The sequence below is a fragment of the Streptomyces sp. NPDC048291 genome, assembly GCF_043201715.1.
Lineage (GTDB): Bacteria > Actinomycetota > Actinomycetes > Streptomycetales > Streptomycetaceae > Streptomyces.
This window is the reverse complement of sequence record NZ_JBICZC010000007.1, coordinates 166,132-220,466: the sequence shown is the minus strand read 5'-3', so window position 1 is coordinate 220,466 and position 54,335 is coordinate 166,132. Positions and strand designations below refer to the sequence as shown.

At 71.6% G+C, this 54,335-nt stretch carries 57 protein-coding genes, 2 pseudogenes and 1 riboswitch (2 of these 60 only partly in view); of the genes and pseudogenes, 34 read left to right on the top strand and 25 right to left on the bottom strand.

From position 1 onward, the window contains the following. Positions 1–1,355: the 3' portion of a HelD family protein gene (locus ACGF5O_RS20530; RefSeq protein ID WP_393811278.1), read on the top strand. It extends 724 nt beyond the left edge of the window; 1,355 of the gene's 2,079 nt are visible here — the last part of the coding sequence; its start codon lies off the left edge, out of view; the stop codon is at positions 1,353–1,355. An 85-nt stretch (positions 1,356–1,440) separates the two neighbouring features. Here ACGF5O_RS20530 and ACGF5O_RS20525 read toward each other — a convergent pair whose 3' ends face one another. Beyond that, positions 1,441–2,040, bottom strand: coding sequence for a helix-turn-helix transcriptional regulator (locus ACGF5O_RS20525; RefSeq protein ID WP_393811277.1), 600 nt, complete (start codon positions 2,038–2,040; stop codon positions 1,441–1,443). Positions 2,041–2,114: 74 nt separating this feature from the next. Here ACGF5O_RS20525 and ACGF5O_RS20520 point away from each other — a divergent pair, with 74 nt between their 5' ends. Beyond that, positions 2,115–2,819 carry an ABC transporter ATP-binding protein gene (locus tag ACGF5O_RS20520; protein ID WP_393811276.1) on the top strand — a complete coding sequence of 235 codons (705 nt, stop codon included), beginning with the start codon at positions 2,115–2,117 and terminating at the stop codon, positions 2,817–2,819. 5 nt (positions 2,820–2,824) lie between these two features. Next, positions 2,825–5,650 (top strand): FtsX-like permease family protein, encoded by a 2,826-nt coding sequence (locus tag ACGF5O_RS20515; RefSeq protein WP_393811561.1) that lies wholly within the window; start codon positions 2,825–2,827, stop codon positions 5,648–5,650. Positions 5,651–5,912: 262 nt separating this feature from the next. Here ACGF5O_RS20515 and ACGF5O_RS20510 read toward each other — a convergent pair whose 3' ends face one another. Both ACGF5O_RS20510 and ACGF5O_RS20505 read right to left on the bottom strand, forming a co-directional pair. Next, a complete protein-coding gene (locus ACGF5O_RS20510; RefSeq protein ID WP_393811275.1) occupies positions 5,913–6,623 on the bottom strand; it encodes a copper homeostasis protein CutC in 711 nt (236 codons plus the stop codon). Positions 6,624–6,758: 135 nt separating this feature from the next. Continuing rightward, the gene (locus ACGF5O_RS20505; protein ID WP_393811274.1) at positions 6,759–7,430 is read right to left on the bottom strand and encodes a maleylpyruvate isomerase family mycothiol-dependent enzyme; all 672 of its coding nucleotides are present in this window, start codon (positions 7,428–7,430) and stop codon (positions 6,759–6,761) included. A 46-nt stretch (positions 7,431–7,476) separates the two neighbouring features. Between ACGF5O_RS20505 and ACGF5O_RS20500 the strand changes: the two genes are divergently transcribed. Together ACGF5O_RS20500 and ACGF5O_RS20495 are read left to right on the top strand one after the other, a co-directional pair. Further along, positions 7,477–8,142 carry a hypothetical protein gene (locus ACGF5O_RS20500; protein WP_393811273.1) on the top strand — a complete coding sequence of 222 codons (666 nt, stop codon included), beginning with the start codon at positions 7,477–7,479 and terminating at the stop codon, positions 8,140–8,142. 10 nt (positions 8,143–8,152) lie between these two features. Beyond that, a complete protein-coding gene (locus ACGF5O_RS20495; RefSeq protein WP_393811272.1) occupies positions 8,153–9,223 on the top strand; it encodes a GNAT family N-acetyltransferase in 1,071 nt (356 codons plus the stop codon). A 57-nt stretch (positions 9,224–9,280) separates the two neighbouring features. Here ACGF5O_RS20495 and ACGF5O_RS20490 read toward each other — a convergent pair whose 3' ends face one another. Together ACGF5O_RS20490 and ACGF5O_RS20485 are read right to left on the bottom strand one after the other, a co-directional pair. Beyond that, entirely contained in the window at positions 9,281–9,553 is a 273-nt protein-coding gene (locus tag ACGF5O_RS20490; RefSeq protein WP_393811271.1) for a DUF4031 domain-containing protein, read from the bottom strand. A 10-nt stretch (positions 9,554–9,563) separates the two neighbouring features. Beyond that, the gene (locus ACGF5O_RS20485) at positions 9,564–9,950 is read right to left on the bottom strand and encodes a hypothetical protein (protein WP_351703040.1); all 387 of its coding nucleotides are present in this window, start codon (positions 9,948–9,950) and stop codon (positions 9,564–9,566) included. Between the two features lie 55 nt (positions 9,951–10,005). Here ACGF5O_RS20485 and ACGF5O_RS20480 point away from each other — a divergent pair, with 55 nt between their 5' ends. The 3 genes from ACGF5O_RS20480 to ACGF5O_RS20470 all read left to right on the top strand — a co-directional run bounded on the left by ACGF5O_RS20480 (position 10,006) and on the right by ACGF5O_RS20470 (position 13,525). Continuing rightward, entirely contained in the window at positions 10,006–10,944 is a 939-nt protein-coding gene (locus ACGF5O_RS20480; RefSeq protein ID WP_393811270.1) for a MurR/RpiR family transcriptional regulator, read from the top strand. Positions 10,945–11,082: 138 nt separating this feature from the next. Beyond that, positions 11,083–12,012, top strand: coding sequence for an N-acetylmuramic acid 6-phosphate etherase (murQ, locus tag ACGF5O_RS20475; protein ID WP_393811269.1), 930 nt, complete (start codon positions 11,083–11,085; stop codon positions 12,010–12,012). A gap of 16 nt (positions 12,013–12,028) precedes the next feature. Next, positions 12,029–13,525 carry a PTS transporter subunit EIIC gene (locus tag ACGF5O_RS20470; protein WP_393811268.1) on the top strand — a complete coding sequence of 499 codons (1,497 nt, stop codon included), beginning with the start codon at positions 12,029–12,031 and terminating at the stop codon, positions 13,523–13,525. 177 nt (positions 13,526–13,702) lie between these two features. Here ACGF5O_RS20470 and ACGF5O_RS20465 read toward each other — a convergent pair whose 3' ends face one another. Then, positions 13,703–14,095: a hypothetical protein gene (locus ACGF5O_RS20465; protein ID WP_393811560.1), complete on the bottom strand. Its 393-nt coding sequence runs from the start codon at positions 14,093–14,095 to the stop codon at positions 13,703–13,705. A 117-nt stretch (positions 14,096–14,212) separates the two neighbouring features. Between ACGF5O_RS20465 and ACGF5O_RS20460 the strand changes: the two genes are divergently transcribed. Both ACGF5O_RS20460 and ACGF5O_RS20455 read left to right on the top strand, forming a co-directional pair. After that, positions 14,213–15,052 (top strand): helix-turn-helix domain-containing protein, encoded by an 840-nt coding sequence (locus tag ACGF5O_RS20460; protein ID WP_393811267.1) that lies wholly within the window; start codon positions 14,213–14,215, stop codon positions 15,050–15,052. Further along, on the top strand, positions 15,036–15,344 hold the full coding sequence (locus ACGF5O_RS20455; RefSeq protein WP_393811266.1) for a DUF397 domain-containing protein: 309 nt from the start codon (positions 15,036–15,038) through the stop codon (positions 15,342–15,344). The genes ACGF5O_RS20460 and ACGF5O_RS20455 overlap by 17 nt, the downstream gene beginning before the upstream one ends. Here ACGF5O_RS20455 and ACGF5O_RS20450 read toward each other — a convergent pair. Genes ACGF5O_RS20450 through nthB form a run of 3 tightly spaced genes read right to left on the bottom strand, consistent with a single transcriptional unit; the run spans position 15,286 to position 16,873 of the window. Continuing rightward, positions 15,286–15,612 (bottom strand): nitrile hydratase accessory protein, encoded by a 327-nt coding sequence (locus ACGF5O_RS20450; protein WP_393811265.1) that lies wholly within the window; start codon positions 15,610–15,612, stop codon positions 15,286–15,288. The genes ACGF5O_RS20455 and ACGF5O_RS20450 overlap by 59 nt on opposite strands. Next, positions 15,609–16,205 carry a nitrile hydratase subunit alpha gene (gene nthA, locus ACGF5O_RS20445; protein ID WP_393811264.1) on the bottom strand — a complete coding sequence of 199 codons (597 nt, stop codon included), beginning with the start codon at positions 16,203–16,205 and terminating at the stop codon, positions 15,609–15,611. Before nthA ends, ACGF5O_RS20450 begins: the two co-directional genes overlap by 4 nt. Then, on the bottom strand, positions 16,202–16,873 hold the full coding sequence (nthB, locus tag ACGF5O_RS20440) for a nitrile hydratase subunit beta (RefSeq protein WP_393811263.1): 672 nt from the start codon (positions 16,871–16,873) through the stop codon (positions 16,202–16,204). The genes nthA and nthB overlap by 4 nt, the downstream gene beginning before the upstream one ends. Positions 16,874–17,039: 166 nt before the next feature. Here nthB and ACGF5O_RS20435 point away from each other — a divergent pair. The 5 genes and pseudogenes from ACGF5O_RS20435 to ACGF5O_RS20415 form a co-directional block, all read left to right on the top strand. Further along, positions 17,040–17,294: pseudogene (locus tag ACGF5O_RS20435) on the top strand (type II toxin-antitoxin system RelE/ParE family toxin); the annotation flags it as partial. Further along, a complete protein-coding gene (locus tag ACGF5O_RS20430; protein WP_393811262.1) occupies positions 17,291–17,626 on the top strand; it encodes a helix-turn-helix domain-containing protein in 336 nt (111 codons plus the stop codon). The pseudogene ACGF5O_RS20435 and the gene ACGF5O_RS20430, both read left to right, overlap by 4 nt. A 175-nt stretch (positions 17,627–17,801) precedes the next feature. Continuing rightward, positions 17,802–18,377 carry a hypothetical protein gene (locus ACGF5O_RS20425; protein ID WP_393811261.1) on the top strand — a complete coding sequence of 192 codons (576 nt, stop codon included), beginning with the start codon at positions 17,802–17,804 and terminating at the stop codon, positions 18,375–18,377. 48 nt (positions 18,378–18,425) lie between these two features. Then, positions 18,426–18,758: pseudogene (locus tag ACGF5O_RS20420) on the top strand (SDR family oxidoreductase); the annotation flags it as partial. Positions 18,759–18,814: 56 nt separating this feature from the next. Beyond that, complete coding sequence (locus tag ACGF5O_RS20415; RefSeq protein WP_393811260.1) at positions 18,815–19,720, top strand: GNAT family N-acetyltransferase; 906 nt, start codon at positions 18,815–18,817, stop codon at positions 19,718–19,720. Here ACGF5O_RS20415 and ACGF5O_RS20410 read toward each other — a convergent pair. After that, positions 19,703–21,256, bottom strand: coding sequence for a carboxylesterase/lipase family protein (locus ACGF5O_RS20410; RefSeq protein WP_393811259.1), 1,554 nt, complete (start codon positions 21,254–21,256; stop codon positions 19,703–19,705). The two genes, ACGF5O_RS20415 and ACGF5O_RS20410, sit on opposite strands and share 18 nt — an antisense overlap. A 491-nt stretch (positions 21,257–21,747) precedes the next feature. Here ACGF5O_RS20410 and ACGF5O_RS20405 point away from each other — a divergent pair, with 491 nt between their 5' ends. Then, a complete protein-coding gene (locus ACGF5O_RS20405; protein WP_393811258.1) occupies positions 21,748–22,251 on the top strand; it encodes a hypothetical protein in 504 nt (167 codons plus the stop codon). Beyond that, the gene (locus tag ACGF5O_RS20400) at positions 22,242–22,646 is read left to right on the top strand and encodes a hypothetical protein (protein ID WP_393811257.1); all 405 of its coding nucleotides are present in this window, start codon (positions 22,242–22,244) and stop codon (positions 22,644–22,646) included. The genes ACGF5O_RS20405 and ACGF5O_RS20400 overlap by 10 nt, the downstream gene beginning before the upstream one ends. Positions 22,647–22,668: 22 nt before the next feature. Here the strand turns inward: ACGF5O_RS20400 and ACGF5O_RS20395 are convergent, their stop codons facing one another. From ACGF5O_RS20395 to thrC, 6 genes are all read right to left on the bottom strand, one after another. Continuing rightward, positions 22,669–23,796, bottom strand: a complete 1,128-nt coding sequence (locus ACGF5O_RS20395; RefSeq protein WP_393811256.1) for an NADH:flavin oxidoreductase — start codon at positions 23,794–23,796, stop codon at positions 22,669–22,671. A gap of 166 nt (positions 23,797–23,962) precedes the next feature. Further along, complete coding sequence (locus tag ACGF5O_RS20390) at positions 23,963–25,030, bottom strand: tyrosine-protein phosphatase (protein WP_393811255.1); 1,068 nt, start codon at positions 25,028–25,030, stop codon at positions 23,963–23,965. A 209-nt stretch (positions 25,031–25,239) separates the two neighbouring features. Continuing rightward, on the bottom strand, positions 25,240–26,862 hold the full coding sequence (gene groL, locus ACGF5O_RS20385) for a chaperonin GroEL (protein ID WP_362591578.1): 1,623 nt from the start codon (positions 26,860–26,862) through the stop codon (positions 25,240–25,242). A 383-nt stretch (positions 26,863–27,245) separates the two neighbouring features. After that, the gene (locus ACGF5O_RS20380) at positions 27,246–27,452 is read right to left on the bottom strand and encodes a cold-shock protein (protein ID WP_019057200.1); all 207 of its coding nucleotides are present in this window, start codon (positions 27,450–27,452) and stop codon (positions 27,246–27,248) included. 468 nt (positions 27,453–27,920) lie between these two features. Then, a complete protein-coding gene (locus tag ACGF5O_RS20375; protein ID WP_362591580.1) occupies positions 27,921–28,196 on the bottom strand; it encodes a ubiquitin-like small modifier protein 1 in 276 nt (91 codons plus the stop codon). A gap of 43 nt (positions 28,197–28,239) precedes the next feature. After that, on the bottom strand, positions 28,240–29,526 hold the full coding sequence (thrC, locus tag ACGF5O_RS20370) for a threonine synthase (RefSeq protein WP_393811254.1): 1,287 nt from the start codon (positions 29,524–29,526) through the stop codon (positions 28,240–28,242). Positions 29,527–29,544: 18 nt separating this feature from the next. After that, positions 29,545–29,706, bottom strand: a riboswitch (SAM riboswitch). Positions 29,707–29,863: 157 nt separating this feature from the next. Here thrC and ACGF5O_RS20365 point away from each other — a divergent pair. Together ACGF5O_RS20365 and ACGF5O_RS20360 are read left to right on the top strand one after the other, a co-directional pair. Beyond that, positions 29,864–30,808, top strand: coding sequence for a glucosyl-3-phosphoglycerate synthase (locus tag ACGF5O_RS20365; protein WP_393811253.1), 945 nt, complete (start codon positions 29,864–29,866; stop codon positions 30,806–30,808). 94 nt (positions 30,809–30,902) lie between these two features. Beyond that, positions 30,903–32,342: a trehalose-6-phosphate synthase gene (locus tag ACGF5O_RS20360; protein WP_393811252.1), complete on the top strand. Its 1,440-nt coding sequence runs from the start codon at positions 30,903–30,905 to the stop codon at positions 32,340–32,342. A 102-nt stretch (positions 32,343–32,444) separates the two neighbouring features. On the opposite strand, the gene otsB is transcribed toward ACGF5O_RS20360, so the two are convergent. The 3 genes from otsB to ACGF5O_RS20345 form a co-directional block, all read right to left on the bottom strand. Then, on the bottom strand, positions 32,445–33,296 hold the full coding sequence (gene otsB / locus ACGF5O_RS20355; RefSeq protein ID WP_393811251.1) for a trehalose-phosphatase: 852 nt from the start codon (positions 33,294–33,296) through the stop codon (positions 32,445–32,447). A gap of 135 nt (positions 33,297–33,431) precedes the next feature. After that, complete coding sequence (locus ACGF5O_RS20350) at positions 33,432–33,665, bottom strand: DUF3263 domain-containing protein (protein ID WP_393811250.1); 234 nt, start codon at positions 33,663–33,665, stop codon at positions 33,432–33,434. 17 nt (positions 33,666–33,682) lie between these two features. Beyond that, positions 33,683–34,954: an extracellular solute-binding protein gene (locus ACGF5O_RS20345; RefSeq protein WP_393811249.1), complete on the bottom strand. Its 1,272-nt coding sequence runs from the start codon at positions 34,952–34,954 to the stop codon at positions 33,683–33,685. Positions 34,955–35,085: 131 nt separating this feature from the next. Here ACGF5O_RS20345 and ACGF5O_RS20340 point away from each other — a divergent pair, with 131 nt between their 5' ends. From ACGF5O_RS20340 to ACGF5O_RS20330, 3 genes are all read left to right on the top strand, one after another. Then, positions 35,086–36,027, top strand: coding sequence for an ROK family protein (locus ACGF5O_RS20340; protein ID WP_393811248.1), 942 nt, complete (start codon positions 35,086–35,088; stop codon positions 36,025–36,027). 95 nt (positions 36,028–36,122) lie between these two features. Beyond that, positions 36,123–37,253 (top strand): N-acetylglucosamine-6-phosphate deacetylase, encoded by a 1,131-nt coding sequence (gene nagA / locus ACGF5O_RS20335; protein WP_393811559.1) that lies wholly within the window; start codon positions 36,123–36,125, stop codon positions 37,251–37,253. A gap of 106 nt (positions 37,254–37,359) precedes the next feature. Continuing rightward, complete coding sequence (locus ACGF5O_RS20330; protein WP_393811247.1) at positions 37,360–38,289, top strand: 1-phosphofructokinase family hexose kinase; 930 nt, start codon at positions 37,360–37,362, stop codon at positions 38,287–38,289. Here ACGF5O_RS20330 and ACGF5O_RS20325 read toward each other — a convergent pair. Both ACGF5O_RS20325 and cdgB read right to left on the bottom strand, forming a co-directional pair. After that, entirely contained in the window at positions 38,286–39,236 is a 951-nt protein-coding gene (locus ACGF5O_RS20325) for a carbohydrate-binding protein (protein ID WP_393811246.1), read from the bottom strand. The genes ACGF5O_RS20330 and ACGF5O_RS20325 overlap by 4 nt on opposite strands. A 118-nt stretch (positions 39,237–39,354) precedes the next feature. After that, positions 39,355–41,022, bottom strand: coding sequence for a diguanylate cyclase CdgB (gene cdgB / locus ACGF5O_RS20320; RefSeq protein WP_393811245.1), 1,668 nt, complete (start codon positions 41,020–41,022; stop codon positions 39,355–39,357). 380 nt (positions 41,023–41,402) lie between these two features. Here cdgB and ACGF5O_RS20315 point away from each other — a divergent pair, with 380 nt between their 5' ends. Further along, positions 41,403–41,921 carry a flavin reductase family protein gene (locus tag ACGF5O_RS20315; protein ID WP_393811244.1) on the top strand — a complete coding sequence of 173 codons (519 nt, stop codon included), beginning with the start codon at positions 41,403–41,405 and terminating at the stop codon, positions 41,919–41,921. Positions 41,922–41,995: 74 nt separating this feature from the next. After that, positions 41,996–42,460: a GNAT family N-acetyltransferase gene (locus ACGF5O_RS20310; protein WP_393811243.1), complete on the top strand. Its 465-nt coding sequence runs from the start codon at positions 41,996–41,998 to the stop codon at positions 42,458–42,460. Positions 42,461–42,544: 84 nt separating this feature from the next. On the opposite strand, the gene arfB is transcribed toward ACGF5O_RS20310, so the two are convergent. Further along, positions 42,545–42,973 carry an alternative ribosome rescue aminoacyl-tRNA hydrolase ArfB gene (gene arfB / locus ACGF5O_RS20305; RefSeq protein WP_393811242.1) on the bottom strand — a complete coding sequence of 143 codons (429 nt, stop codon included), beginning with the start codon at positions 42,971–42,973 and terminating at the stop codon, positions 42,545–42,547. Between the two features lie 182 nt (positions 42,974–43,155). Here arfB and ACGF5O_RS20300 point away from each other — a divergent pair, with 182 nt between their 5' ends. Then, complete coding sequence (locus tag ACGF5O_RS20300; protein WP_362591614.1) at positions 43,156–43,731, top strand: TerD family protein; 576 nt, start codon at positions 43,156–43,158, stop codon at positions 43,729–43,731. 57 nt (positions 43,732–43,788) lie between these two features. Here ACGF5O_RS20300 and ACGF5O_RS20295 read toward each other — a convergent pair whose 3' ends face one another. Further along, positions 43,789–44,070, bottom strand: a complete 282-nt coding sequence (locus tag ACGF5O_RS20295; RefSeq protein WP_393811241.1) for a DUF397 domain-containing protein — start codon at positions 44,068–44,070, stop codon at positions 43,789–43,791. Then, positions 44,067–44,921, bottom strand: a complete 855-nt coding sequence (locus ACGF5O_RS20290) for a helix-turn-helix domain-containing protein (RefSeq protein WP_393811240.1) — start codon at positions 44,919–44,921, stop codon at positions 44,067–44,069. The genes ACGF5O_RS20295 and ACGF5O_RS20290 overlap by 4 nt, the downstream gene beginning before the upstream one ends. A gap of 146 nt (positions 44,922–45,067) precedes the next feature. Here ACGF5O_RS20290 and ACGF5O_RS20285 point away from each other — a divergent pair, with 146 nt between their 5' ends. Next, a complete protein-coding gene (locus tag ACGF5O_RS20285; protein WP_393811558.1) occupies positions 45,068–45,442 on the top strand; it encodes an ATP-binding protein in 375 nt (124 codons plus the stop codon). A gap of 12 nt (positions 45,443–45,454) precedes the next feature. On the opposite strand, the gene ACGF5O_RS20280 is transcribed toward ACGF5O_RS20285, so the two are convergent. Next, complete coding sequence (locus ACGF5O_RS20280; protein ID WP_393811239.1) at positions 45,455–45,991, bottom strand: TetR/AcrR family transcriptional regulator; 537 nt, start codon at positions 45,989–45,991, stop codon at positions 45,455–45,457. Between the two features lie 76 nt (positions 45,992–46,067). Here ACGF5O_RS20280 and ACGF5O_RS20275 point away from each other — a divergent pair, with 76 nt between their 5' ends. The 8 genes from ACGF5O_RS20275 to ACGF5O_RS20240 all read left to right on the top strand — a co-directional run. Then, a complete protein-coding gene (locus ACGF5O_RS20275) occupies positions 46,068–47,117 on the top strand; it encodes an aldo/keto reductase (RefSeq protein WP_393811238.1) in 1,050 nt (349 codons plus the stop codon). 55 nt (positions 47,118–47,172) lie between these two features. Next, entirely contained in the window at positions 47,173–48,195 is a 1,023-nt protein-coding gene (locus tag ACGF5O_RS20270; protein ID WP_393811237.1) for an SDR family oxidoreductase, read from the top strand. Between the two features lie 340 nt (positions 48,196–48,535). Then, positions 48,536–49,399 carry a helix-turn-helix domain-containing protein gene (locus ACGF5O_RS20265; protein WP_393811236.1) on the top strand — a complete coding sequence of 288 codons (864 nt, stop codon included), beginning with the start codon at positions 48,536–48,538 and terminating at the stop codon, positions 49,397–49,399. 26 nt (positions 49,400–49,425) lie between these two features. Continuing rightward, the gene (locus ACGF5O_RS20260) at positions 49,426–50,004 is read left to right on the top strand and encodes a DUF6932 family protein (RefSeq protein WP_393811235.1); all 579 of its coding nucleotides are present in this window, start codon (positions 49,426–49,428) and stop codon (positions 50,002–50,004) included. 2 nt (positions 50,005–50,006) lie between these two features. Beyond that, a complete protein-coding gene (locus tag ACGF5O_RS20255; RefSeq protein WP_393811234.1) occupies positions 50,007–50,954 on the top strand; it encodes a hypothetical protein in 948 nt (315 codons plus the stop codon). A 205-nt stretch (positions 50,955–51,159) separates the two neighbouring features. Then, on the top strand, positions 51,160–51,696 hold the full coding sequence (locus ACGF5O_RS20250; protein ID WP_393811233.1) for a GNAT family N-acetyltransferase: 537 nt from the start codon (positions 51,160–51,162) through the stop codon (positions 51,694–51,696). Between the two features lie 43 nt (positions 51,697–51,739). Next, the gene (locus ACGF5O_RS20245) at positions 51,740–52,240 is read left to right on the top strand and encodes a hypothetical protein (RefSeq protein ID WP_362591634.1); all 501 of its coding nucleotides are present in this window, start codon (positions 51,740–51,742) and stop codon (positions 52,238–52,240) included. 117 nt (positions 52,241–52,357) lie between these two features. Then, a protein-coding gene (locus ACGF5O_RS20240) for a hypothetical protein (RefSeq protein WP_393811232.1) crosses the window boundary here: on the top strand, positions 52,358–54,335 show its 5' portion. The gene runs 3,296 nt beyond the window's last position; only the first 1,978 of its 5,274 coding nucleotides appear in the window; the start codon lies at positions 52,358–52,360; its stop codon lies off the right edge, out of view.

Sequence of the window (54,335 nt, the reverse complement as noted above, 5' to 3'; positions counted from 1 at the left end):
CCGGCACCCTGGTCATCGGGCCGAACCGGTCCTTCCTGCACTACATCGAGCAGGTGCTGCCCGCCCTGGGCGAGCTGGCCGTGCAGCAGGCGACGGTGGACGACCTGGTGGCACGCGACGTCGACATCCGCGGCACCGACGACGCCCCCGCCGCGGTCGTCAAGGGCGACGCCCGGATGGCGGAGGTCCTGCGCAGGGCCGTCTACGCGCACGTCACGCCGCCCACCGAACCGGTCGTGGTGGTGCGCGGTTCCCGGCGCTGGCGGGTCCCGGCATACGAACTGGAGGTCATCGTCCGCGAGTTGCTGGACCGGGGCATCCGGTACGGCGCTTCTCGCGAGGCCCTGCCGCAGCGCATCGCACACGCCGTGCTGGTCCAGATGGAGCGCTCGGGGGAGGCGCCCGACGACCGCGTGCAGGACTCGGTGGCGCGCAACGCTGCGGTGAAGGCGGCCGTCAAGCAGGTCTGGCCGCCGGTCGACCCGGCGAAGCTCGTGCTGCGCCTGCTCACGGACGCGGACTTCCTCGCGGAGCACGCCGCCGGGATCCTCGACGAAGAGGAGCAGAAGACGATCGTCTGGGCGAAGCCGGTGCGCAGCGTCAAGGCGGCCAGGTGGTCGGCGGCGGACGCGGTGCTGATCGACGAGACGACGGACCTCGTGCACCGCACGCACTCGCTCGGCCATGTCGTCCTGGACGAGGCGCAGGACCTCTCCCCCATGCAGTACCGCGCGGTCGGCCGGCGCTGCACCACCGGTTCGGCGACCGTCCTCGGCGACCTGGCGCAGGGCACCACGCCGTGGGCGACGCGGAGCTGGGACGAGGCGCTGGCCCACCTCGGCAAGACCGAGGGCGTGATCGAGGAGCTGACGGCGGGTTTCCGCGTCCCGACCGACGTCATCACCTACGCCTCCCGGCTCCTCCCGCACATCGCCCCGGGCCTCACCCCGGTCGCCTCGGTCCGTGAGAATCCCGGCTTCTTCGCCCTCCGCTCCGTCACGGAGACCGCGGAAGTGGTCGCGGCGTGCGAGGAGCTGCTCCGCAACGAGGGTTCGACGGGCCTGATCGCGGCGGACGCGCGCGTGCCCGAGCTCGCGGCGGCGCTGGCGGCGGCCGGCATCGGTCACCTGGCCCCCGGCGAGGAGACCACGGCCGAGACCCGTCTCACCCTGGTCCCGGCGTCGCTGGCCAAGGGCCTGGAGTACGACTACGTGGTCCTCGACGAGCCGCAGGCCGTCGTCGACGGCGAGCCGGACGAGCGCACCGGGCTGCGCCGCCTGTACGTGGCCCTCACCCGGGCGGTCTCCGGCCTGATCGTGACCCACACGGCTCCGCTGCCGCCGCAGCTGTCCTGAACCGGCCGGCGTGCCGGGTGCGGCACCGTCGTGGCTTGTCGCGCAGTTCCCCGCGCCCCTTACGGGGCGCTTTACGGGGCGCTGTTCAGGCGGACTCCGCGCGGGACTCACCCTGCGCCGGCGCCTGTGCCTGCGCCTGCGCCTGTGCCTGCGTGTCGTGTGCCGCGGCGAGCGGGCCCAGGTGCTGTGCGGCGCTGTCCAGCAGTTCGAGGTCGGCCTTGGTGTGGGCGACGGCGGCGTCGATCAGGACGGCGACCAGGGGCTCGGCGGCGTGGGCCCGGCGCTGGCGGGCCAGGCCCGCGAGCTCGGAGAGGTACGTCTGCCGCTGCGACTCGATCAGCGTGGTCAGGGCCTGCGGCCCCAGGGCGGAGGCGCCGAGGAGCTTCAGGAACAGCTCGTCGCGGAAGCCGCCGACCCGCACCCAGGCGGTGGTCGCCCAGGAGCGCAGTTCGGCCTCGCCCGCCTCGGTGAGCGTGTAGAGGTTCTTGTCGGGCCGGTCGGTCTGCGTGACCTGCGAGCGGGAGACATAGCCGTCGCGGACCAGCCGTTCGAGGATCTGGTAGAGGTGCCCGATGTTCAGGCCACCCCACTGCGGGCCGATGGCCTCCTCGAACCGGGCCTTGAGTTCGTATCCGTGATTCGGTCGCCGGGTCAGCAGCGCGAGCACGGCGTGGTGGAGCGGCATATACGTCCCTTCTACATTGTGACAACATACCCCTGAATTGCCGCAATGTAGGTGCCGAGGGCGAGGCTGCATCAATGGCTGTGAGCGTGGCGTTGCGTGGGGTGAGCCGCCGGTATCCCGGGCTGACCGCGCTGGACGGGGTCGACCTGGAGGTCGCGGCGGGCGAGGTGGTGATGCTGACCGGTCCTTCCGGCGCCGGCAAGTCCACCGTGCTGCACGTGACGGGGGGCATGGACCGGCCCGACGAGGGGCACGTCGAGATCGACGGCACGGAACTCGTGCGCCGGGACCTGGACCGGCACCGCAGGCGGATCGGCTTCGTCTTCCAGCGCTTCCACCTGCTGCCCGCGCTGACCGCGCTGGACAACGTGCTCGCCCCCGTCCTGCCGCGCAGAGTGGACTTCGACCGCCGTGCGCGCGGCATGGAACTGCTCGAAGCGGTCGGCCTGGACCAGCGGGCCGACGCCCTGCCCTCGCAGTTGTCGGGCGGCCAGCAGCAACGCGTCGCCGTCGCCCGCGCGTTGGTCAACCGGCCGGGGCTGCTGCTGGCGGACGAGCCCACCGGCAACCTGGACAGCGTCATCGGGCGGGAGATCATCGACCTGCTGATGTCGCTGAGCGAGCGGTACGGGATGACGATGCTCATCGCCACCCACGACGCGGAGGTCGCGGCCAACGGCGACCGGGTGGTGCGGTTGCAGGACGGCAGGATCACCTCGGACCAGCGGATCACGCCGCTCGGCGACGTACTGCACCGGCTGGGGGGCCTGCGCCCGTGATCACGATGATCCTCGACCAGCTCCGGCGGCGGCGCGGGCGCGCACTGGCCCTGGCCGCCGGGATCCTGGTGGCGGCCACCAGCTTCACCCTGCTGACCTCGACGGTGAGCACGAGCCAGGCGACCACCGTGGGCACGGTACGGAAGAACGCCCGGTCCGCGTACGACGTCCTGGTGCGCCCGCCCGACTCGCAGACGGCCGTGGAGCGGCAGAGCGGCCTGGTCGCGCCGAACTTCCTGTCCGGCACGTTCGGCGGCATCACCATGGACCAGTACCGGCGCATCCGCTCCCTGGCCGGGGTCGACGTGGCCGCGCCGGTCGCCAACATCGGCTACCTGATGGTGTCGAGCACGGTCACCGTGGACGTGTCCCGCTTCCTGGACTCCGAGGCGTCCCGGCAGATCCTGCGCATCAGCCCGACGCTCACCTCCGGACTGGGCGCCTACCGCACCTCCGACGAATACGTCTACCTCACCCGCTCCCCCCTGACTTCGGCGGGAACGACGGAGGACCTGTTCCAGTCCGACACCCTGGAGGAGGGCACGGTCGACAAGAGCACCCGGCGGTATCAGCTCAAGGGCAAGTACGACGTCTGCTTCTACTTCAACTGGGACAAGACCGAGCAGACCGAGTTCAACCTGAAACTGCCGATGAGGCCGAACTTCATCGCCGAGGACCTCAGGGACAAGTCGCCGTTCGACCCGGCCCTGAGTTCGCGGATGAACTGCCAGTCCGGCCGGGACAAGGCCACCATCGACGTTCCGGTCAGTTACCCCGTGCTGCTGTCCGCCGTCGACCCGGCGGCCGAGGACAAGCTGGTGGGCCTCGGCTCCACCGTCACCTCGGGCCGGATGCTCACCGAGCGGGACAAGCCGTGGACGGTGTCGTCCGCCAAGAGCGTCCACGGACAGCACGACTCCTACATCCCGGCGCTGCTCAGCAACGACCCGCTGACCACCGGAACGCTCGACGCCACCGTCCAGCGGCTCGACGTCGGCGACCCGGCCGAGCTGCCCTCGAAGCTGGGCAACCCGACGGCCGGCAGCTTCGTGCAGGGCCTGCACGGCACCACGGTGGGCAGGACCCGGGTCGACCTGGGCAAGGGCTACCGCAAGGCGCTGACCGAGGATTCGTTCGACACCGGGAACTACTGGACGGTCGGCCCGGTCACCTACCGCCGGACCTCCGACGGCGACCTCGCCGCGCAGCCGCAGCCGCCCCAGAAGCGCGGCCTGTGGGTCACCGCCTCGGATCAGCAGCCGTTCCCCAACGTCCCCGAGGAGAACCACCAGGGCACCCAGTACCGGAAGGTGACCAGCCACGGCGCCACGGAATGCATCGGTCTGGGTTCCTGCGACGGCGTCGACTCCGGGCGCCTGCCCAACCCCTTCGTCCGCCTGGTCGGCCGCTACGACACCGGCAGGCTGCACGGCTTCTCGGCACTCTCCGACACCCCGCTGGAGACCTACCAGTCGCCGCAGGTCACCGGCGCGGACGCCGCGACCCGGGCGAAGCTGAACGGCCGGCCGCTGCGACCGGACCGCAACCTGGGCGGCTACGTCAGCCCGCCGCCCACCATGCTGACGACGATGGACTCCATCACCGCGCTCACCAAGAGCCGCCGGGTCCCGGACCTCCAGGACAGGGCGCCGGTGAGCGCGATCAGGATCCGGGTGGCCGGGGTGACCGGCGTCGACACCGCCTCTCGGGCCCGGGTGAACGCCGTAGCCGGGGCGATCCGGGCCGCCTACCCCCGGCTCCAGGTCGACGTCACCGTCGGCAGCTCGCCCGCCCCGCGGACGGTGGCGCTGAGCGGGTCGGCGCAGGTGACGGAGCGCTGGGTCGCCAAGGGCGTGGCGCTGCGCATCCTCCGGGCGGTGGACACCAAGAGCGCGGTGCTCTTCGTCCTGGTCCTCGTCGTGTGCGCGCTCTTCCTCGGCCAGGCGGCGCTGGCCTCGGTGCGCTCCCGCCGCACCGAGATCGGCACGCTGCGCTGCCTGGGCTGGAGCGGCGGCGAGGTACTCCGCCTGGTCCTCGGCGAACTCGCGGTGATCGGCCTCGCCGCAGGGTCAGCGGGCGCGCTGCTCGCGTACGTGCTGGGCCTGCTGCTGGGACAGCCCGCGGCCGGGGCCAAGGCGCTCCTCGTGCTCCCGGTGGCGCTCCTGCTGGCCACGGCCGCGGGCCTGGTCCCCGCCTGGCTCGCCACCCGGCTGGGCCCGATGGAAGCCGTCCGGCCCCCGGTGACGGCGGCCCGCCGCGCCCGCCCGGTGCGTTCGGTGGCCGGGCTGGCCGTGCTCAACCTGCTGCGGGTGCGGGGCCGCACGCTGCTGGGCGCGGCGGGGCTGGCACTGGGCGTGGCCGCGTTCACGGTGCTGCTCGCCCTGACGCTGGCCTTCCGCGGCGAGGTGGCCGGGTCGCTGCTCGGCAGCGCCGTGGTGGCGCAGGCGCGCGAGGCCGACTACCTCAGCGTCGCCCTGTCCCTGCTGCTGGGCGCCGCCGGCGCCATCGACGTCCTGGTCATCTCGCAGCGCGAACGCGCCGCCGACCTCGCGGTGCTGCGGGCGACCGGCTGGACCGACCGCGAGCTGGCGCGGCTGACCCTCTACGAGGGCATCGGGCTGGCTCTGCTGGGCGGCCTGTCCGGCGCGGTGGCCGGTCTGGCCGGGGTGCTCGCACTGGGCCGGGGCGTGCTGCACGGACACCTGCTCACGGTCACCGGCGCCGCGCTGCTGGCCACGCTCGCCGCGACCGCCCTGGTGGTGGCGGCCCTGACAGTGCCGATCCGCCGACTGTCCCGAATCGCCCCGGCCCACCTGCTCGCCGCCGAGTGAACCGACGAGCGAACCGCCGACGAAGCCGCCTACCGATCCGGCGACTGTCCCGGATCACCCTGGTCCACCTGCTCGCCGCCGAGTGAGCGGACGAGTGAACCGCCGACGGAGCCCCTACCGAGCCGCCGACTGTCCCGGATCACCCCGGCCCACCTCCTCGCCGCAGAGTGAACCGACGAGTGAACCGCCTGCCGAGCCGACGGCCGATGCACCGACCTGGCCGCCACCACCAGGGCCGCCGACCGGGCCGGGCTCGGCCCCGTCAACGCGGTAGCGCGGCCTCCGAGCCGTCCAGCACCCGGCGCCAGGACCGCACCGCGTCCTCCGACACGGCACCGTCCCAGCCCGCCGGCCGGGCCGCGCCGCCGATGTGGAAGGCCTCGATACCCGCCGCCCGCAGCTCGGTCACGTGGTCGAGCCGCAGGCCGCCGCCCACCAGGAGCGTCTGCTCGTACCCCGGCTCGCCGCGCCGCCCCGCCTCGGCCAGCAGCCGGGGCAGCCCCTCGTCCACGCCCTCCGCGGCCCCGGCCGTGAGATAGGTGTCGAGGCCCGGCAGGTCGGCGAGCTGCTTGCGCAGGGCGTCGCGGTCCGCGGCCCGGTCGATGGCCCGGTGGAAGGTCCAGCGGCAGCCGTCCAGCCCGGCCACCACCTGCTCCACCGCGTCCAGGTCCACCCCGCCCGACGCGTCCAGGAACCCGAGCACGAACTGGTCGGCGCCGGCCGCCCGCAGCTCCCCGGCCACCCCCACCAGACGGTCGGCGTCGCCCGCGGCGAACCCGTCCGCCAGCCGGAGCATCACGCGCAGGTCGATGTCGACGGCGGCCCGGATCTCGGCGAAGGTCCGGGGCGGCGGGGTCAACCCGTCGGCCGCCATGTCGGTGACCAGTTCGAGGCGGTCCGCGCCTCCGGCCTGGGCGGCGACCGCGTCCTCGGCGTCGAGGGCGATCACCTCCAGGACTGCACGCGTGCTCATAGGGCCCCTTCCGTGGTGTTCCCCGTGCACCCCGGGCGCCTCCCGCAAGAGGTCTAGTCCGGAGGTCTAGTCCAATCCAGAGTACGCGGGGAACACCGGAGGCCGCGAGACCGCCCCGTCACGCACCGGCCGTATTCAGCCGTAGAGGTTCAGCTCCGCCGTCTCCGCTCCCATCAGCTCGTACGACGCCCCGTCCGGCGACCGCCCGGTGTACAGCCGTACGAGCGTCGCCGCGTCCCCCATGAAACGGGCCGGGGTCCGGGTCCCGCTGGTCTCGCCCAGGTGCAGCGGGTCGTCCACGTCGTCCAGGTCGGCCTGGAGCCGCAGGTGTCCCCGTGCCCGGGTCACCCGGGCCAGCAGCGAGAGCGCGTGCGGCAGGCCCGCGCCCGTGTAGGCGCCGGGTTCGCCGAGGGTGTCGCGGACGTCACCGGCGTGCACCCACTCCCCCAGGGCGATCCCGTCCAGGAGCCCGTCGGCCCGCCCCGCGAGCACGTCGCCGGCCTCGGTCATGCCGCGCTCCAGCTCGTCGAGGACCCGGGAGTTCGTCCAGTCCGCGCGCTCGGCGATGTCCCGGTCGTTCGACTCGGGCGAGAACACTCCCGGCTCGAAACGGCTTTCGACCACCCGGATCAGCGCGGCCGAACAGTGGGCGAGCACGTCCCGCACCGTCCACCCCGGACACGCGGCGGTCGGCAGCGCGAAGTCCGCGTCCGGGCGGGAGCGGAGGAGAGGGATCAGCGCGTCGCGCTCGACGGTGAGGAGACGGCCGGGCAGCAGGGGGTCGCGTACGTCGTCAGCAGCAGTCATGCGTCCACGCTAGGGCGATGTCGGCGGCGGGCGGGAGAATGGGCGCATGGCCGATCTCGACGCCCTGCGTTCCCGCTGGCAGACCGCCTTCCTCAGATCGCGGGACGACGACTCCTGCGCGCCCTCCCCGCACCGCTACGCCGACGAACTGCTCCGCCGCTGGCAGGAACCCCAGCGCCGGTACCACACGCTCGCCCACCTCACGGCGGTCCTCGACCACGTCGACGTGCTGGAGGAGTACGCGGACAGCCCGGAGCTGGTCCGGCTCGCCGCCTGGTTCCACGACGCGGTCTACCTGCCGGACCGCTCGGAGAACGAGGAGCGCTCGGCCCGCCTCGCCGAACGCGCCCTGCCCGAGGCCGGGATCTCCGCGGCGAACACCGCCGAGGTCGCCCGCCTGGTCCGGCTCACCGTCACCCACGACCCGGCCCCCGGCGACCGCAACGGCGAGGTCCTGTGCGACGCCGACCTCGCGATCCTCGCCGCCCCGCCCGCCGCGTACGCCGCCTACACCGCCGCCGTCCGCGAGGAGTACCACTTCGTCCCCAACGACGCCTTCCGCGCGGGCCGTTCCGCGATCCTGCGGCAACTCCTGGACCTGCCACAGCTGTTCAGGACGCCGTACGGCCGGACCGAGTGGGCGCCGACCGCGCGCTACAACCTCGCCGCGGAGCTGGAAATGCTGTCGACCGCCGAGGACCCGGCGTCCTAGGGTGCGAGCCATGCGGGAAACGGGCGGGGACCAGGTGGAAGAGGCCGTCGCGGGCTGTGTGGCCGCGCTGCGGCCCGCGGTGACGAGGAACTGGACGGAGGTGCCGGCCGGCAGGCTGGACTGGAACTGCCACGAGACGGCGGTCCATGTCGCCGACGACCTCGTGGCGTACGCCGCCAACCTGGCCGGGCGTGCCCAGGACGCGTACGTGCCCTTCGAGCTGAAGCTCGACGAGGGGACCGACAACTCCGGCCTGCTGCACGTGATCGAGACGACCGGCGCCCTGCTCGCCGCCACCGTCCGCACGACCCCGCGCGAGGTCCGCGCCTTCCACCCGTACCCCTTCCGCAGCGCGGACCGGGCCGGCTTCGCCGCGATGGGGATCGCCGAAGTGCTGCTCCACACCCACGACATGACGACGGGCCTCGGGCTCCCCTACCGGCCCTCCGAAGAACTCGCCGAGTCCGTACTGGCCTGGCTGTTCCCGCACGTCCAGCCCGGCCCCGCCGCCTGGCCGACCCTCCTGTGGGCCACCGGCCGCGGCGAGCTGCCCGGCCGCGCCCCGGTCACCGACTGGCGCTGGCACAACAACCTGGTCATCCCCGCCGAGCGCCTCGACCTCGTCGGCATCCGCCCCGCCGAGGCCCGTGACCTGCGCCTCGGCGGCAACGGCGGCTTCGAGTGGATCGACGGCGGCCCCTACGAGGGCACCCGCGACGCGGCCGGCTTCCTGCTCAAGGCGTACGAAGGGGGCGTCCACCGGCCGGAGTTCGGCGTCTTCGCCCTGGTCCGCCGGGGGGACGGCCGGGCGGTCGGCGGCATCGGCTTCCACTCCGCCCCGGACGAGGAGGGCCGGGTGGAGATCGGCTACGACCTGGCCGAGGCCGCCCGCGGCCACGGCTACGCGACGGAAGCGCTCCGCGCGCTGGCCGACTGGGCCCTGGCCCGCGACGACGTACACACCCTGTTCGCCACCGTCGAGACCGCCAACACCGCCTCCCAGGCGGTCGTCACCCGCGCCGGGTTCGGCCAGGTGAGCGAGAGCGAGAAGGAGCTGGCCTTCGCGCTGCGGGCGGAGTGAGGCGGCCTAGCGGTGCAGGGAGCCGTTATTACTGCGGGCGGGGCACGTCGCGTATTACTACGGGCGGGGCACGTCTCGCTTGCGGCGGCGCAGCCCCGCCCCGTGCAGCAGCCGCACCACCTCGCGGCTGCTGACCTCCACGGCACCGGCCCGGACCGCGTCCGGGTAGCGGTGCGAGGGGATGTCGTAGTGGTCGCGCTCGAAGGCGCGGCGCTGTACGCCCATGTCCGCGGCGAAGGCGTGCAGTTCGGCGTACGACACGTCGCTGACGAGGTGGGACCACATCCGGCCGTGCCCCGGCCAGTCCGGCGGATCGATGTACACCGTCATGAGAACTCCGTCACGATGAGGACATCCCGCCGCCCAGGGAGCTGCCGAGGGAGCCGACGGAGGCGACCTTCACGCCGGCCTTGTGGCACACCCAGTGCGGGTCCGGGCCGAGTTCGGGTTCGACGTCCAGGGCGTGCGGGTCGCCGGAGCCGCACACCGGGCACAGCGGCCAGCGGCCGTACCGCTCCAGGAGCGCGTCCTGTACGTCCTGGGCCACCAGCCCCGCCACGTATCCCGCGCCCTCCGGCCACTGCTCCACCCACCAGCGGCGCTGGACGACGGAGTCCTCGACCAACGAGACCACGTCCGCCTCGGCGACCTCGCCCGCGACCAGATCGGCGAGCACGAGGGCGCGGGCTGCGTGCAGCGCCTGTTCCAGGGGGCTTACGGGGTCCATGGTCCTATTGTGCGCGGTCTTGACCGGGCACCCGAACCGAAAATATCTTTCAAGGGTGACCGGGAAGGTGAAGGAAGTTTTCGGCGGCCGCGGACCCGGCAGCCCGGGCGGCGCGCCGCCGGCTCCCGCAGCCCTCGCGGCCAAGGTGCGGACCCTCGCGCCCTCCATGACCCGTTCCATGCAGCGCGTGGCCGAGGCCGTCGCGGGCGACCCGGCCGGCTGCGCGGCCCTCACCGTCACCGGCCTCGCGGAACTGACCGGCACCAGCGAGGCGACCGTCGTCCGCACCGCCCGGCTGCTCGGCTACCCCGGCTACCGCGACCTGCGGCTCGCCCTCGCCGGGCTCGCCGCGCACCAGCAGTCGGGGCGGGCGCCCGCGATCACCACCGACATCGCCGTCGACGACCCGATCGCCGACGTCGTCGCGAAACTCGCCTACGACGAGCAGCAGACCCTCGCGGACACGGCGGCCGGTCTCGACACGGTGCAGCTGGGGGCCGCGGTGAGCGCGCTCGCCGGGGCGCGGCGGACCGACGTGTACGGCATCGGGGCGTCGGGGCTGGTCGCGCAGGACCTCACGCAGAAGCTGCTGCGGATAGGGCTGATAGCGCACGCCCACAGCGATCCGCATCTCGCGGTCACCAACGCGGTGCAGTTGCGGGCCGGGGACGTGGCGATAGCGATCACGCACTCCGGGTCGACCGGGGATGTCATAGAACCGCTGCGGGTGGCCTTCGAACGAGGGGCCACGACCGTCGCGATCACCGGGCGGCCGGGGTCGTCGGTGACGCAGTACGCCGACCATGTGCTGACGACGTCGACGGCGCGGGAGAGCGAGCTGCGGCCGGCGGCGATGTCCTCGCGGACCGGGCAGTTGCTGGTGGTGGACTGTCTGTTCGTGGGGGTGGCGCAGCGGACGTACGACGCGGCGGCGCCGGCGTTGGCGGCGTCTTACGAGGCGTTGGCTCATCGGCACCGGAGTGTGCCTCGCTAGACCGTAGGGCTTGATCACCGTGGGAACGTGCCGGTTCGTCGTGGCTGGTCGCGCCCGCGCGGCGGTAGCCGCACATCAGACACAGCCCCGCGCCCCTGGGCGGGTGCACTCGGCCGAGTCAGAAAGAGCCGTATCCGAATGACCACCGAACATCACACCCTTCGCACCGAACTCGAAGCGCTCACCACCGAGGCGTTCCGCCCGGAACTCGCCGAGATCGACACGTTGCCCACGCTCGACATCGCGCGGCTGATGAACGGCGAGGACGCCGCGGTGGCCGGGGCCGTGGCTCTCCGACTGCCGCAGATCTCGGCGGCGATCGACGCGATCGCCGCCCGGATGGCCCAGGGCGGCCGGCTGGTCTACGCCGGGGCCGGTACCGCCGGGCGGCTCGGGATCCTGGACGCGTCCGAGTGTCCGCCCACCTTCAACACCCGGCCCGGTCAGGTCGTCGGGGTCATCGCGGGCGGGCCGGCGGCCATGGTCACGTCCGTGGAAGGGGCCGAGGACTCCGCCGAGCTGGCCCGCACGGACCTCGACGCGCTCGCGATCGGCGCGACGGACACCGTCGTCGGCGTCTCGGCCTCCGGCCGCACCCCCTACGCCGTCGGCGCCGTCGGGCACGCCCGCGCCCTGGGCGCCCTGACCGTCGGCCTCTCCTGCAACGCGGGCAGCGCGCTCGCGGCCGCCGCCGAGCACGGGATCGAGGTCGTCGTCGGCCCCGAACTGCTCACCGGGTCCACCCGGCTCAAGGCCGGCACCGCGCAGAAGCTCGTCCTCAACATGCTGTCGACGATCACGATGATCCGGCTCGGCAAGACCTACGGGAACCTGATGGTCGACGTCCGCGCCTCGAACGAGAAGCTGCGCGCCCGCTCCCGCCGGATCGTCGCGCTCGCCACGGGTGCGCCGGACGCCGAGATCGAGGCGGCCCTCACCGCCACCGACGGCGAGGTGAAGCCCGCCGTCCTGGTGATCCTGGCCGGTGTCGACGGGCCCACCGCAACCCGCCTTCTGGAGGAGTCCGGCGGTCATCTGCGCGCGGCGCTCACCGCGACGGGCGGCTGACCCGCACGCTCGGGGAGTGCAGAGATCGTCGTACGACACCGCCGCCGCGCTGCTGCCCCTGGTCGGCGGCCCCGGGAACGTCACCTCCGTCGCGCACTGCATGACCCGGCTGCGGCTGGGCATCGCCGACCGGGAGAGGGTCGACGCGGCGGCGGTGCGGGCGGTGCCCGGGGTGCTGGGGGTGGTGGCGGACGGGGACACCCTCCAGGTGGTGATCGGTCCGGGTGCGGTGGTGACGGTGACCGCCGCGTTCGAAAAGCTGCTCGGTGACGACCTGCCGGGGTCACCGCAGCGCGCCCCGGAGGGGCACGGGGAACCGCGCGAGCAACCACGACGCGCCCGCACCCGGCCCGGCAACGACGGTGCCGCGGACCTCGCCGCCCGTGGCGCCGAGCTGAAAGCGGCCCGCGCCCGGCGCAACGCGACCCCCCTCAAGACGGCCCTCCGCCGCATCGCCGACGTCTTCGTGCCGCTGATCCCGGCCCTGATCGGCTGCGGAATCCTCGCCGGGCTCAACGGGCTCCTCGTGAACGCGGGCTGGCTGCCCTGGCTGCCCCCCGCGCTCGCCGCCGTCGCCTCCGGCTTCATGGCCCTGATCAGCGTCTTCGTCGGCTACAACACGGCGAAGGTGTTCGGCGGCACACCCGTCCTCGGGGGCGCCGTCGCGGCGATCGTCGTCTATCCGGGCGTCGCGAAGGTGACAGCCTTCGGGGTGGCGCTCGCGCCCGGTCAGGGCGGGGTCCTCGGGGCCCTGGCGGCGGCGCTGCTCGCCGTCGGCGTCGAGAGGTGGTGCCGGGGCCGCGTCCCCGACGCCCTCGACGTGCTCCTCACCCCCACCGTCACCGTCCTCGTCGCGGGCCTCGCCACCCTCTACGGCCTGATGTACGCCGCCGGTCTCGTCTCCTCCGCCATCGGCACCGCGGCCGACTGGCTCCTGGCCACCACGGGACCGCTCGCCGGCCTGGTCCTCGGCGGCCTCTTCCTCCCCCTCGTCATGCTGGGCCTGCACCAGGCCCTGATCCCCATCCACACCACCCTGATCCAGCAGCAGGGCTACACCGTCCTGCTCCCCCTCCTCGCCATGGCCGGCGCCGGCCAGGTGGGTGCGGCGCTCGCCGTCTACGCCCGCCTCCGCCACCACACCCAGCTCCGTACGACGATCAGATCGGCGCTCCCGGCGGGCCTGCTGGGCGTGGGCGAGCCCCTCATCTACGGCGTCTCGCTCCCCCTCGGACGTCCCTTCCTCACCGCCTGCGCGGGCGGAGCGGCGGGCGGCGCCTTCGTCGGCTTCTTCGCGGTCCTCGGCGACCGCGTGGGCGCCACCGCCATCGGCCCCTCGGGCTGGGCCCTCTTCCCCCTGCTCACCGGCAACAGAGGCCCGGCCTTCGCCGCGGCGATCTACGCCGGCGGCCTCCTGACCGGCTACGCGGTGGGCTTCCTCGCGACGTACGCCGGCTTCAGCGGGGCGGAGGTGCCTGGTGACGCGGGTGACCCGTCAGCCCCGCCCCGCTGAAGCCGCCGCCCGAGTGGCGGCGTCCGCGAGGATCACCCGGAGCCGCGCCAGACACTCGGCGGCGAAGCCGGGAAAAGTCCGCCAGTAGTAGGCGACTCCGCCGACACCAACGACAATCGCCCAGGCACGGGCCCGCGTCCAGGTCGGGTCATCGATGCCCATGGCGTCCCCGACCGGTCATGTCGGCAGTCTCGCCGCCGTGTTCGCCCGCCGCACCTGCTCCCGCAGCACGTCGTCCGGCAGCGCCGGCTCCAGCGACCCCGGCGGACAGTCCCACTCCTTGCCGCCGACGACAGGCCGCACCTGCACGACACCGCCGACGTGCCCCCTCACCTCCCCGATCCGCCCGTCCCGTACGTCCGTCACGAACGTCCCGAACGGCGGCCGTTCCCCCCGCACCACCGACGCCAGCCGCTCCGCGACCCGCACATTGCACCGCCCCAACTCGACCAGGGCGAAGGGTTCGTCGCTCGCACCGGTCACCGGGTCCACGCACAGCGACGGCAGCACGACACCGACGCCCCGCAGGGCCGACCGCAACGTCTCGACGACTTCTTCGGTGGGTCGCAGCACCATTCCCTACCTCCACGCTGAGTTTTCGGTTCGCGACACAGCGTGGCGGGCAGGGCTCTAACCTGGCCAGACAGGACATCCCAACAACACCGTCTGTTGGACAGGGGCGTGCACATGGCAGGGCCGAAGGATCTGGATCCGTCGTCATCGCCACGGGCCTTGCTGGGGGCGGAATTGAGGCACGCACGTGAGCGGAAGGGGCTCAGCCAGGCCGAGTTGGGGCAACGGCTGTTCGTGAGCGGATCGTTCATCGGGCAGTTGGAGGCGGGGACCCGGCGAATGCAGCCGGAGTACGCACGGTTGCTGGACGAGACCCTGGGGACGGACGACTTCTTCCGACGGAACAGTGAGGCTGCTGCCAAGTCGAAGTACCCGGACCACTTCGCCGAAGCCGCGGAGGCGGAGGCGCGAGCCACGGCGATCAGCCAGTACGCGGCGCTGCTGATTCCGGGACTGCTTCAGACAAGCGCCTACGCGGAGGCGGTGTTCCGCGCCTACAAACCGACGGCCCCGGAGCAGGTGATCGCGGAGCTGGTAGCGGCCCGCATGGAGCGGACCCACCTTCTCGACGATCCAACAGAGCCGGTGTTGTGGGCGGTGATCGACGAGGCAGCGTTACGCAGGTTGACGGGCGGGCCCTCCGTGATGGCCGAAGCCCTGCAACACCTGGCCGGGTTGATCCGCCGAAGGCGGGTGATCGTGCAGGTGCTGCCGTTCCGCGTCGGAGCGCATGCCTCGCTGGACGGCCCGCTGAAACTGATGGAGTTCACCGACGGGCCCCCGCTCTCCTTCGTGGAGGCACCCGACATGGGAAGGCTGCTGGACGACCCAGCCGTCGTCGCCCGCCATACCCAGATGTTCAAACTCCTCGTCGCCGCCGCCCTTTCCCCGTCGGATTCCCTAGCCTTGATCGAGTCGGCGGCGCAGGATTACGAGCATGAGGAACTTGCCTGAGTACGACCTGAGCACCGCCACATGGCACAAGTCCAGCTACAGCGGCGGTCAGGGGGGCGACTGCCTCGAAGTCGCCCGCTGGCGCAAGTCGACTTACAGCGGCGGCGGCGACAACTGCCTCGAAGTCTCCGACGCCCACCCCACCCTCATCCCCGTCCGCGACTCCAAGGCAGCCCCCCACGGCCCGGTGCTCGCCTTCCTCCCGGAGACCTGGGCGGCCTTCGTCGAGGACGTCAAGCGCGGTGGTCGTGGCCCCGAGGGCGCTGTGCCAGGGTCTGGGCGCGGGCGGTGATGTCCGCCGGGGACACGACGGACAGGTCCGCGAGTACGTCCTCCAGGGCGCCCAGCCACAACCGGTAGTACCGGTACGGCTCCTCACGGGGCGCGGTCGCGATGCGGGCGATCAGTGCGCCCTGGAACTGCGGCCAGGTGAACGCGCCCGTCTCGCACAGGCTGACGGCCATGCCGAAGGCGCGGCTCTCCCACGGTTCGGCGAAGGTGAGTTCGCCGTTGGCGCGGGGCGGGGCGGCCGGGCCGTCGGTGTCGAGGGGGGCGGTCACGGGGCCGTCACCTTGGCGACGCCGACCATCGCGTCGCGGGTCACGAGCGGCACGAGTTCCTCCTCGGTCAGGTGGCCGGTGCCCGCCGGCCGCTCGGGCAGGACCAGCCAGCGGACCTCGCTGGTGGAGTCGTGGACGGTGATCTGCACGTCGTCGGCGAGGTCGAGGCCCATCTCGGAGAGCACCCGGCGGGGCTCTTTCACGACGCGGGCGCGGTAGGCGGGGTCCTTGTACCAGCTGGGCGGCAGGCCGAGTACGGGCCAGGGGTAGCAGGAGCACAGCGTGCAGACGACGACGTGATGCGTGGTGGGGGTGTTCGCCACGACGACGATGTGCTCGCCCTGCGGTCCCGAGAAGCCGAGTTCCTTGATGGCGGCGGTGCCGTCCCGGAGCAGCCGGTCCCGGTACGCCGGGTCGGTCCAGGCCCTGGCGACGACCTTGGCGCCGTTGAGGGGGCCCACGTTGGTCTCGTACTCGGTGATGATCCCGTCCATCACCTTGGGGTCGATCAGGCCCCGTTCGGTGAGCAGTTGCTCCAGCGCCTCGGTGCGCAGGGCCGGGGGCGGGCGTTCGCCGGATCCGGCGGTGGTCATGCGGCGGCCTCCAGGTAGCTCTCGTACATCTCGACGGTGACGGCGAAGGGCTCGGCGTCGGCGCCCCACAGCTCGCGGGAGTCGAACCGGACCGAGTAGACGTACTGCGGGTTCTCGCCCTGGAAGTGGGCGTTGGTGTCGGGCAGTACGGCGGCGGGCTGTACGGCCTCGACGGTGCCGGTGTGGCCGCGGGCGTAGCGGGGCAGCCGGGTGTGTCCGGGCACGGACGCGGCGCGGGCCCGGACCCGCTCGCCGGCGGTGAAGGCGGGGGCGGTGTCCAGCGTGCGCAGCGAGCCCTCGGCGGTCGGCGCGTAGTCGGGTCGGTGGGGCTCGGGGCTCGGGGGCTCCGGGACGTGTTCGCCGCGCAGGTTGCGGGCGCGGGCGTCGATCGCGCCGGGGGCGAGGACGGAACTGTCGTCGAGCAGCAGTTCCCCGCCGTTGAGCCAGCGGCCGTAGTAGCCGTCGCCGAAGTAGGCCGCCCGGTCCAGGCGCTCCAGGGCGTGCCGGAAGGCGTCCGTGTTGACGCCGCCGGACGCGACACGGCCGGAGAGGATCGCCAGCGCGAAGGCCCGCCGCTGCCAGGGCTCCGCGAAGACCGGTTCGTCGGGCGTCGGAGGGTGGACGGGCCCCCATCCGGGTGTGCCGCCCAGGTCGGCGATACCGTCCATGACAGATCTCCCCATACGCGACAAAAGGGCTATACGTGAAGCGTAGGCGACGGTCCGCACAGCGTCCCGCCAGCCCGACGCCGAGCGCCGCAAACCGCCCCCTCGGGCTCCGCATCACCCGTTTCAGCGACCGCGGTCCAGGAAAGGCTCCACCCTCGGGCCCCGGACGCCCATGCCGTTCGCCCGCCCGCTGGAAGACGGGGTGTACGAGCTGCGCCCCACGCTGGGCGGCGTGAGCACACGGATCACGTACTGGTTCGCGCCCGAGCGGCGCGTCGTCCTCGTCACCCTCTTCCGCAAGACCGGGATGCACGAGGCAGACCAGGTCGCCCGTTCGGTGGCTGCCCGTAAGGTGCGCGCCGACGAGCACGGTCCGGCCCACGTGACGTACAGCCGCGCCACGGAAGGAGACGCCCGATGAACCACTCCCGCTGGAGGTTGGCGCGCGAGAAGAAGCTGGCCGCGGGGCCCGCCGAGTCCCCCGAGGTCACAGTCGAGCGTGCCGAGATCCGACTGGCCATGGCCTTCGCTCAAGCGGTGTACGAGCGCCGCAAGGAGCTGGGGTTGTCGCAGGCCGAGCGCGCCGGGCGCGCCGGGCTCACCCAGGCGAAGATCTCCCGTCTGGAAGGCGCCGACACCGTGCCGACGCCGCCCTTGCTGCGGCGCCTGGCCCTGGCCGTGGACGCCTCCCTCAGCATCGCCTTGGACGACGATCGCGAGGAGGTCACGTTCACCGCGCACCCGGCAGCCTGATCGCGCCCTGCCGCCTACGGCCGCGAGCGCCCGGCTTCGCCTCGGCAACCCGCACCGGCCAGTGGCGCGACGCCGTCACGGTCCATGTGCTCGAAGTCGGTTCGGTCGGGTCACCTGACCTCGCGTTCAGAACGTTCCGGCGGTGTTGTCAGCCCCCTGTGCAACCCTGGTCCTCATGAACCACTCGCAGCTCACCGCCCTGGGCCGGGCCCTTCGTCTGCTCGGTGAGCACGGGGAGGCCCTGACCGGTGACACGCCCGACGGCAAGTTGCACGAGGTCAAGGACGATCTGCGGCGGGCGCTCGACCTGCTGGAGGAGAGCGTCACCAGTGCCGCGCCCACGACCCGGTGCGCCGAGCATCCGCAGGGGCCCGTGGACGAGAGCGCTCCCGATCTGTGTCTGCTGTGCGAGACGCGGCGGCGGGCCGCGCGGAGGTCCGAGTTCGGGGGCGGGCCGCGGCCGGTGCCGGGCGAGGCGGCCGGGCCGTCGATGTCCCGGTACGGGGTGCGGGGCGACCGGCCGCAGCCGCAGCAGCGCTGGCTCCCGGAGGCTTGGAACGGCCGGGAGTGGGAGCTGTGCGGCACCCCCCGGCGCGACCGGCAGGAGGCGGAGCTGTATCTCGCCGCCCAGCGGCGCGGGTCCCGCCCCGCGATGGCCTACCGGCTGGTGCACGAGTTCACCGACTACGAAGTGCTCCGGGTCTGGGGCACTCCGGTGCACGTGGACATCGAGCCGCTCGGCAACCTCTGACGCCCGGGTGCCGCCATCCAGGCACTGAACACCCGAACCCACCGTGCCGGCATGTCGAAGACCGCGCTGCTCGCGGTGGGCCGCGGCTTCGCCAAGCAGGCCGCCGGCACCGGTGTCACGGTGAACTCCGTGATCGCCGGTCCCACCCACACCGCAGGCGTCGAGGACTTCGTCTACGAACTCGTCGACCGTGACCTGCCCTGGGACGAGGCCCAGCGCGTCTTCATGCACGAGCACCGGCCGCAGTCGCTGCTCCAGCGCCTGATCGAGCCGGAGGAGATCGCCCACATGGTCGTCTACCTCAGCTCCGACCAGGCCTCGGCCACCACCGGCGGCGCCCTCCGGGTGGACGGCGGCTACGTCGACTCCATCCTGCCGTGACCGGTCCCGGCAGCCTTCTCTGGACCACACGCCAATTCTCTGACTAGAGTCAGAGAATGGATGCTACACAGATCGACCAGGTACGGCGGTTCAACCGCACCGTCACCGAACGCGTGGGCGTGCTCCACGACCGCTACCTGGGCCGCGACCGGCCGATCGGCGAGGCCCGGCTGCTCTGGGAGATCGGCGAGCGGGGCCAGGACGTCCGGCGCCTGCGCGAGCGGCTCGGCCTCGACTCCGGGTACGTCAGCCGGCTGCTGCGCTCCCTGGAGGCGGACGGGCTGGTGGCGGTGGAGCCGCAACCCCAGGACCGGCGGGTGCGTACCGTGCGGCTGGCCGAGAAGGGGCGGGCGGAGCGCGCACTGCTCGACAGGCGCAGCGACGACCTGGCCGGTTCGATGCTCCAACCGCTCAACACCGACCAGCGCACCCGGCTGGTCGCGGCCATGGCCGAGGTCGACCGGCTGCTGACCGCCGGGACGGTCACCCTGGACGTCGTCGACCCCGACCAGCCCGACGCCCGGCGCTGCCTGCTGGCCTACTTCGCCGAACTGCAGGAGCGCTTCGACACCGGCTTCGACCCCGCCCGCAGCCTGCTGCCCGACGCCGGCGAACTCCGGCCGCCGCGCGGCCTGTTCCTGGTCGCCCGGCTGCACGGCGAACCCGTCGGCTGCGCGGGGGTGAAGCTGCCGGCCGGGGCCCCGGCGGAGATCAAGCGCATGTGGGTCGCCCCGGCGGCCCGCCGGCTCGGTCTCGCCCGCCGGTTCCTGACCGAACTGGAGGCACGGGCCGCCGGGCACGGCTACGACACCCTGCGCCTGGACACCAACAAGACGCTCGACGCCGCGATCAACCTCTACCACTCCTTCGGCTTCGAGGAGGTCCCCGCCTTCAACGACGAGCCCTACGCCCACCACTGGTTCGAGAAGCGGATCACCGCGCCGTCAGCCGAGCAGCGGTGACGGGCTGAAGTCGTATCCCTCCCACAGCCGCCTGGCCTTCTCCTCCGGGTACGCCGTCACCGTCGGGGTCGTGTCCAGGACCTGGGTGGTGCGGGCCCCGGGGTCGTAGGCCGGCCAGCCCGGGTCGCCGGTCGCGGCGAAGGACGTCCACGCGGTGCGGAAGCGGGCGGAGAGGGCCTCGGCCTCGGGCGTGACGCCGGTGTCGGCCCAGAGCAGGTTGGCGAGGTCCGCCTCGAAGGTGCCGAAGAGGAGCGGGATGTCCAGGCCGTGGCAGGCGCCGAGCAGGCCGCCGTTGCCCGGGGCGCCCCAGGTCAGTTCGTAGAGGTGGGCCCGGCCGCCGCCCGCGGTCTGCGCCTCGGCCAGGCGCAGGGACGGCATGGCGAACAGCCAGTCGGTCTGGACCCGTTCGTACAGGTCGCTCGGCGAGGCGTCGGGGTGGGCCGCGCGGTAGGCGCGCTCGCCCTCCGCACCGCCCGGTGCGAACAGGCGCAGGGCGCCGGTCGCCTGCTCCTCCGTGATCTTGCCGTACATCCCGCTCATCACCAGGAACAGGCGGAACTCGTCGCGGTTGTGGCCGACGAGGAGGTCCACGTCGCGGGCGGAGCCGGCGGCCAGCGCCTGCCAGGGGGTGGTGGGGAGCACCTCGCCGTCGACCACCGGGGAGAACGGGGTGACCGTCGGCGCGATCTGGCCCCAACGGTCCACATACTGGGGCATCTTGGTGCCGAGCGCCTGTCCGGCCTCGGTCAGCCGACGCGGGTCGGTGGTCGCCAGGTCGGCCACCGTGGGGCGCAGACCGGCCTCGGCGGCGAGGGCACGGCCGATGTCCTCGGCCAGGTCGAGGGAGAGGAACGTGCCCGGGACGCTCTGCGCTATCGCCCGCCGGAACAGCCCGCGCGCCCGCTCCATCGCCAGCAGGGACGCCACCGATCCGGCGCCCGCCGACTCGCCGAAGACCGTGACCAGGTCGGGGTCGCCGCCGAACGCCGTGATGTTCTCCCGGACCCACTCCAGCGCCGCCACCTGGTCCAGCAGGCCCCGGTTGGCGGGCGCCCCCTCGATCTGGGCGAAACCCTCCATGCCGACGCGGTAGTTGAGGGAGACCACGACCACGTCGCCGTCACGGGCGATGCGCCGGGCGTCGTAACCGGGACTGCCGGAGTGGCCCAGCTTGTAGGCGCCGCCGTAGATCCACACCATCACCGGGCGGCGGGCGGCCGGGTCCGGGTCCGGTGTCCACACGTTCACCGTCAGCCAGTCGTCGCCCTCGGGGGCCTCCAGGACACCCGTGCGCCCCTGAATGCCAAGGTCCTGCGGGGGCGGCGGGCCGAAGGCGTACGCCTCGCGCGTCCCCTCCCACGGGTGCGCCGGGCGCGGCGCGGCGAACCTGGCCGCTCCCACCGGGGGTTCGGCGAACGGTATCCCCCGGAAGACCGCCAGACCGTCCTCCCGCAGGCCGCGCACGGCACCGGCGGCGGTGCGCACGACGGGGCCCTCGGTGGCGGCCGTCCGCCCGGCGGACTCGTTCGTGATCATGATCGCTCGCTTTCGACGGCTGGTTGCTGCCAGGTTGCTGTCACTTCCGACGACTGACCGCCACCGGTTTCACGGCCGGTCACTGATGAAACGTCCGGCGCTTCGCACGAGTGCCGAACACCCTTCACCCGTTGGAGTGAAGCCGGGCAATCCAGGTCAGCCGTGCCGGGCCATGAAACGCCCTGGCCTCCGCCTCGCCGATCTCGTACACCGTCTCACGGGCCCGTGGATCGCGCGCAGGGAACACGTGTCCGCCCGGCCGGAACGGTACCGATAGCGCCGATGGCGGCGATGGCGTCGGCGTCGGCGTCGGCGTCGGCGGCCATCACAAGCCGATAACGAAATACCCGCGCCAAGTGGGCGAGTTTCGCGCCCCCTTGATACGTTCCGGCAGGTCAGCGTCGCGTCTCAGGCCCGTTCCCGAGGGGCGTCCGCACAGGATCCTGACGTCCCATACCTCGACAGCCAGCCGCCGACCGAAGAGCCGAGCCGTGACGAACCACCCGACCCCCGAGCCGGGACCAGCGCCGATGAGCGGCCTGTTCAGGCAGTTGCGCGTGTCGCTGCTGATCACCCTCGGGGTGTCCGCCTTCATCGCGGCGGGGGACCTGCTGGTCGGCCTGGTGCACGGCGACTTCCTCGCGGCCCTGGGCGACCGGGCCTCGGGGACGGCCGTCGTCTGCACCCTCGTCGCCCTCGTCCACTCCGCGGTCTACGGCGTGATGCGCTTCGGGCGCCCCGAGACGCGCGAGGCGCGGGGCGTGTGGGCCGGGGTGGGGGTGCTGATGGTGCTCGACGTGGTCCCGCTGTTCGCGGCGGGTCACCTCGTACTGGCCCTCATCCCCCTCCTGGCCACCGTCGGGGGCTGGGCCTTCGGGAAACACACGGGCGTGACGGCGGACTCCGCGCCCTACGGGGCCCTGTTCCTCGGCCTCCTGTCGCTGCCGGTGCAGCTGGTGGTCGCCATCGTCATGAGCATCGTGGGGTGGCTGTGACCGTCTCCGCGGACACCGCCGCCGCGTGGGCCACCCTGCTGGCACTCGCGGGTCTGCCCGCGATCGGGTACGCGCTCTTCACCAGGCTCACCGGCCGGGGGCGCGGAGGCTCCGCCCCGTGGCGGGTCCAGGACGATCCGACGACCTGGATCGGGGCGGGTGCGGCGGTCGCGGGCCATGTGCTGGCCGTGGTCGCCGTGGTCGGGGAGTGGGGCAGGGTGTTCGGTTTTCTGACGACGGCGTACATGGGCGGGTGCGTCGCCGGCGCGTTCGTCTACACCTACGACACCTGGGTGCGCGGGGGTGAGCAGCGCCGGCGCGCCCTGCGCCCCGCGCTCCTGCTCATGGTGCCCTACGCGGTCGCCCTCGGGTTCTTCGGCCGCGTCGCCGGCTGACCCGAGGGCGGACCGGACCGGGTCAGCTCAGGGTCTTGAGCGCCGCGGCGTCGTACGACTTGAGCTCGTCCGTGCGGCCGGCCAGGACCTTCGCCGCCCACTCGGGGTCCTGGAGGAGGGCGCGGCCGACGGCGACCATGTCGTACTCGTCGCGCTCCAGGCTGTCGAGGAGGTCGTCGAGGCCCTTGAGCGGGGAGCCCTCGCCCATGAAGCCCTTGATGAAGTCGCCGTCGAGGCCGACCGAGCCGACGGTGATGGTGGGCTTTCCGGTGAGCTTCTTGGTCCAGCCGGCCAGGTTGAGGTCGGAGCCCTCGAACTCGGGGAGCCAGTAGCGGCGGGTGGAGGCGTGGAAGGCGTCGACGCCGGCGGCGGCCAGCGGGGTGAGGATCGCCTCCAGCTCCTCGGGGGTCTCGGCGAGGCGGGCGTCGTAGTTGTCGGACTTCCACTGCGAGTAGCGGAAGACGACCGGGAACTCCGCGGAGACCGAGTCGCGTACGGCGGCCACGATCTCGGCCGCGAACTTCGTACGAGCGACCGGGTCGCCGCCGTAGGCGTCGGTGCGGCGGTTGGTGCCCGCCCACAGGAACTGGTCGAGCAGGTAGCCGTGGGCGCCGTGCAGCTCGACACCGTCGAAGCCGATGCGCTCGGCGTCGGCCGCGGCCTCGGCGAACGCGCGGATGACGTCGTCCAGGTCCTGCGAGGTCATCGCCCTGCCCTCGCCCTCGGTGCCGTCCAGGCGGATACCGGAGGGGCCGACGGCGGGGGCGTCCGCGAACGGCGGCTGGCCCTGCTTGCGGACCATGCCGATGTGCCACAGCTGCGGGACGATCGTGCCGCCGGCCGCGTGCACGCCCTCGGCGACCTTCGCCCAGCCCGCCAGCTGCTCCTCGCCGTGGAACCGCGGGATGCGGCTGCTCTGCCCGGCCGAGTCGTGACCGACGTACGTCCCCTCGGTGACGATCAGACCGACACCGGCGGCGGCCCGGCGGGAGTAGTACGAGACCACGTCCTCGCCGGGGACGCCGCCGGGGCTGAACTGGCGGGTCATCGGCGCCATCACGATCCGGTTGGGGACCGTGAGCCCGTTCAGGGCGATGGGACGGGAGAGGATCTCGGCCGCGCGGGAGGCGGGGGGCGTGGTGACGGTCACGTGGGGGGCTCCTCGTGAGTAGGTCGTATACCTTGGTCGTATACCAGTCGGTATGTGCACGCGCATCGAGTGCACCTCCGTGCACAACGACCTGCCCGGACGTACGCATTCCCGGCAGCCGCCCGAACGCCGTGTGACCCGGGACACGGGGCCGCGGCCGTTCCGGCTAGCCGACGAGCAACTCCCGCTCAAGCGCGCGCAGTTCCCCGCCGTCGACGCCCAGGCCCTGCTTCAGGTAGGCGCCGAACGAGCCGTACTCGTCCTCGACCTCGTCGAAGCCCGAGTTCAGGTACTCGGCACGGACGTCCAGGAGCGGCTTGTAGACCTTCGCCTGGGCCGGGGTCATCGCGGCGAGCGTGGCCGCGTTGGCCGAGGCGCGGTAGGTGTTGCTGGCCAGGTAGTCCGCCATCACGGTGTCCCGGGGCACGCCGAGCGCGGTGAGCAGGGCGGCGCTGGACCAGCCGGTGCGGTCCTTGCCGGCGGTGCAGTGGTAGAGGAGGCCGTGCCGGCTCCCGTCGGCGACACCCGCGAAGACGGAGGCGTAGGCGGCCCGCGCGGTGGCACCGCCGACCATGAACTTCTCGCCGTCCACCATCATCCGGACGGCGGCCTCCTCGGTCGTCGGCATGGTGCTGGTCATGGTGGAGCCGGCCAGCACGTCGGCGACGTGGTACGTCACGCCGGACGGTACGACGTCGGGTGCGGAGGCGCGCTCGGAGGCGGTCCGCAGGTCGTAGTCGGCGCGGATGCCGAGGCGCCGGAGCTTGGCGACGTCGGCCGCGGTGAGCTTGTCCAGGGCGTCGGAGCGGTAGATCTCGCCCATCTTCACCCAGTGGCCGTCGGCGGTGCGGTAGCCGCCCGCGTCGCGGAAGTTGACCGTGCCGTCGAGCTTGACCAGCCGGTCGGCGAGGTGCAGGGAGCCGCCGCGCCCGGGGACGAAGTCGAACCACTGGCGGTCGGCGGCGGGCAGCCCCCGCACGGTCACGTCGCCGGTGGCGCCGCCGCGCGCGACGACCCGGCCGTGCGCACGGACGGTCACCGAGCGGACGCCGGGCGCCTTCCAGACGAGCCGGTAGGAGCCGTCGTCGTTCGCGGTCACGGTGGCCGCGGTGAAGGGGATGCGCGAGGAGTGCGGCGCGTGCGCGGCCGGCGCGGCGGAGGCCGCGGGCGCGGTGAGCGTGACGGAGGCGGCGCCGAGGGCGAGGACGACGGCGGCGAGTCTGGTGTTGTTCATGAAACGGATGCTGTGTGCACTTACCGACGGTCGCGTGAACGGCAGATGACTGACTGAATGTGCAGAGATGGCAGTTTGTGCCATGCCCCGCCGCCTCCGGCAGCCCGGCAGCCCCGCAGCCCGGCAGCGGAGACGCCGAAGGGCGGCACCCCCTGTCGAACAGGGAGTGCCGCCCTCGGTGCTGCGTCGGAACGTCCGAGCCGTCAGGCTCAGAAGTCCATGTCACCGCCCGGCATGCCGCCCGGAGCGGCCGCGGCGGCCTTCTCCGGCTTGTCGGCGATGACGGCCTCGGTGGTGAGGAACAGCGCGGCGATGGAGGCGGCGTTCTGCAGGGCAGAGCGGGTCACCTTCGCCGGGTCGATGATGCCCTCGGCGATCATGTCGACGTACTCGCCGGTCGCGGCGTTCAGGCCGTGGCCGACCTGGAGGTTGCGGACCTTCTCGACGACGACGCCACCCTCGAGACCACCGTTGACGGCGATCTGCTTGAGCGGGGCCTCCAGGGCGAGCTTCACGGCGTTGGCGCCGGTCGCCTCGTCACCCTCGAGCTCCAGCTTCTCGAAGACCTGGGAGGCCTGGAGCAGGGCCACGCCACCACCGGCGACGATGCCCTCCTCGACGGCCGCCTTCGCGTTGCGAACGGCGTCCTCGATGCGGTGCTTGCGCTCCTTGAGCTCGACCTCGGTCGCGGCACCGGCCTTGATGACGGCGACGCCACCGGCGAGCTTCGCCAGGCGCTCCTGGAGCTTCTCGCGGTCGTAGTCCGAGTCGGACTGCTCGATCTCGGCGCGGATCTGGTTGACCCGGCCCTGGACCTGCTCGGTGGAGCCGGCGCCGTCGACGATGGTGGTCTCGTCCTTGGTGATGACCACCTTGCGGGCGCGGCCCAGCAGGTCGAGGGTCGTGTTCTCCAGCTTGAGACCGACCTCCTCGGAGATGACCTCGCCACCGGTGAGGATGGCGATGTCGTTCAGCATCGCCTTGCGGCGGTCGCCGAAGCCCGGGGCCTTGACGGCGACGGACTTGAAGGTGCCGCGGATCTTGTTGACGACCAGGGTCGACAGGGCCTCGCCCTCGACGTCCTCGGCGATGATCAGCAGCGGCTTGCCCGACTGCATGACCTTCTCCAGGAGCGGGAGCAGGTCCTTGACGGAGCCGATCTTCGAGTTGGCGATCAGGATGTACGGGTCGTCGAGGGACGCCTCCATACGCTCCATGTCGGTGGCGAAGTACGCCGAGATGTAGCCCTTGTCGAAGCGCATACCCTCGGTGAGCTCCAGCTCCAGACCGAAGGTCTGGGACTCCTCGACGGTGATGACGCCTTCCTTGCCGACCTTGTCCATGGCCTCGGCGATGAGCTCGCCGATCTGGGTGTCGGCGGCGGAGATGGAGGCCGTGGAGGCGATCTGCTCCTTGGTCTCGACGTCCTTGGCCTGCTCGAGCAGGGCACCGGAGACCGCCTCGACGGCCTTCTCGATACCGCGCTTCAGGGCCATCGGGTTGGCACCGGCGGCCACGTTGCGCAGGCCCTCGCGGACCAGGGCCTGGGCGAGCACGGTCGCGGTGGTCGTACCGTCACCGGCGACGTCGTCCGTCTTCTTGGCGACTTCCTTGACCAGCTCGGCGCCGATCTTCTCGTACGGGTCCTCCAGCTCGATCTCCTTGGCGATGGACACACCATCGTTGGTGATCGTGGGGGCGCCCCACTTCTTCTCAAGGACGACGTTGCGACCCTTGGGGCCGAGGGTGACCTTGACGGCGTCGGCGAGCTGGTTCATACCGCGCTCAAGGCCGCGCCGCGCCTCCTCGTCGAACGCGATGATCTTGGCCATGTGAAGTGGTCCCTCCAGGACTGGGGGTGAGTCTTCGGACCGCGCCCGCGCCCGCGACGGACGGCTCGCCGACCCGTGGGTTTCTTGCCCCACCCGGCCTGCGGGCCTCACCGACCCGGTCCTTCGTTGTCACTCTCACCTTCAGAGTGCTAACGCCAATGATTAGCACTCGCCCATCGAGAGTGCAAGGCGCGCTCGCGAAGCGAGTGCTCGTTGAGGGGTGGTGGTCGGGTGACGGGCGGGCGCAAGCGCCTCCCGGGGATCGGGCCCCCTGAGTCCGGCCCGCGCGGGGCGTGCCCGGGCATGCCGAAGGGCCCGTGCCCCGGGAGGCACGAGCCCTTCGGACAAGTACAGAAGAACGTCGCTGTCAGTCGGCGCGTGCTTCAGCTGGTCGCCAGCCGGACCATGTCCGCCTGCGGCCCCTTCTGGCCCTGCGAGATCTCGAAATCGACTCGCTGACCTTCCTCCAGGGTGCGGTAGCCGTCCATCTGAATCGCGCTGTAGTGGACGAAAACATCCGCACCACCGTCGACCGCGATGAAGCCGTACCCCTTCTCCGCGTTGAACCACTTGACGGTGCCCTGAGCCATGCCTAACTCCCCTATTACTGGCCCTTGCACAGATCCACACTTCGCGGATCCGGGTCAGACCTCACCCCCCATTGGTTGGGGGCGTGCGCCGGAACGCGTCGACCGCGGCTGAATGTATCTGTCCAACTGCCGTCTGCAACAGGTCAATCGGACGAGAATTCTGGACGGAAGGGGTCCGGAATGTAGCAAGAATTCGGCCGAATTCAGGGCAAGTCGGGCCCCGTAAAGGTCACAAAAGCCGCATATAACCCGCGCACTTTGGCTACTTCTTGTCGGGCTCGCGGTATCGAATACGGGGCTCCCGACCTGGAGATCGGGACCGTGTTCCCCAACTCTACCGCGCTCAACCACACAGAATTGCCCCCTCCGCTTCTCTCACGGAGGGGGCAATCAGATGAACAGTCGGTGATCGGCGTTACCGAAGGTAATGTTCGGTCATTCGATCAGCCTGTCAAGCAGGTCAGCAGGTCAGCCGCCGGCGACGGCCGGGATGATGGAGACGCCGGCGCCGTCCGGGGTGGCGGTCTCCAGGCCCTGCTCGAACCGCACGTCGTCGTCGTTGACGTACACGTTGACGAACCGGCGCAGCTTGCCCTGGTCGTCGAGAACGCGCGCGGAGATCCCGGTGTGCTTCTTCTCCAGGTCCGAGATGACCTCGCCGAGGGTGGCCCCTTCGGCGGCGACTTCGGCCTGACCACCGGTGTAGGTGCGCAGGATGGTGGGGATGCGAACGGTGACGCTCACGTTTTTACCTCCGGTCTGGGCAACGCCCTATTTCTCGGGGGACTCAGGCGAGCCCGGCTTCGCGGAAAGACTCCAGATTCGGGCGAATGGTCGCGGTGAGTCCGGTCCCCGCCACCGCGTCCAGCGTCTTCAGTCCATCACCGGTGTTGAGTACAACGACCGACTTTGCCGGATCAATCAACCCATTCTCAATGAGCTTTTTGGTGACTCCAACCGTCACTCCGCCGGCGGTTTCCGCGAAGATTCCCTCGGTCCGCGCGAGCAGCTTGATGGCGTCGACGACCTGCTCGTCGGTGACGTCCTCCACCGCACCGCCGGTGCGCCGCGCGATGTCGAGGACGTACGGCCCGTCGGCCGGGTTGCCGATGGCCAGCGACTTGGCGATGGTGTTCGGCTTCTGCGGGCGGACCACGTCGTGGCCCTCCTTGTAGGCCACCGACACCGGCGAGCACCCCTCGGCCTGGGCGCCGAAGATCTTGTACGGCCTGTCCTCGACGAGACCGAGCTTGATCAGCTCCTGCAGACCCTTGTCGATCTTCGTGAGCTGCGAGCCGGAGGCGATCGGGATGACCAGCTGGTCCGGGATCCGCCAGCCGAGCTGCTCGCAGATCTCGTACGCCAGGGTCTTGGAGCCCTCCGCGTAGTACGGCCGCAGGTTGACGTTGACGAAGCCCCAGCCCTCGCCGGCCGGGTCGCCGATCAGCTCGGAGCAGAAACGGTTCACGTCGTCGTAGTTGCCCTCGATGCCGACGAGCTCGCCGCCGTAGATCGCGGCCATGACGACCTTGCCCTGCTCCAGGTCGTGCGGGATGAAGACGCAGGAGCGGAAGCCGGCCCGGGCGGCGGCGGCACCGACCGCGCCGGCCAGGTTGCCGGTGGAGGAGCAGGAGAGGGTGGTGTAGCCGAAGGCGCGGGCGGCCTCGACGGCCTGGGCGACGACGCGGTCCTTGAAGGAGTGCGTCGGGTTGCCGGAGTCGTCCTTCACGTACAGCCCGCCGGTGACCCCCAGCTCGCGCGCCAGGTTGTCGGCCTGGACGAGCTTGGTCCAGCCGGGGTTGATGTTCGGCTTGGTCGCCACGTCCGCGGGGACGGGCAGCAGCGGCGCGTAGCGCCAGATGTTCGCGGGACCCGCTTCGATCGTCTTGCGGAGTTCCTCGGTGTCGTAGGCCGAGAAGTCGTACGCGATCTCCAGCGGGCCGAAACACTCCTCGCAGGCGAAAACCGGGCCGAGTGGCACCCGGTGACCGCACTCGCGGCAGCTCAGGGCAGCGGCGGGACCGAGGTCGACGGTCGTAGAGTCGGTGGTGGGTGCAACAGTCTGCGCAGCCATGTGAGGCGAGGCCCTTTCTCCTCATCTTCCTCACGACGCATCTCGCCGTGAGACGGATTTGGCACCTTCCCTAGCCGGGAGCCTCGCGAGCGATCGACACTGATCGGCGATCTACGAGAACCGACTGGAGGGTTGCCGGGGCTTCAACGGGCCGTTTCCCTCTGCCCCTCTGGATGAGCGGTATGCGGTTGTCAACGCCGGGTGACCCCAGGACATGCGATGGTCATCGGCGTTGTTCAAGACTGTAACCGAAGGCCAGGACAGTTGAGAGAGTCGTCCGAACCGCGAGATGGATCACACGTCCCCGTGTGGCCGTGACAGTGAGGAGCCGCTGACCGTGCTGGAAGAAGTCGAGCGCTGGCTGGCCACCCGCTCCTGGTCCGTAACCGATCGTCCGCTGCACCGGGTCATGGCCGCCAAACGGTCCTCCGGGCAGACGGTCAGCGTCGTGCTGCCCGCGCTCAACGAGGAGGAGACCGTCGGCGACATCGTCGCGATCATCCGCCACGACCTCATGCAGCAGGTGCCGCTCGTCGACGAGATCGTCGTCGTCGACTCCGGCTCCACCGACCGCACGGCGGCCGTCGCCGCGGCGGCCGGCGCCCGCGTCGTGCACCGCGACGCGATCCTGCCCCGCATTCCCGCCGTCCCCGGCAAGGGCGAGGTCCTCTGGCGCTCGCTGCTCGTCACGTCGGGTGACGTCGTCTGCTTCATCGACGCCGACCTGCGCGACTTCTCCTCCGACTTCGTCACCGGCATCGTCGGCCCGCTCCTCACCGACCCGGACGTGGACCTGGTCAAGGCGATGTACGACCGCCCGCTCGGCGGCGCCGCCGGACAGGGCGGCCGGGTCACCGAGCTGATGGCCCGCCCGCTGCTGAACATGCACTGGCCGCAGCTGGCCGGTTTCGTCCAGCCGCTCGGCGGCGAGTACGCGGCCCGCCGCTCGCTCCTCGAACAGCTCCCCTTCCCGGTCGGCTACGGCGTGGAGCTGGGCATGCTGGTCGACGCCCTGCACCTGGTCGGGCTCGACGCGCTGGCCCAGGTCGACGTCGGCGTCCGCAAGCACCGCCACCAGGACGGCCAGGCCCTCGGCCGGATGTCCGCCGCGATCTACCGCACGGCCCAGCTGCGGCTGGCCCGCGGCCACCTGATCCGCCCCTCCCTCACCCAGTTCGAACGGGGCGAGGACGGCTTCGAACCGCGCACGTACTCCGTGGACACGGAGGAACGGCCGCCGATGGCGGAGATCGCGGAGTACGCCGAACGCAAGGTGGCGTGAGTTCGCCGTACGGCCGTATACGGCGGCGCGTCGGGCGCTGCCGTACGTTTGAGCGTTTACGGGCCGGGCTAGGTTGACGCGTATGGCTTCCCCCATGGCTTCCACCGGCGGTGCCGAGGTGCTGGTCGCCTCGAACCGCGGCCCGGTCTCGTACGACCTGCGCGAAGACGGTTCGCTGCACGCCAGGAGGGGCGGCGGCGGGCTGGTCTCAGGGCTCTCGGCCATCGGGCCGGACGCGAACGCCGTGTGGGTGTGCGCGGCGCTGGGCGACGGCGACCGCGAGGCGGTACGGCGGGCCGAGGGCGGCCGGCTGCCGGCCGGGGACACCGGCGGGCAGCAGGTCAGGATGCTCGACATCGACGCGGACGTCTTCGCCGACGCGTACAACGGCATCGCGAACTCGGTGCTCTGGTTCGTCCACCACATGCTCTACCAGACTCCGCTGGAGCCCGTCTTCGACGCGGAGTTCCGGCGGCAATGGGGTTCGTACCAGGCCTACAACCGCGCCTTCGCCCAGGCGCTGGCGCAGGAGGCGGCCGAGGGTGCGGTGGTGGTCATCCAGGACTACCACCTGGCCCTGGCCCCGCGGATGCTCCGCCGGCTCCGCCCCGACCTGCGGATCGGCCACTTCTCCCACACCCCCTGGGCGCCGCCGGACTACTTCCGCCTGCTCCCCGACGACATCGCGGCGGAGCTGCTCAGCGGGATCCTGGGCGCCGACCACGCGGCGTTCCTGACGCGGCGGTGGGCGGACGCGTTCGTCGACTGCTGCCACACGGTGCTGGGCCCGGGGATCCCGGCCGCCGACCCGGCGTCCGGCGGGACCCGGATCGGGGTGCACGGGCTGGGCGCCGACGCGGAGTTCCTGCGGAAGCGGTCGCACGAACCGGACGTCGGCGAGCGGATGGCCGCGCTTCGGGAGGAGATCGGCGGCACGGACCGGAAGACGATCGTCCGGGTGGACCGCACGGAGCTGTCGAAGAACATCGTGCGGGGACTGCTGGCCTACCGGCAGCTGCTCGACGACCACCCCGAGTGGCGGGAGCGGGTGGTGCACGTCGCGTTCGCGTACCCGTCGCGGCAGGACCTCGCGGTGTACCGCGACTACACGGCCGAGGTGCAACGGGTCGCCGACGACATCAACTCGGCGTACGGGACGGCGGGTTGGACGCCGGTGGTCCTGCACGTCAAGGACGACTTCGCCCGCTCCCTCGCGGCGTACCGGCTGGCCGACGTGGCGCTCGTCAACCCCATCCGGGACGGGATGAACCTGGTCGCCAAGGAGATTCCCGTGGTGTCGGACGAGGGGTGCGTGCTCGTGCTGTCGCGGGAGGCGGGGGCGTACGAGGAGCTGGGCGAGGACGCGGTGGTGGTGAACCCGTACGACATCGGGGGGACGGCGTTGGCGTTGGCGCTGGCGCTGGCCATGCCGGTGGAGGAGCGGGCGGAGCGGTGCAAGCGGCTGGCCGCGGGGGCTACGGCGTTGCCGCCGGCGGCTTGGTTTCTTGAGCAGCTTGAGGCGTTGGGCGGGTAGTTCGGTAGAGATTCGGGTGCGGGCCGGTGGGGGCTGGTCGCGCAGTTCCTCCCCCAGCCTTCGGCCGGGGGGACCCCCAGCGCCCCTGAAGGGGCGCTACGGCTAAGCGGCGCTCAAAGCTGCCAGGCTTCTCAGGAGTCTTACGACCCCCTCCGGGCCGTCCGTCACCACGTCCGCGCGGTCGGCGAGCTCGGTCACCTCTGTACTGCCGCTGCATACCAGCAGGCCGGGGACGCCCTCCTCGCGGAGTTTCTCCACGGCGGCGAAGGCGGGGATGTCGCCGAGGTCGTCGCCTGCGTAGAGGATCGCGCCGGCGTTGATGTGCCGGGCGTGCTCGCGCAGGGCCACGCCCTTGTCCATGCCCGGGGGGCGGAGTTCCAGGACCAGGCGGCCCGGTTCGACGATCAGGGCGTGGCCGGTGGCGAGGTCGGTGAGGGGGGCGCGGAGGGTTTCGAAGGTGGCCTGGGGGTCGGCGGCGCGGCGGGTGTGGACCGCGATGGCCCGGCCCTTCTCCTCGATCCAGGTGCCCTGCGAGGCCCCGGCGCGGTCGAGGAGGGCGGGGAGTTCGGCGCGGACGGCGGCGATGCCGGGGTGCGGGGGCGGTGCGGTGAGCTCGCCGGTGGCCGCGTCCCAGCGTTCGGCGCCGTAGTGGCCGAGGACGACCAGGTGTTCCAGGCCGGGCACGCCCGCGAAGCCGCCGTAGCGGACGGCCACCTCGGCCGGGCGGCCGGTGACCACGGCGACGGCGGCCACCTTCGGCGCGAGCGCCGCCAGCACCGGTACGGCGTCCGGGTGGGCCCTGGCCTGCTCGGGGTCGGCGACGATCGGCGCGAGCGTCCCGTCGAAGTCGAGCCCGACGAGCGCGGAGCCGGGCCGCGAGAGCAGCGCGGCCAGGCCGTCACGCCCAGCGGCCGTCCGCGGCGTCGGAAGGGGTTCCGTGATGTGGGTTCCCATGCAGCCGACAGTATCTGACCACCCCCTCAGCGGCAGCGCCCCTTCAGGGGCGCTGGGGGTCCCCCCGGCCGAAGGCTGGGGGAGGAACTGCGCGACCAGCCCCCACCGGCCCGCAGATCCGTCTCTACCGAAAGCTCAACGCTCCCCCCGCCGCGCGTCCCGCACCCTCCGCAGCCTGTTCACCGTCACCGGATCATGGGCCAACGCCCGCTCGTCGTCGAGCAGGGCGTTCAGGAGCTGGTAGTAGCGCACCGGCGCCAGGTCCAGTTCCTCGCGTATCGCGCGTTCCTTCGCGCCGGGGCTCGGGAAGCCCCGGCGTTCGAGCGCGAGGACGGCCCGCTCGCGCTCGCCCAGTCCATGCCGGTCCATGGCGAGAACGGTAGCGCTCAGCCGGTCGCCGCCGCCGTACGGCTGTCCGCCGTCGCCGCCTCGGCCTGGATGCGGGTGAGGACGCCGGTCGGGTTGCCGGTCGGGCTCACCGCCGTACCGATCTGCTTCTTGATGTCGGCGCTGATCGCGGCCCAGGAGGTCTTGCCCGCGGGGTAGAGCTGCGAGGTGGGCAGCTGCTCCAGGAAGGGCCGCAGCTGCTTGTCCTCGGCCCGGGTGGAGTCGGTCATCGCCTGGGACGCGGAGGTGGTGACGGGCAGCAGGCCGTACTCGCGGGAGAAGGCGAGGACGTTCTTCTCGCTGTAGACGTAGTTCAGGAAGTCGCCGACCTGCTCGGCGTGGCCGTTCTGCTTGAACGCGGCCATCCAGTCGGCGACGCCCATGGACGCGGTGGTGGTGCTCTGGCCGGCCCGGGCGGGCATCGGGACCGCGCCGAACTTCACGCCCTTCTTCTCGGCCTGCTTGATCAGCGTGGGGTGGCCGTTGAGCATGCCGACCTGGCCGTCGGCGAAGGCGGCGAACGCGGTCGCGCGGTTCAGGTTGCCGGGGGCCACCGGGCCGGTCAGGCCCTTGCCGACCAGTTCGTCCTTGAGCCAGGTGAGGGTGTCGATGTTCTGCGAGGAGTCGATCGTGTACGTGCCGGTGTCGTCGGTGTAGCCGCTGCCGCCGCTGAGCAGCCACTGCATGGTCTCCGCCTGCGCCTCCTCGGGGCCGAGCGGCAGCGCGTACGGGTACTTCACGCCGTCCGCCTTGAGCGCCTTCGCGTCGGCTTCGAGCTCGTCCCAGGTGGTGGGCGGGGTGGTGATGCCGGCCTGGGAGAAGAGGGTCTTGTTGTAGAAGAGGACGCGCGTGGACGCGGCGAAGGGTATGCCGTACTGCGCGTGGTTCCACTGGCCGGCTTCGGCGAGCTGGGAGGGGAAGTCGGCCTGGACCGGGATGGAGAGCAGATCACCGGCCTCGTACAGCTTGCCGGCGGCCGCGTAGTCGGCGTAGGCGCCGATCTGGGCGAGGTCGGGGGCGTTGCCGGCGGCGACCATGTCCTTGACCTTGCGGTCGACGTCGTTCCACGAGTAGACGGTGACGTCGACCTTCACGCCGGAGTGCTCGGCCTCGTAGGCCTTGGCCAGCTTGGACCAGTACTTCTGGGAGCTGTCGGCGGCGGAGTCCCCGTAGTCGGCGGCGACGAGTCTGAGGGTGACGTCCGAGGAGCCCGTCGTCCCACACCCACCGAGGACCGCCGTCATGCCCGTTGCGGACACCACCGCGATCATTCCTGCCCTACGCCGCCGCACGTGTACTACCCCTGTTTCTTACTGTCTCGCTGTTCAATATGTGGACCTATAAGGTCTACACCACGCAAGTGGACTAGACCTCTTGCGGGTCGACGGGCCACACTGTTCCCGTGAGACATGTCATCGCCCTGGACGTGGGCGGCACCGGAATGAAGGCCGCACTGGTCGGCCCGGACGGCGAGCTGCTCCACCGGGACCGCCGGGCGACCGGTCGGGACCGCGGCCCCGACGCCGTCGTCACGGCCATCCTCGACTTCGCCGCCGAGCTGAAGGCGTACGGCGAGCGGCACCTCGGCGAACCGGCGTCCGCGGCCGGCCTCGCGGTCCCCGGCATCGTGGACGAGCGGGCCGGCGTCGCGGTCTACGCGGCCAACCTCGGCTGGCGCGACGTCCCGCTGCGCACCCTCCTCGCCGACCGCCTCGGCGTCCCGGTCGCCCTCGGCCACGACGTCCGCACCGGCGGCCTGGCCGAGGGCAGGCTCGGCGCGGGCCGGGGCGCCGACCGCTTCTTCTTCGTGGCCCTCGGCACCGGGATCGCCGGCGGCTTCGGTCTGGACGGCCGGGTGGAGTCGGGCGCGCACGGCTTCGCGGGCGAGATCGGCCATGTCGTCGTACGGCCGCAGGGTGCCCCCTGCCCGTGCGGGCAGCGCGGCTGCCTGGAGCGGTACGCGTCCGCGGCGGCGGTGAGCGAGGCGTGGGCGAAGGCCGTCGGCGACCCGGAAGCGGACGCGGCGGACTGCGCGAAGGCGGTCACGTCCGGCGACCCGAACGCCGTCCGGATATGGGGCGAGGCGGTGGCCGCCCTGGCCGACGGCCTGGTCACGGCCCTCACCCTCCTCGACCCCCGGGTCCTCATCATCGGCGGCGGCCTGGCGGAGGCGGGAAGCGTGCTGTTCGAGCCGCTGCGGGAGGCCGTGGAAGCCAGGGTGACCTTCCAGAAACTGCCGTCCATCGTCCCGGCCGAGCTGGGGGACACGGCCGGTTGTCTGGGCGCGGGCCTGCTGGCCCAGGACTTGTTGAAGACGACGACCACTCCGGAGGTAACCCCCTGATGGCTGCAAACGAGCGTGACTACAGCGCCCCGTCAGGGGCGCGGGGAACTGCGCGACCAGCCACAACGCTCCCGCAGCCGGGGTCGAACGGTCTGATCCTCGACGGTGCCCGGGCAGTCCTCCCCACCGGAGTGATCGAAGATGCCCGACTCTCGGTCGAGGGCACCCGGATCACCGCCAGCCCCTCCGAGAACGCCCAGGTGATCGACCTCACCGGCCACTGGCTCCTGCCAGGCTTCGTCGACATCCACAACCACGGCGGCGGCCGAGCCTCCTTCAGCTCCGGCACCGCCCAACAGGTCCTCACCGGCGTCCACACCCACCGCACGCACGGCACGACCACCCTGGTCGCCTCCACCGTCACCGACGACATGCACGTCCTGGCCCGCCAGGCCGGTCTCCTTTCCGAGCTCGCCGAGCAGGGCGAGATCGCCGGGATCCACTTCGAGGGCCCCTTCATCTCCCCGTGCCGCAAGGGCGCCCACTCCGAGGCGCTGCTGCGGGACCCGGACCCGGCGGAGGTCCGCAAGCTGCTCGACGCGGCACGCGGGCACGCGAAGATGGTCACGCTCGCCACCGAACTGCCCGGCGGCATCGAGTCGGTACGGCTGCTCGCGGAGCACGGCGTGATCGCCGCCGTCGGCCACACGGACGCGACGTACGAGCAGACGGTGGAGGCGATCGACGCGGGCGCCACGGTCGCCACCCACCTCTTCAACGCGATGCCGCAGATCGGCCACCGCGCGCCCGGCCCGATCACCGCGCTCCTGGAGGACGGGCGGGTGACGGTCGAGCTGATCAACGACGGCACGCACCTGCACCCCGCCGCGCTCCAGTTGGCCTTCCACCACGCGGGTGCGGACCGGGTCGCGTTCATCACGGACGCGATGGACGCGGCCGGCAGCGGTGACGGCCGCTTCCTCCTCGGCCCCCTGGAGGTCGAGGTCACCGACGGGGTGGCCCGGCTGGTGGACGGCGGTGCCATCGCCGGTTCCACGCTGACGCTGGACCGCGCACTGCGGCGGGCGGTCACCGTCGACAGGCTCCCCGTCGAGCACGCGGTCGCCGCGCTGTCCGCCAACCCGGCCCGGCTGCTGGGCCTCTACGACCGGGTCGGCTCCCTGGAGCCCGGCAAGGACGCCGACCTGCTCGTCCTGGACGCGGACTTCACGCTGAAGGGCGTGATGCGCAAGGGCGCGTGGGTGGTCGCACCCGAACTGTCCTGATCCCTCCCCCTGTTGAGGGACGGCGACCCTAGGCCGGTCGCCGTCCCTTTGGCATGATCGAGGCCCCCCGACCGACGGCACGGGCACATGCGAGGGAGGTCGCCCGGTGATCCTCACCGTCACGCTGAACACCGCCCTGGACATCACCTACCGGGTCGGCGCCCTGCGCCCGCACACCGCGCACCGCGTCTCGGACGTGACGGAACGGCCGGGCGGCAAGGGGGTCAACGTGGCCCGGGTGCTGGCCGCGCTCGGCCACGAGACGACGGTGACCGGGTTCGCGGGCGGCGCCACCGGGCGGGCGGTACGGCAACTCCTCGCGGACACCCCGGGCGTGCGGGACGCACTGCTCCCGGTCGCCGGGCCGACCCGCCGCACCATCGCCGTCGTGGACGAACTGACGGGCGACACGACCCAGTTGAACGAACCCGGCCCGCAGATAGCACCCGCCGAGTGGGGCACCTTCCTCGACCGCTACGAGGAACTGCTGCCCGGGACCTCGGCGGTGGCGCTGTGCGGGAGTCTCCCGCCGGGGCTTCCGGTGGGGGCCTACGCGGGGCTGATAAAGGCCGCCAGGTCCGCCGGGGTCCCGGTCCTCCTCGACACCAGCGGGGAGCCGCTGCGCCGCGGGGTCGCGGCCCGCCCCGACCTGGTCAAGCCGAACACCGACGAACTGGCCGAACTCACCGGCTCCCACGACCCGACCCGCGCCACCCAGGACGCCCGCCGCCGCGGCGCCCGCACAGTGGTCGCCTCCCTCGGCGCACAGGGCCTGCTGGCGCTCACCCCGGAGGGCCGCTGGCGTGCCACCCCGCCCGCCCGTGAACACGGCAACCCCACCGGCGCCGGCGACTCCGCGGTCGCCGGCCTGCTCTCCGGCCTGGTGGAACAACTCCCCTGGCCGACCCGACTGACCCGCGCGGTCGCCCTGTCGGCAGCGACGGTACGGGCCCCGGCAGCAGGCGAGTTCGACCGCCTCACCTACGAGAAGCTGCTCGGCCAGGTCACGGTGACGGGTGGGACGACGGCTGCTTAGCCCTTGTTCGTGTGCTTGCCCTGCTGCACCCACAGCTGGTCCAGCAGGACGTCGCAGCTGTCCCCGCTCTGGCAGGACAGGGAGATCGTGTTGGTGCCCTTGGTGAGGGTGGGGTACGTGTAGCTGGTCGTCCAGGCGTTGGCCGGGTCGCTCTGGCCCGTGTAGTTCTTCAGCGGGAACTTGCTGCCGAACGCCTTGCCGTTGATCGTGAGCGTCATGGCCTCGTCCTGTATCGCGCTGTAGTGCGCGAAGACGGTGTAGAGGCCGTCCGCCGGGATTCCGTTGACCGTCCAGGTGACGCCGGCGCCGGTCTGGTTGAGGTTCGTCACGTAGATGCCGCCCTCGGCCTTCGCGCCCTTAACGTCCGACGCCAGCGAGGCGCCACCGTCCAGGCGGAGTGCCTTCGCGTCGATCGGCGGGATGTCGCCCGTGGAATCGGCCGAGCTCGTGCTCGACGGCGAAGGGGATGCGCTCGTGGACTGGGTCGGGGTGGTGGAGGTGTCGCCGCCGGCCTTGTTGTCGTCGCCGCTGCCGTTGATCATGGCGACGCTGATCCCTATGACGACCGCGGCGACGACCGCGACGGCGCCGATGAGGAGGCCCTTGGTGTTGGGACCGCGGCCACGGCCCGAGGGCTGCATCGGGGTGCGGGTGGTCGGGGCGCCGCCCGGGAAGGTCTCCGGGGCCTGGTAGGCCGCGTTCGGTGACTGGCCGTAGCCGCCCGGCTGCTGGGGGATGGTCTGGCCGCCGTACTGCTGCTGCGGGGCCTGCTGCTGGCCGCCGTACGTACGCTCGCCGACCGGGCGCACTCTGCTGACGGCGTTCGGGTAGCCGTAACCACCGGAGCCGGACGGCGGCTGGGCCCCTCGGGCCTGGCCGTCGGCGTAGAGGTAGCCGAACGGGTCGTCGTCCTCGGGCGTGCTCGCGCCGTTGTCGCCGGGCGTCATCCCTTGGTACTCCTCAACAGGTGCGGGCGGATGCGGTACGGGTATTGAGAGTCGAGCCTACCCGGTCTGGCTGAGCCAAACGGGTGACTCGGATCGCATCAGCGCGATGACCTGCGGATCATCCGGCGCGGCGATGTGCTTTGGGACGAGATCGTTTCTCTACGTACATCCGCTCGTCGGCGGATTTCAGGACTTCGTCGGCCGTCATGCCGCAGTGCGCCCATCCGATGCCGAAACTGGCGCCCACCCGGACGGCCCGGCCCTCGGCACGGATCGGCTGGATGATCTCGTTGCGCAGGCGTACGGCCAGGTCCTGGGCGTCCGCCTTGCCGAGGCCGTCGGCGAGGATCACGAACTCGTCGCCGCCGAGGCGGGCCACGGTGTCGCCGTCGCGGACGCCCCGGGAGAGCCGTCTGGCGACCTCGATAAGGACCGCGTCGCCCGCGTTGTGCCCGAACCGGTCGTTGATCGACTTGAAGCCGTCGAGGTCGCAGAAGAGCACCGCGAGCCCCTTGGCGCCGTCGTCGCGGCCCTCCTCGGGGGCGACGGTGTGCACGTGGTGGTCGTAGCCCTCGTACGACGCGGACACGGACGCGGTCGCGCCCGCGAAGTCGAAGCCGTGGCCGTTGACGTCGTAGGCGGGGTGGCCGTAGGCCGCGTCCAGGGACTCCAGCTCGCCCGCGTGTCCGGCGCGCCGGCAGAGCCGGGAGGAGAGCCGGGAGCGCAGCTCGGCGGAGTTCGGGAGGCCGGTCAGGGAGTCGTGGGAGGCGCGGTGGGCGAGCTGGAGCTCGCGGCGCTTGCGCTCCTCTATGTCCTCGACGTGGGTGAGGAGGAAGCGGGGGCCGTCGGCCGCGTCGGCGACGACCGAGTTGCGCAGGGAGACCCAGACGTAGGTGCCGTCGCGGCGGCCCAGGCGGAGCTCGGCGCGGCCGCCCTCCGCGGAGGTGCGGAGCAGGGTGCCGATGTCCTCGGGGTGGACCAGGTCGGAGAAGGAGTAGCGGCGCATCGCGGAGGCGGGACGGCCCAGGAGGCGGCACAGGGCGTCGTTGGAGCGCAGTATTCGGCCGTGCTGGTCGCCGCCCATCTCGGCTATCGCCATGCCGGAGGGGGCGTACTCGAAGGCCTGCCGGAAGGACTCCTCGCTGGCCCGCAGCGCCTGCTGCTCGCGCTCCAGGCGGACCAGGGCGCGCTGCATGTTGGCGCGCAGCCGGGCGTTGCTGATCGCGATCGCGGCCTGGAAGGCGTACATCTGGAGGGCCTCGCGGCCCCAGGCGCCCGGGTGGCGGCCGTTGCGCGGGCGGTCGACGGAGATCACGCCGAGCAGTTCGCCGCAGGAGCTGCCCGAGACGCCGGGCGTGTACATGGGGGCGAAGAGCCGGTCGGAGGGGTGCCACTCGTCCTCGAACCGGGGCGCGGGGCCGTCGGTGTACCACTGGGGGACGTCGTCGTCGTCGAGGACCCAGCCCTCGGTGTGCGGTATGAAGACGAGGTCGCCCCAGTTCTCGCCCATGTTCAGCCGCCGCTCCCAGGACTCGCGGGAGCCGACCCGGCCGGTGATCAGGGCCTCGGCGGCGGAGTTCCCGGCGAAGGCGGCGACCACGAGGTCGCCCTCGGCGGGGCGTACGAGGTTGATGCACGCCATCTCGTAGTTGAGGGCGGTGATGACGCCGTCGGCGACGGTCTGCAGTGTGTCCGCCAGGCTGCGGGCCGTGTTCATGTCGGCCATGACCTGGTGCAGCTGTCGCAGGGACGCAAGACGGACGTAGGGCTCCGACTCGGTCTCCATGCTCGCCCTCCCCCCGAGACCTCGCAGTGAATCAAGGGTCTGCTTCGGCGCTACTTTTCCCCGCCACTGAATCACAGCGCGCTGCCCACTCGGTACACAGGGTCAACAATTAACGTGCCTTGTGACTCAAGTCACAGGAGAACGTGAACAATTGCGTGGAGTTTCCGCGTTTTCCCTGTGCGTTTACTGAACACGGCCTTTGCGGGTGTGCGCACACGGTGCACGTTACGGCCTTTCACCCCGCCCCACCCCGCCGTTGGTCCTAGGACCCGGCTCGGGCCGATGGCCGATGTGGCCGCGCCGGGTCCGACACTAGCGTTTCCGGCGTGCTGAAGACTCCCTCCCCCGCCACCGCAGAAGCCACCGGGCATGCTGTGGGGGTGAGCAACGAAGCGTTCAAGACCGCCCTCTCCCGGCTCGCCGCCGGCGTGGTCCTGGTGACCGCTCAGGAGCCGCCGCTGGACCCGGACGACCCGCTGGCGCCGGCCGGCGAGGACGTCGGCATGACCGCCACCGCGTTCGTGTCGGTGTCGCTCGACCCGCCGTTGGTGCTGGTCAGCCTGCGTGAGGGCTCCCGGATGGACGACCTCCTCGACGAACAGCCGCGCTGGGCGGTCTCCGTGCTCACCGAGAGCCAGCGGCACATCGCCGGCCGCTTCGCGATGAAGGGCCGGATCAGCGACCGCCTGCTCTTCGAGGACATCCCCTACGTCCGCGGCGAGGCCAGCGGCGCCCCACTGGTCGGCGGCGCCCTCGCGACCCTGGAGTGCCGCACCGAACAGCGGATCGCGGCGGGCGACCACACCCTCGTCATCGGCCGCGTCCTCACCGCCGAACTGCCGAGTGCGGAAGGCGGACCGCTGATGTATTTCCGGGGGCGTTACCGGCAGCTGGGATGAGACCGCACGGTCGGTTTTGCACATTCCGCAGGCGGTTGTCGGCGGTTGCCGAATGGGCCTTCTAGAGTGCGCGAATGCCTTCTCTGCCGCGCCTCGAAGAAGTGACCACCGCAAATCTGAAAACAGCCCTCAGCATTCGCGTCCGGCCCCACCAGGAACAGAACGTCGAGCCGGTGGCCGAGTCCCTCGCCGAGGCGTACGTCCATCCGGCGGGGGTCGCCTGGCCGCGCCTGATCGTCGACGGAGACCGCACGGTCGGCTTTCTGATGGCCTTCCTCGACATCGACTGGCGCGCCGACGGCACCCTCGTCCGCTCCGGCCTGTGGCGCCTCAACATCGACGCGGCGGAACAGGGCAGGGGCTACGGCCGGTTCGCGGTGGCGGCGGTGGCCGCGGAGATCCGCCGCCGGGGCGGCAAGGAGATGTACGTCACCTGGCACGCGGGCCCGGACGGCCCCGAGGACTTCTACCTGCGGCTGGGCTTCCGGAAGACCGGCGAGGTCAGCGGGGACCAGCCGGTGGGCGTGCTGGAACTCTGACTCCCACCTGGCCGTGCTGGAGCCCTGCCCCCCGCCCGACTCCCGCCCGACTCCCGACTCCCGTCACCCGCGCCGCCCTCGCCGCTAGGACCAGTCGCGGCCGGTCCGCCCCCGCTTCGTCTCCGAGCGCTGCTTCTTCTCCCGCAGCCGGCGTTCGTTGATCCCGCGCGGGATGCGGGTCGGCCGGCGCGGCTTGGGCGGGGGCGCGGTGGCCTCCGCGAGGAGCGCGGCGAGGCGTACGGCGGCGGTCTCGCGGTTGCGCCACTGCGAACGGTGCTCGGACGCCCGTACGACGATCACCCCGTCGACGAGCCGCCCCGCCAGCCGCTCCAGCGCCCGCGCCTTCCAGACTGTCGGCAGTGCCTCGGTGTTCGCGAGGTCGAAGCGGAGTTCCACCTGCGAGTCACTGGTGTTGACGTGCTGGCCGCCCGGCCCGGACGACCGCGAGAAGCGCCAGTTGAGCTCGGCCTCGGGGAGCGAGACGGAGCCGCGGATGACGTAGGGACCGGACATACCCCTATGGTCGCGCGCCTGACCGGCACACGTCACGCGATTATCGTTCATCACCCGTTTGGCAAAGAAAGTAAAGCGAGGTGGAACCTTCGGTACCCCTCGTGGCGTTCATACGGGTAGCTGTAGCTTCAAGCCCGTACGCCGCACGGCCGTACGCGAAACGAGGGAAAGGACTCCCGACCATGGCTGTAAGCCTCTCCAAGGGTGGCAACGTCTCGCTCACCAAGGAGGCTCCGGGCCTGACCGCCGTCACCGTGGGCCTCGGCTGGGACGTCCGCACGACCACCGGCACGGACTTCGACCTGGATGCCTCCGCCATCGCGGTCAACACGCAGGGCAAGGTCTACTCCGACGGCCACTTCGTGTTCTTCAACAACAAGCAGACGCCGGACCAGACCATCGTCCACACGGGCGACAACCGCACCGGCGAGGGCGCAGGCGACGACGAGGCGATCAACGTCAACCTGGCGGGCCTCCCCGCCGACATCGACAAGATCGTCTTCCCGGTCTCGATCTACGACGCGGAGACCCGCTCGCAGAACTTCGGCCAGGTCCGCAACGCCTACATCCGCATCGTCAACCAGGCCGGCGGCGCCGAGATCGCCCGCTACGACCTCTCCGAGGACGCGGCGACGGAGACGGCGATGGTCTTCGGCGAGCTCTACCGCAACGGCGCCGAGTGGAAGTTCCGCGCGGTCGGCCAGGGCTACGCGTCCGGCCTGGTCGGCATCGCCCAGGACTTCGGCGTCAACGTCTGACGGTCGCTGCGCTGTGCGGGAGCCTCCGGTGCGACGCCGGGGGCTCCCCTCTTCCGCTCAGCCCGCCGACACGTACGGCACGAAGGCCGCCCAGGCGGAAGGGGCGAGGGCGAGTCGGGGGCCGGGGGTGACGGGCGTGAACTTTGAGTCGCGGATGTGGATGGTGGTGGGGGTGGGGGCTATTTCGAGGCAGGATTCGCCGTTGGTGCCGCCGCTGTAGCTGCTCTTGAACCAGGCCAGGGCGACTTCTACGCAGCTGTCGCCGTCGGGGCCGTCGCTGTAGCTGCTCTTGAACCACGCCAAGTCGGAGGGATCTCCGGCAGAGGTCTTGCGGATCATGTCTCTCCCAGCAGTTGCTCGATGAAAGCCAGCGACTCTCGTGGCGTGAGCGCCTGAGCCCGGATGGTGCCATAGCGCAGCTCAAGGATCCGTAGCTCTTTCGGATCGGAGGTCAGGCGACCGCTGTACGCACCGTCGGAGCGACCCACTGCTGAGCCATCCGGGAACTTCAGCACCTCGATCTTTCCGCTCAGCCCTGGGTGAGCTTCGGCATTCGTTTGCATCACCTGGAGGGTGACGTTCCGCAACTGGCCCACCTCCAGCAGACGTTCGAGTTGCCGTCGCCAAACCATTGTGCCTCCGACCGGCCGACGCAGCGTCGCCTCCTCCTGGACGAAGCTGAGTGCTGGTGCAGGCGAGCGTTCGAAGATGGACGCTCGGGCCATACGGGCAGCTACCCGCCGCTCCGCCTCCTCCGGCGAATAAGCTGGCTGCCACGCCTCAAACAATGCCCGCGCATGCTCCGGCGTCTGCAACAAACCGTGCAGACTGAGCCCGACATACACCCCGATCTCCACTGCCTGCCCCTCCAACTTGGCAAGCTCCCGCACCTTCTTCGGATACCGGACCCTCTTCACGTCCTCCCAGGTCGCCGAGATCAGCCCTCCTGCCCCCAGGACCTCGTCCGCCCTGTTCAGGTACTCCTGTCGGGGAATCCGCTTGCCACCCTCAATTTTGTAGACCATGTCCTCCCCGTAGCCGACCGCCACCCCGAACTCGGCGGCGCGCATCCCCACCGCTTCTCGCCGCAGCTTCAACTGGCGGCCGACCGTAGCGATGACCGCGACGCCCCAGTCGTCGTCCGGGTCGACCTCCCAGCCCGGCTCGGCCACCTCGCCGTCCACGCTCATCCCGTACACCTCTTTCCGACAGCCAAGACAGCACTGGACTAGCGCCGGACAGTCACCGTACGTAAGGCCTCCGTCACTGTTCACGGTACGCACGCCCGGCCACGCTGAGTGATGTGAACGACGAAATCTCCACCCCCGTCCGCAACATGAGCCTGCGGCTCTCGTCCACGCCGCGGGGCGCCCGGCTGGCGCGACTGCTGGCCACCGAGCAACTGCGGGCCTGGGGTCTGCCGTTGGATCCGGCCAGGCAGATCGTGGCGGAACTGGCGGCGAACGCGGCGACGCACGGCCGGGTACCGGGGCGCGACTTCGGCCTCACGCTCTACGTCGTAGGGGACACCCTGCGGATCGAGGTCACGGACACGCGGGGTGATGCGGCGCCGCATGCCCAATCACCCCGGCCGGACGCCGAGTCGGGCCGGGGCCTGGTCCTCGTGGAGGCGCTCGCCGACAAGTGGGGCGTGGCGCCGGGGCGGTCGCCGCGCAAGTCGGTGTGGGCCGAGATCGACGTGTCGCCGTAGGCCGGACGAGCGCTAGGCGTGCGTGCGCAGTCCGTCGAGGATGAGCGCGAGCATGCGGGGGGCGCGGTCCACGGGGCTGGACGCGGCGCGCCACAGGGCGCCGGTGAGCTGGAGGAAGTCGCCGGGGTCGGCGTCGTCGCGGATGGTCCCGTCGACCTTGCCGGCGTCGAGGAGTTCGGTGATGGCGGCGATGACGGGGCCGTAGCTCTGCTCGGTGATCGCCTGGTGCGCGCCGGCGCTGAGGGCGTCGCCGAGGCCGTGTTTCTTGCGCATGGCCTCGACGAGGTCGGTCGTCCAGCGGCGGAGCGCTTCGAGGGGCGGCAGCTGGGCCAGCAGGTCGGGCACGGCGGCGGTGATGCGGGTGACCTCGTCCTGGTAGACGGCCAGGACCAGCGCCTCGCGGGTGGGGAAGTTGCGGTACAGGGTGCCCGCGCCGACGCCGGCGCGCTGGGCGACCTGGTTCATGGAGGCGGCGCTGTTCTCGGTGAACGCCTCGCGGGCGGCCGCGAGGATGCGTGCCCGGTTCTCAAGGGCGTCTGAGCGGACCACGAAACCTCACCTTGCTAAGTGGAGAGCTCTCCACTACGGTATCCGGAGAACTCTCCACTTATTTTAGAGGGGCACCATGCAGTACATCAAGCTGGGCACGACGGGCCTGGACGTGTCACCGATCGCGGTCGGGGCGATGACCTACGGCGAGCCCGACCGCGGGCACCCCGTCTGGTCGAAGGGCGAGGAGGAGGCGCGGCCGCTCGTCCGGCACGCGCTGGAGGCGGGGATCAACTTCTTCGACACCGCGAACCTGTACTCCCACGGTTCCAGCGAGGAGATCCTCGGCCGGGCGCTCAGGGACTTCGCCGACCGCGACGCCGTGGTGATCGCCACGAAGCTGCGCCACCCGATGCGGCCGGGACCGAACGGACGGGGGCTGTCGCGCAAGGCGATCATGACCGAGGTCGAGCACTCACTGCGCCGCCTGGGCACGGACTACATCGACCTCTACCAGATTCACCGCAACGACCACGCCACCCCGTGGGAGGAGACGCTGGAGGCACTCAGCGACCTCGTGCGGGCCGGCAAGGTCCGCTACCTCGGCGCTTCGTCCATGCACGCGTGGGAGTTCGCGAAGGCCCTGCACCTGCAGAAGCAGCACGGCTGGGCGCGGTTCGTGTCGATGCAGGACCACTACAACCTCCTCGCCCGTGAGGAGGAGCGCGAGATGATCCCGCTCTGCCTGGACGACGGCGTCGGCACGATCATCTGGTCGCCGCTGGCCCGCGGCCGTCTCGCCCGCGCGTGGGACGACGCCCGCTCGACGGTGCGCTCCGCGACGGACGGGGCGTACGCGGACACGCTCTACTCGCCCGCGGAGGAGGCGTCCAACCGCGCGATCATCGACGCGGTCGGGCAGGTGGCCGACGCTCACGGCGTCTCCCGGGCCCAGATCGCACTCGCCTGGCTGCGCCGACAGCCGGTCGTCACCGCACCGTTGGTCGGCGCCGGTTCCACCCGCCAGATCGACGAGGCCGTGGCCTCCCTCGACGTCGAACTCACCGACGACGAGGTACGCGCCCTGGAGGCGCCGTACACGCCCCGGCACGACTGGCAGGGCGTCTCGGACGAGGCCGAGCTGGAGGCCATCCGCAGGCGCATCCCCGGAATGGCCCTCGTATGACCCCCGTCGGCCTGACGCACTGACGCATGAATCGCGAGCTGAGGAGAGACAACAGATGACACGGGTACTGGTCACCGGGGGCACCGGATTCGTCGGGAGCTGGTGCGTCCTCGCCCTGCTCGAAGCCGGGCACACCGTACGCACCACGGTCCGCGACCTGCGGCGCGAGCCGGACCTGCGCGCCTGGCTGCACGCGGCCACGCCGTTCGACGACGACCGGCTCACCGTCGTACGCGCCGACCTCGAACACCCCGACGGCTGGGACGACGCCGTCGCCGACTGCGACTTCGTCCTGCACGTCGCCTCGCCGACCCTGCGCCGTACTCCTGCGACCGACGACGAGTTGGTGGTCCCGGCGCGGGAGGGCGTGCTGCGGGTGCTGCGTGCCGCCCGCGACGCCAAGGTGCGCCGGGTTGTCCTGACGAGTGCCTTCGGTGCCGTCGGGATCGGGCACCCGCCGCGCTCGACCCCGTTCACCGAGGAGGACTGGACCGACGTCGACAGCGACATCCCGCCCTACCAGCGGTCCAAGACCCTCGCCGAGCGCGCCGCCTGGCAGTTCGTCGAGGACGAGGGCGGTGGGATGGAACTGGCGGCGGTCCATCCCGTGGGCGTCCTCGGCCCCCTGCTCGGCCCGGACGACCCGCCGTCCCTGCGGCTCGTCCGCAGAATGCTCGAAGGACAGGTCCCCGCGTGCCCTCCCTTCGGGATGGGCTTCGTCGACGTACGCGATGTCGCCGACCTGCACCTGCGCGCGATGACCGACCCGGCCGCCGCCGGCGAGCGCTTCCTCGCCGTCGCCGGGCACAGCCTGCGGGTCGTCGAGATCGCGCGCATCCTCCGCGACCGCCTCGGTGCGCGCGCCGCGAACGCCCCGACCCGCGAACTCCCCGTGTGGCTCGCCCGCGCACTGGGCACCGTGAACCCGGAACTGCGCCTGCTCAGGCACCAGCTCGGCCGGGACCTCGACGCCACGAGCGCCAAGGCGGAGCGCCTTCTCGGATGGCGGGCGCGCCCCATCGAGGACACCATCACCGAAACCGCCGAAAGCCTCCTCACCCACGGCATCGGCACCTGACCCGGGCCTCACCCCGGCCGAGCTCGACGGATCACCGTCACCGTCACCGTCACCGTCACCGTCGCCGTCGCCGTCGCCCGGGAACGCGGACTCCGGGCGCGAGGGACGTCACCACCAAAGGAACGACGGGGAGAAAGAACCCACCAAGCCCCGCCCCTCCCTCCCGTCGCGCAGCGTCACTCCGGCGAGTGAATATGCGCAAGTGGGCTGGATTTGGGGCGGGTTGCGTGGCCTACGCTCAGCGCAACACAACCGCGATCACCGCGGAAAGACTTCGGCCCCCGCCGGGACGGCAATCCCAGTGCGAGGGCCTGACCACCCAGGAAGTGAACCCTTCCCGATGGATACCGAAAACCCTAGCGCGCCCTCGTGCGCCGAGTCCCGCACTGCCGCCAGGAAGCACCCGAATCGGGGGTCCGGCGGGCTCACGCACGACAACGCCCGCCACACCTCCCACTTCGTGGTGATCGGCAATCACCTCGCCCAGCACCCCACCCTCTCGGCGCTGGCCATCGGCCTCGGCGTGCACATCCAGTCGCTCCCCAAGGGCGCCCAGGTCGACATCAAGAGCCTGGCGACCCGCTTCCCGGAGGGCAGGGACCGTATCGGCGCCGCCTTGCGGGAGCTGGAGGCCGAGGGCTATCTGCGGCGCGAGCGGGAGCGGATCCCCGCCGGGCGGATCGTCACTCGCACGGTCTCCTGCAACAAGCCGGGGCACCGAACCGCCGAGGCCGAGTCCCCCGACAGGCCCGCCCGGCGCACGGCGACCATCACAGACAAGCCACCTCCCCGCAAGCGCCTCCCCGCCGTACCGCAGCCCTCGAACACCTCCCCCGACCTCCTCCGGGCAGCCCTCGACGTCCTCGTCGGCCTCCGCCGCCGCGACCCCCGGCTGCTCCTCTCCGCCACGGACGCCGAACACCTCGCCCCTGGCGTCGCCGCCTGGCTGGAGCGCGACATCGCCCCCACAGCCTTACGCCACGCCCTCACCGAGAACCTGCCGACGGAACCCCTGATCCGTCCGGCCGCCTTCCTGGCCCACCGCCTGGCGGCACAGCTGCCGCCACCACCCCCGTTCCGGCCCCCTGCCGCACCGGCCCCGGAGCCGAGACCCCCGTTCCAGACCTGCGACGGCTGCGACCGCCCCTTCCGCGCCCCCACACCCGGCCGCTGCCGCGACTGCCGGTACGACCAGGCAGGTTGACCACCCTTTCACCTGACAGGACTCCCGTGCCGCCCTCATTCACCGCGACCGGTTTTCTCCCTCTGGGCCGGTACTCCGTCTCTTTTGACGAGGCGGAGTCCATGCTGGTCAGCGACCCAGAGTTCGAGGAATCCGTGACACGCGCAGCCCTCTGGGACGGCCTGCACGGCTACCTCGACCCGTTCCTCACGCTGGAGGACACCTACGCCGCAGCCCTCGACGGCGTTCCTCTCATCCACAGCCTGTGGCTGGGCGGCAGCTTCGTCAGCGCAAAGGTCGATCCCGCGAACATTGATGTGACCGTCCTGATCGACACACGGGCCGAGCGCACCCTACGCGGGAAACCGGGCTCCAAGTGGCTGACCACGGCATTCCAGAGCAGGGCCAGGATGCGGGAGAAGTTCGGCGTCTCACCGCTTCGCATCGGGTACCAACCCGTTGCCCGCATTTTCGAGCCGGAACGCTTCACACCGGACGAACGGACATACTTCACCCAACGAGGTGTGTGGGACGACTGGTGGCAGCGCCGCAGGCTGCCGGACACGAGCGACCGCGCACCATCCGAGGAAAGTGCCACCCCGGCACGCGGCTATCCGGAGGTGTGACTGTGACCGGCGACAGCTGGCGTGAGCGCAGACGTGCGCTTCAGGGAGACGATCCGGAGGTATCCCGACGCGCTGCCCGTCTGCTGGACGCATGGGGAACCGAGGAGCGGGACGACGAGGAGGTCGAGGCGGAACACCGGGCGAGCCGGCTCGCGGCGGCACGTGACTACGCACCGGACGCCCTGCTCGAAGAAGAACTCCAACTGCGGCTGACCGGGCCGGACGCGGACGGCGGTGCCCTCCGCTTCCAGTGGGGCAACGCACTGCTCGAACCCGTGGAGCAGCTGATCTCCGCTGCCGCAGGTACGCCGGTCCAGCTGGAACTGACGGGCATCTCGGCAGGCAGCACCGTCGTACACGCCCGACCCGTCACCACACCCGCCGAGTCCACCCGAACCGACGCCCTCGACGCGCCCGTCACGTCGGCTGCCTCGACGGGCCTCGGCACTCTCACCGCGCTGCTCGACGCCCTTGAGTCGGGACGCGACATCCACGAGTGGGCGAAGCTCTTCGATGCGGTCGAAACGGTGTCCCGCGCTCTGAGCAGGTACGCACTGGACCTGGGCGTCACCTGGTACGGCGCTGACGGCAGCCTGCGCCGTACCCGCCTGACCGAGCGGGGCAGGAGCCATGTCAAACGGTTGCGCCAGACGAGGGACCGCGACCAGGAGATCACCATCTCCGGTCGCATCACCGAACTACGGGAAAGCGGCATGGTGAAGGTCAAGACAGGGACCGCCAAGAACGCACCCGCATACGACGTCCGCTTCGAGGAACCTGACGAACTACTGCGCATGCGTCCCGGTCTCGGCGACAACGTCCACTTCCGGGTCCGGTTTCGACAGCAGCTGGACGCCATGGGCATCGCACGGTCCACCGAGTACACCTATCTGGGACCAGCGGCGGAACAGCCCCCACTTCCGCTTGAGCCTGATCAGAGCGTCGGATGAAACCTCGCCCTCACGTCTACCGAGCTGCTCGTCTCCGGACGCGGCTGGAGGACGTCCTGCCGCAGGCCATCGTGGCTCACTCAGGAAGGCCGGATGTCGAGGACGAGGCCCAATGCATCATGCGCCGCCCCGATGTCATCGTGATCAGCGGACGGCCTGCCCCGCTACCCGCCTGCGGGTGAGTAGGGCCGGATAGGTTGCCCGCATGATCCTCGCCCCCGTCCCCCTCACCCCCGACCACGACATCCCGGCGCCGGTGCTCACCGAGCTCACCGCGCTGTACGCGTCCAACCGGGAGTTCCACGCGCTCAGCGGTGACTTCCCGGACCCGGACGGCGTCCGGCCGGAGCAGGTGGCCGCCGCGCTGGCCGACGAGCTGGCGGACCCGGAGGCGGAGGTGCTGCTCGCGCGGGCCGAGGGGCGGCTGGTCGGGGTGGTGGTCACGCTGGCCCGGCACCCCGACCCGGCCGACCCGGATCCGTGGATCGGGCTGCTGATGGTGGACGCGGAGGCGCAGGGGAAGGGGTACGGGCGGCGGATCGCGGAGGACGTGGAGCGGCGGTTCCGGGCGGCGGGGCGGGACGCCGTGCGGCTCGCCGTGCTGGAGAACAACCCGAAGGGGCTCGCCTTCTGGACCGCCCTCGGGTACGAGGTGGTCGGCCACCGCCCGGACCGCGAGCGCGGGCGGCCGTGCGCCGTACTGCGCAAGGGGCTGGGCAAGGGGCTGGGCGAGGGCGCGTAGGCACGCCGCCGGAGGGGGCGCGGCGCCATGACACCATCAGCACGTGCTCGACATCGGCTATGCCCTCTCCAACCGCTTCCCGGACCCGCCCCAGGCGGACTACCGGCGCGTGGACGTCCACGCGCTGCGTCACGACCTGTTCTGCGGGGACGTCTACCTCGCGGACACCAAGGCGGACCGGGAACTGTCCACAGCCTGGGGATGGGTGCCGGTGCTGGACTTCGCGTGGGCGCTGTGCGACATCGTGGAGCGGCTGGACCGGGATCCGGCGGGGTCCAGGGCCGCCCGGCCCCAGCACGCGGAGCTCGACTTCACCGAGTCCACCGACCGCATGCTCTTCGAGCGCCGCTTCGGCTGGGTGGACATCGAGGCGGACTGGATGCCGGCCGAGGAACCGCCCCTCACCTTCTCCCACGCCGAACTGCGCCGGGAGGCAAGGGACTTCCTGCACGACCTGGTCGCCGACCTCACCGACCTGCACGAGGACCTGGCGGACAATCCGGCGATCTGGACGCTCCAGGCCCGTTTCCCGAGGGTGTCGTAGCCGTTTGGGACGGCTGAACGACCGTACGGTGTACGGAGGTTGACCACCTGCCGAGGCGGGGGTGACAAGTGGCGCGGTAGGCGTTTCCCCTGGCCCGGCCGCGCCTACGTTGACTCCGTGCGGACGCAGCAGAAGGCAGGCGACAACGGGAAGGACGCCTCTTCCGAGGCCTCCCGGACCCCGGTCACCGCCGCTCCCCTCGGCTCCACGAGACCCGTCGGGCCCACGGAACACGCGATGCTCGCCCTCCAGGGGCGGGCGGGGAACGCTGCCACCACGCTGGCGCTGCAGGACGCGAAGGGCAAGGGGGTCGCACGGCCCCCGGCGGTACGCAGCCGGCCGGTGGTGCCCGTGGCCACCGTCGAGGAGGAGCGCACCGAGCTCGGCCTCGTGCTGCCCCCGTACCTGATGGACTTCCAGGCCGCCGGACTGTCCACGGCGTACGGCCTGACCGGGCACGAGTTCGTACGGAACGCGGTGGCCGCCGTCGTCGGGCACGGCGAGGGCACGGTCGCCGAGATCGGCGCCGAGCTCGCCGGACGCCCCGAGTCGTTCTACGGGCAGGGCCGCGCGTTCGCCGTGAAGGGCGGGACCGGCAAGGAGTGGTACGACGTCACCGTCACCGTCTCCCGCGCGCCCGACGACCGGCCGCCCGTCTTCCACCCCAAGGACCTGCTCGCGAACACCGTGCCGGACCCGGACGGGGCGCCGCTCGCCGCGGTGGACGACACCGAGGGCAAGGACACCAAGGTCGACGTCCAGCACAACACCGCCACCACCGTCGCGACCACCGCGAGCGGCAGTTCCAGCAAGGGCGCCGGCGGCATGGCCTTCGGGCTCGCACCCGTCGTACCGGGGCTGTGGCTGGGCGGCGCCGGTCTGCTGAACGCGCAGCCCTGGCAGTCCTCGCGGGAGTCCCGCGGCCAGCGCAACGTGGCCGAACCGCGCGTGCTGCGCAGCGAGAAGGGCTCGGTCGAGGCACCGCGCAAGGTGCGGTACGGCGTACGGATCAAGAAGCAGGGCACCCAGCAGGCGCAGACCTTCCACGGTTCGGGCGCCCTCACCCAGCGCGTGCCCACCGAACACCTCGTCCCGGCCGGCACCCAGGCCCCCGCCGCCCCGCAGCCCGTCGACGCGGACACCGCCCGGCGGGTCTCGCTCGCCGACTCCATGGCCCCGGTCGCCGTCACCGACACCGCCGCCCCGCACCAGGGCGGCGGCGGGCTCTTCGACACGGTCGCCTCCGTCCTGCACCCCTCGCTCACCGCCCCCGGCGCCCCCGGCCGCTCCCGCCTCTACGAGGCCACCTCCACCGCGACCGTCCTGGAGGACATGCCCCGGCTGCTGCGGGACGGCGTCACCGGCGAGGACCTGGCCGCCAAGGACGGCGGCACCGTCGGCAGCTACCGCCTGCACGCCGAGATCACCGGCATGTCGCCCGCCTGGGGAACCGGCGGGACCCAGCTGCGCACCCACCAGCAGACCCAGCACACGGTCACCGAGAGCGCGGGCAAGGGACGCGCCCTCGCCGGTGGCCTGGGCCCGGCCATCGGCGTCGGCGTGGCCGGCAGCGCGGCCGTCGTGCGGGGTACGGCGATGCCGGTCGCGGCGGCCCGCAAGGCCCGGTTCACCGTGGCCGAGCAGACCGTGTCCAGCCGCCAGGGCGCGGAGGTGCGCGGCGACAAGGTGCTCTACCTGGCGACCGTCCAGTTCGTCGCGGAGGGCACGGGGCCGCGCTCGGCCGAGATGGTGCTGCGCCCCGGGACGCGGGTGGCCCGGCACTCGATGCGGGTCTGGATGAGCCTGCGGGCCGACGAGGCACGCTCCCTCGGGCTGCCGCTGCCGCCCGGCACCGAGGCCAAAGATCCCAAAGAGGCCAAGGACGGCAAAGATCCCAAGGACCCGAAGAACGCGAAGGAGTTCATCGAGAAGCCGAAGCGGACCGACGAGAACGGCGACGAGGTCGACGTCGAACGGCATCTCCCGTTCGGCGCCATGGGCTCCAGCGTCACCCTCAGCCAGCTCGACACCCGCCCCCTGGTGCAGGCCGTGGAACAGCTGTTCGCGACCGACCCCCAACTGTCCGGCTACCTGC

Coding starts and splice junctions, on each gene's coding strand:
- ACGF5O_RS20525 (WP_393811277.1), bottom strand. CDS start 2,040: ATGCCGCTCCACCACGCCGTGCTCGCGCTGCTGACCCGGCGACCGAAT.
- ACGF5O_RS20520 (WP_393811276.1), top strand. CDS start 2,115: ATGGCTGTGAGCGTGGCGTTGCGTGGGGTGAGCCGCCGGTATCCCGGG.
- ACGF5O_RS20515 (WP_393811561.1), top strand. CDS start 2,825: ATGATCCTCGACCAGCTCCGGCGGCGGCGCGGGCGCGCACTGGCCCTG.
- ACGF5O_RS20510 (WP_393811275.1), bottom strand. CDS start 6,623: ATGAGCACGCGTGCAGTCCTGGAGGTGATCGCCCTCGACGCCGAGGAC.
- ACGF5O_RS20505 (WP_393811274.1), bottom strand. CDS start 7,430: ATGACTGCTGCTGACGACGTACGCGACCCCCTGCTGCCCGGCCGTCTC.
- ACGF5O_RS20500 (WP_393811273.1), top strand. CDS start 7,477: ATGGCCGATCTCGACGCCCTGCGTTCCCGCTGGCAGACCGCCTTCCTC.
- ACGF5O_RS20495 (WP_393811272.1), top strand. CDS start 8,153: ATGCGGGAAACGGGCGGGGACCAGGTGGAAGAGGCCGTCGCGGGCTGT.
- ACGF5O_RS20490 (WP_393811271.1), bottom strand. CDS start 9,553: ATGACGGTGTACATCGATCCGCCGGACTGGCCGGGGCACGGCCGGATG.
- ACGF5O_RS20485 (WP_351703040.1), bottom strand. CDS start 9,950: ATGGACCCCGTAAGCCCCCTGGAACAGGCGCTGCACGCAGCCCGCGCC.
- murQ (WP_393811269.1), top strand. CDS start 11,083: ATGACCACCGAACATCACACCCTTCGCACCGAACTCGAAGCGCTCACC.
- ACGF5O_RS20460 (WP_393811267.1), top strand. CDS start 14,213: ATGGCAGGGCCGAAGGATCTGGATCCGTCGTCATCGCCACGGGCCTTG.
- ACGF5O_RS20455 (WP_393811266.1), top strand. CDS start 15,036: ATGAGGAACTTGCCTGAGTACGACCTGAGCACCGCCACATGGCACAAG.
- nthA (WP_393811264.1), bottom strand. CDS start 16,205: ATGACCACCGCCGGATCCGGCGAACGCCCGCCCCCGGCCCTGCGCACC.
- nthB (WP_393811263.1), bottom strand. CDS start 16,873: ATGGACGGTATCGCCGACCTGGGCGGCACACCCGGATGGGGGCCCGTC.
- ACGF5O_RS20430 (WP_393811262.1), top strand. CDS start 17,291: ATGAACCACTCCCGCTGGAGGTTGGCGCGCGAGAAGAAGCTGGCCGCG.
- ACGF5O_RS20425 (WP_393811261.1), top strand. CDS start 17,802: ATGAACCACTCGCAGCTCACCGCCCTGGGCCGGGCCCTTCGTCTGCTC.
- ACGF5O_RS20415 (WP_393811260.1), top strand. CDS start 18,815: ATGGATGCTACACAGATCGACCAGGTACGGCGGTTCAACCGCACCGTC.
- ACGF5O_RS20410 (WP_393811259.1), bottom strand. CDS start 21,256: ATGATCACGAACGAGTCCGCCGGGCGGACGGCCGCCACCGAGGGCCCC.
- ACGF5O_RS20390 (WP_393811255.1), bottom strand. CDS start 25,030: ATGAACAACACCAGACTCGCCGCCGTCGTCCTCGCCCTCGGCGCCGCC.
- groL (WP_362591578.1), bottom strand. CDS start 26,862: ATGGCCAAGATCATCGCGTTCGACGAGGAGGCGCGGCGCGGCCTTGAG.
- ACGF5O_RS20380 (WP_019057200.1), bottom strand. CDS start 27,452: ATGGCTCAGGGCACCGTCAAGTGGTTCAACGCGGAGAAGGGGTACGGC.
- thrC (WP_393811254.1), bottom strand. CDS start 29,526: ATGGCTGCGCAGACTGTTGCACCCACCACCGACTCTACGACCGTCGAC.
- ACGF5O_RS20360 (WP_393811252.1), top strand. CDS start 30,903: ATGGCTTCCACCGGCGGTGCCGAGGTGCTGGTCGCCTCGAACCGCGGC.
- otsB (WP_393811251.1), bottom strand. CDS start 33,296: ATGGGAACCCACATCACGGAACCCCTTCCGACGCCGCGGACGGCCGCT.
- ACGF5O_RS20350 (WP_393811250.1), bottom strand. CDS start 33,665: ATGGACCGGCATGGACTGGGCGAGCGCGAGCGGGCCGTCCTCGCGCTC.
- ACGF5O_RS20345 (WP_393811249.1), bottom strand. CDS start 34,954: ATGATCGCGGTGGTGTCCGCAACGGGCATGACGGCGGTCCTCGGTGGG.
- ACGF5O_RS20325 (WP_393811246.1), bottom strand. CDS start 39,236: ATGACGCCCGGCGACAACGGCGCGAGCACGCCCGAGGACGACGACCCG.
- cdgB (WP_393811245.1), bottom strand. CDS start 41,022: ATGGAGACCGAGTCGGAGCCCTACGTCCGTCTTGCGTCCCTGCGACAG.
- ACGF5O_RS20310 (WP_393811243.1), top strand. CDS start 41,996: ATGCCTTCTCTGCCGCGCCTCGAAGAAGTGACCACCGCAAATCTGAAA.
- arfB (WP_393811242.1), bottom strand. CDS start 42,973: ATGTCCGGTCCCTACGTCATCCGCGGCTCCGTCTCGCTCCCCGAGGCC.
- ACGF5O_RS20300 (WP_362591614.1), top strand. CDS start 43,156: ATGGCTGTAAGCCTCTCCAAGGGTGGCAACGTCTCGCTCACCAAGGAG.
- ACGF5O_RS20295 (WP_393811241.1), bottom strand. CDS start 44,070: ATGATCCGCAAGACCTCTGCCGGAGATCCCTCCGACTTGGCGTGGTTC.
- ACGF5O_RS20290 (WP_393811240.1), bottom strand. CDS start 44,921: ATGAGCGTGGACGGCGAGGTGGCCGAGCCGGGCTGGGAGGTCGACCCG.
- ACGF5O_RS20285 (WP_393811558.1), top strand. CDS start 45,068: ATGAGCCTGCGGCTCTCGTCCACGCCGCGGGGCGCCCGGCTGGCGCGA.
- ACGF5O_RS20275 (WP_393811238.1), top strand. CDS start 46,068: ATGCAGTACATCAAGCTGGGCACGACGGGCCTGGACGTGTCACCGATC.
- ACGF5O_RS20270 (WP_393811237.1), top strand. CDS start 47,173: ATGACACGGGTACTGGTCACCGGGGGCACCGGATTCGTCGGGAGCTGG.
- ACGF5O_RS20265 (WP_393811236.1), top strand. CDS start 48,536: ATGGATACCGAAAACCCTAGCGCGCCCTCGTGCGCCGAGTCCCGCACT.
- ACGF5O_RS20250 (WP_393811233.1), top strand. CDS start 51,160: ATGATCCTCGCCCCCGTCCCCCTCACCCCCGACCACGACATCCCGGCG.